Below are 41,741 nucleotides of genomic sequence, written 5' to 3'. Positions count from 1 at the left end.
ACCAAACCTTAGCCGAAGAACAACCATGGCCGCCAAGCGACCCGCGCGGGCCTCGCTTCGCTATGCGAAGGCTCCGCTCAGCCCGCACTACCGGCGGGAGTTACACCAACTGTTGGGACACTGCTCGCCACCGCAAGGCAATCCTCATAGGCGGCGGGGTGTTTATGCTCGGGCGCAAGCCGGTAATCGACCGCCACCAGCTCAAGCTGCGCGCCCTCCGACAGTTCCGCGCAAATCGAATCGTGGCTCTCCAACCCGCCCAGAATATAGCCGCCGCCGTGGAAATAGAGCGCCGTCACCCCTTTGCGCGGCGCACTCGGGGTATAGCGCCGACAGGGCACACCGGCGATCATCAGATCCTCGCTTCGCAGCCCCGCAGGATGCGGCACGTCGAAATTCTTGCAGGAGGCATCATAATAGGCGCGCTGCTCGGCAATGGTGAAATCCACCGCATCGGGCGGATAAGCCTCGGCGGTTTTGGCGATGAAATCCTGGATATCTTGCGGTAGCCAGGCGTAGTCTTTGGGGGTTTGAGCCGTCATTGTAGGGTTCCCATCTGGTCTCTGAGGGCCACGATCAGGCGACGCCAGACCGCGCGATGCCGGTTGCGAAAATGCAGGGCTGCATGGATTGGCTGGGTCAGGATCGGCGCGCCGCTGACCGGCTCGGCATGCCCCGCCTCGATCATATCACGGGCGATCCCCTCTTCGAGGTATCCGGCAACATCCAGCGCCTGTATCAACCCTTTGATGGTGGTCGAATGCCCCGCCGCCAGCGGAGGCATCGCCAGATGCGGCAAGAGCGCGGCATGGGTGCGCTCGAACGCCGGCGAGAGGTTGCCCATCACATAGCGCTCGGCGGTGATCTGGCTGAACGCACCCAGCCCGACACCGGGCGGCGCGACCATGCAATAGCGCAATTCGCCAAGGCTCTCGAAATGCAGATCGGGCGTCGGATAGGGGGTGAACATCAGCGCCAGATCCAGCACGCCGGTCTGCACATCGCGGCACATCTGCGCCGAATTATCCGCCTCGATATAGATCGCCGCCTGTGGCAGCTGCGCCCGCATCCGCGTCACCCAACGCGCCGGATCATTGGCCGCAAGGTCATTTTGCAGGCCCAACCTTATGGTCATCGCATTGCCGCCCGCGCCGCGCGCCGCCGCCCGCGCTTCGGTCATCGCATGGCGCAAACCGCGCGCATGGGGGGCAAAGCGCAAGCCTTCGGTGGTCAACTCGCACCCCGCCCGCGAGCGCCGCAACAGCATCACCCCCAGTGCCCGCTCAAGCGCCGCAATCCGCCCCGAGACAGTGGATTGCGTCACGCTCAACCGCTCGGCGGTGCGGTTGAAACTCAGCGTCTCGCAAAGGTCGAGAAATGTGTCGATTTGATCGGGTTGCATGGTCTTGGCAGGCTACGCTCTGGGATCGCTCGGGCCAAGCCCCGCCGCGCGGTGGGCGGGCGATTTGCGCGGCCCCAGACGTCACACGGCGCGCGCAGGCCAATCCACCTGCCGCCAGTTGCCGAAATCGGTGTTCACATGCCAGCCCTGCGGATCGCCCAGCCCCGCCAGCGCCGAGCGGATCACGCCCGAATGGGTCACCGCCAGCACCGGCACCGCACCGCCGCTCAGCGCATCAAACGCCGCATGGGTGCGCTGCGCCAGATCAAATACCGATTCGCCGCCATGAGGCTTTGCGTGATCGAAATCCTGCATCCATGCGTCAATCTGCGCGCGCGGAATATCCGACCAACTGCGATTCTCCCACTCGCCGAAATCCATCTCGAGCAGGCGCGGATCGCTCTCGATCCTCTGGTTGCGCCGCGCCCCGATCGCCTCGGCCAGCAACCGACAGCGTGACAAGGGCGAGGTGACGATACGCACCACCTGCGGCAATTCCGCCAAGAGCCGCGCAACCTCGGCCTCGAACCCTTCGGCAAGCGGCAGGTCGCTGCGTCCATAGCAGATGCCATCCGCCCCTTCGGGTCTGGTATGTCGCAATAAAATCAATGACATGCCAATGCTCCAATTCCGGGTTCTCGCGCTCATCTCAGCCTCGCGCGTCAGGGTGCAACCGTCAAGCCGGAGTTTGCGCCCCAGCAACGCGGCGGGCCAGCGCCAAGCTTACGCCTCGAGTTGTTGGTTAATCGTGTCGTTCAATTCCCCCAGCGAGAAGGGTTTGCCCAGAAACACCGCTTTCGGCGTATGCGACAGCGCCGCGCTCAATGTGTCCTCGGTATAGCCCGAGACAAAGACCACTGGCGTGCCCGGACGAGTGCGCAACGCCTGCGCCACCCAGCCCGGCCCGTCGATGCCGGGCATGATCACATCGGTAACAAAAAGATCAATCCGCAAAGTAGAATCCTCTAGAAATTCAAGCGCTTGTTCACCATCTGCCGCCTCGAAGACCTGATACCCCTGCAACCGCAGCGCCCGCGCCGCAAAGGCCCGCACCGGCGCCTCGTCTTCAACCAATAGAATGGTTCCGCCCTTCAGCCCCTCATCCGGCGGGGGCAGGCGTGTGGCGCTCTGGTCACTGGAGCTCGTGGTTAACGCCGCCGCTGCCGCCTCGCTGTCAGCAGCGACAGGCCGGGGCGGTGTCGGCTTGTCCAAAGACAGCACCGCGTCATCAGGCAGACAGGCAAAATACAGCGTAAACTCGGTGCCCGAACCCTCGACACTATTGGCAAAAATATAGCCGCCCATCTGTTTGACAATCCCGTATGCGGTGGACAGCCCCAACCCCGTCCCCTCGCCCAATCGCTTGGTCGAAAAGAACGGCTCGAAAATCTTGTCGATGATTTCCTTAGGGATTCCAATACCTTCGTCGATGACCTTGATCGTGGCATAGCGACCGGCGGGCAGTTGCACGCGGCCATGATCCTGCTCGGTGGTCAGGATCTTGACATGGGTCTCCAGCCGGATCTCGCCGCCCATCGGCATCGCATCGCGGGCGTTGACCACCAGATTCATGATCACCTGTTCCAACTGCCGCCGGTCCGCTCTGATCCCGCGAATGCTGCGGTCATGGCTCAGGGTCAGCACGATCCTCTCGCCGACCAAACGGGTTAACAGATGGGTCAGATCCTCCAGCAGACTCTCTAAGCTCAGGTTCTCGGGCCGCATGGTTTGCTTGCGCGAGAAGGCGAGCAATTGCCGCACCAAAGCCGCCGCGCGATTGGAGTTCTGATGGATTTGCAGCAAATCGTTGTAATCGGGGTCAAACCGGTCACGATTGAGCAACAGCAGGTCGCAATGCCCAGAAATCGCGGTCAGCAAGTTGTTGAAATCATGCGCAACCCCGCCCGCCAATTGCCCGATGGCCTGCATTTTCTGGCTCTGGACAAAGCGCGCTTCCAGCGATTTCAACTCGGTCGCATCCGAGATCACCGCGACCAAAGCATCCGAATTCGTCGGTCCGCTGGCGCGCCGCAGGATGATCTGCACATAGGTCTCGGTGCCGGTCAGCGAGGCGCGTAAAATCTCGGGCCGCCCCAAGGCGCGGCCGGCGCGCGCATCCGCCAGCCAGTCCGAGACCGGTCGACCCAGCCCCTCGACCACCTGCCAGAAATATTGCTCATCACTGGCACTCAGCCCCAAAAGCGTCCGCGCAAGCCGGTTGGTTCCCGAGATTTTCCCCGCCGGATCAAGCTGCAGCAATGCGACCGGAATTTCCTCATAATCCAGCATCGGCGACGGGTCTTGCACCGCCAGTTCCGACGCCTGTGGCAAGAGGATGATATCGTCGCGACCCGAGGCCGCCTTTAGCCGCACCGCTTGCATCCTCTGCCCGTCCGCCAGCGTGACAAATGCGCCGCCAGTCGCGGTGACCTCCGCCTCTGCCAGCGCTGCGACCAGATCGGCCAGCACCTCGGTCCCGCCGAGCGCGCGGGCTGCCAGATTGCCGGACAGCCCCGCGGCTTCCAGCGTGATGATCGGCACGCCAAGACTATCCAAATCGCGCTTTTGCTCGATCTGCCGCATCGAGAACCGCCAAACCAGCACTGTCCGCGCCTCATCCACCGTGTGAACAGCCAGATGTAACACACTGTCTTTGCGCGTATATTCACGAATGGCCTGCCCATGCGCCAAAACGTCAGACAATACCATGGCCGCAATCTCATCAGGGTTAACACACCAGAGCGTCAAAGCCTCGGCAGGATCGACCCAGCCATCAGCGGCGCCATTCGCCGACAGCAGATTACCCTTGCCATCGGTGATCAAAACCGGCTCGGGATCTCGCTGCGTGGCGCGCGCCATGACCGCCGCCAGATCGCCCTGTGCCTTGCGGTTTCGCGCCTCGATAATCAGCGCCGCTCCGCCCAATACCACCAGACTCGCGCCCATGGCCCCGAGGATCAGGGCCGATGATCCGGCGCCAATCACCATCGCCGCCAGTGCGAGCCCGACGAATAGCAGGCCAAATCCGATCAGCCAGCGCCCTTCAAGCCGCGCCGCCCAGCCCGCAGGCTCCGGCAGGCTGCGAGTGCCGTTAGCAGCTTGTTTCGGCAGGGTTTTCGGATCGGTCTTCGGGGCTATATGAGGCATCGGGTCTTTGTCATCCCAATAGGTTAATGGGCGATTAACTCAACCAAGTTACCACCTTAGGTTGTTCGCGCAACCCGCTAAACGCGCTTTGCATGTCAGCCGCGCTGCAGGATCGCCAGAAAGAACCCATCGCCACCGTCAAGCGGCCCGATCCGGCGCTGGCTGAGGCATGCCCACCCTTTATGCGTGGCCAGAAACGCGGCGATACGGTCCTCGTTTTCGGCGCGCAGCAGCGAACAGGTGGCATAGCCAAGCACCCCATCGGCCGCGGTCAATGCCGCGCAATTTGCCAGAATACTATCCTGAATTGTGGTTAACTCGTCCAGCCTCTCGGGCGAGAAACTCCATTTCGCCTCGGGCGCGCGCCGCCAGCTGCCCGATCCCGAGCAGGGCGCATCGGCAAACACCGCCGCCCAATCGCCACCGGGTGCCGCCAGTTCCGCGATCTGCACACCGGCACGGGCGGCGCGCGGCGCGATGTCGCGCATCCGCGAGGGCGAGACATCATGCGCGCTGACCCGATGGCCCAATGCGGCCAGCGCCAAGGATTTACCACCGCCGCCCGCGCAATAGTCGAGCACCGGCGCGCCTGCGGGAATGGCGCGCGAGAAATCCAGCGCCACGGCCTGACTGGCGAGGTCTTGCAGCTCGACCAGCCCCTCTTTGAACGCGCTTGAGTTGCGCAAGCGGCGCGGGTTGCGCGTGATCAGTAGCGCGGTCTCCGCCAGCGGATGCGGGATGGCGGTGATCTCCTCTTGCGCCAGACGGGCGATAACACCCTCAGGGCTGATTTTCTGAATGTTCACACGTAGATAGACCGGCGCGCGGTCGCGCATCAGGTCCAGTGTCGCGCCTGCATCCGCACCGAGATCGCGCTCCAATTGCGGCCAGAGCCACGCCGGACAATCCAGCGCCACGTCCCGCGGCAGGGGCTCCGGCGGCGCCTCGAACAAGGCCGCCTCACCCGCAGTCAGCGGCGCCGGCGTATAGGTCTCGCCGGTCCAGCCCTGCGGCGCCTCGCCCTCGGCGCGCGCCAGCCCGAGCAGCATCGCGCGCCCGTCTTCGCCGCCGCCCAATGCCGCAGCCGAGCGCGCACACCGCACCGCCTGAAACACGATATCACGCACCGCCTCGCGGTCTTTCGACCCGGCATAGCGGCTTTTGCGCGCCCATGTGGTCAGCGCCGCCTCAAGCGGACGCCCTGCCCGCCATTGGTCCAACAGGTCGATGGCGGCGGCTTGTCTTGCGGCTGGGGTCATGTCTGTCTCCTCGGCTCGCGCGTGGTCTCGCGATTGGGCGCCGTGATGCGCTGCAATTCCCGCAATGGCAAGGGCGCGCGGGTCCGGCGCGAGGTTGCAAGCCGTCACGCCCCGCACCACCTAGGCACCAAGCCTCACCACCGCGCCGCAACTTTATGCCCTAAATATCCAAACGACCGCCCGCAGCCGCGCGCCGCTCACCACTCCGCGCCACGCCCCGCGGCAGCCCCGCGCGGGCCATCGGCCAGCGCCGTGGCGCGGGGCTTCGATGGCCCCAAGCCACGCCCCACCTCACCCACAAAACCCGCGCCGAAATCCTGCCGTCAACCGGCTTGCCCCTTGGCCCGCTTGCCAATAGACAGGGGCGGAGTTTTCAGCCAGTGAGGGCCCCATGGCCAAGAAGAAAAGCGCACAAGATATTCTGATGTGGGGCTTGATGGCGCTCCTGATTGCCGGCCTCGGGGGCTTTGGCATCGACGGGTTCCTCAGCCAGCGAGTGACCGCCATTGGCACCGTCGGGGGCCGCGATATTGACGCGCAGGCCTATTCGCGCGCGCTGCAAACCGAGATGCGTGCTTTCGGCGAACAGATCGGCCAGACGGTCAGCTTTGAACAGGCCCGCGCCTTTGGCATCGACGCCGCCGTCCGCCGCCAGATGGTCACCCAGGCCGCGCTGGAAAACGAGGCCGACCGCATCGGCATTTCCGTCGGCGACGAGAATGTGCAGCGCACGCTGACCTCGATTCGCGCATTTCAGGGCCCGACCGGCAGCTTTGACATGGAAACCTATCGCTTCCAGCTGGAAAACATCGGCCAGACGCCCGCGCAATTCGAAGCGGATGTGCGCCGCGACGCCGCCCGCGGCATTCTGCAAGCCGCCACCGCTGCGGGTATTGAAACGCCGGACAATCTGCGCAGCGCGCTGGTCGGGTTCTACGGCACCCGCCACAGCTTCGATCTTTTCACCCTGACCGAGGCCAATCTCGACGCGCCGGTCGCCGCGCCCGATGAGGCCGCGATTCAGGTCTATTACGAGGAAAATATCGAAGAGTTCACCGCGCCCGAGACCCGCGCGATCACCTATGCTTGGCTAACGCCGGAAATGCTGCGTGAGACGGTTGAGGTCGATGACACCACCCTGCGCGCGCTTTATGACGAGCGGATCGAGACCTATGTGCAGCCCGAGCGCCGCCTTGTCGAACGTCTGATCTATCCCGATGAAGCCGCCGCGCAAGTCGCGATGGACCGGATCACCGAGGGCAGCGCCAGTTTTGACGATCTGGTGAGCGAGCGCAATCTGACGCTGGAGGACGCCGATCTCGGCGATGTCTCCGAGGCACAATTGGGCGCCGCCGGTGCGCCGGTCTTCGCGCTCGATGATCCCGGCAGTGTCACCGGCCCCCATGCCACCAATCTTGGCCCGGCGCTGTTCCGGATGAACGCCATTCTCAACGCGCAGGAGGTCACCTTTGACGAGGCGCGAGAGGAATTGCACGCCGAACTCGCCGGTGACCGCGCCCGCCGCGCCATTGCCGACCAACAGGAGGGCTTTGACGACCTGCTGGCCGGTGGCGCCACACTTGAGGATCTGGCCAATGAGACGCCGATGGTTCTGGGCTCCATCGACTGGAGCGTGGAGTCCGCCGAGGGGATCGCCGCCTATACCGAATTCGGCGAGGCCGCGCAGGTGATCACCGAAGACGACTTCCCCGAGCTGTTGCGGCTCTCGGATGGCGGTGTCTTTGCCCTGCGCCTTGACAGTATCACCGCCCCCGCCCCGCGCCCCTTGGACGAGGTCCGCGCCGCCGCCACCGCGGGTGCCCGCGCCGTCGCGGTCGAGCGTGCCCTTCTCGCCTTGGCCCAGGACCTCAGCGTCGAGCTGGCGCAGCAAGGCGCACAGGATTTCGCCGAAGCGCAGGAACTGACCCCCGAGACCTTCGAGGCAATCACCCGTCTCGACACTTTGCCGCAAGTGCCGCAAGCGATGCTCGAGGACCTATTCGCCGCCGATAGCGACGGTCCGGTGGTCCATGTCAGCGATGAGCGCGCGCTTCTGGCACTGGCCGGTGAGCCGCAAGCCGCCGATCTGGAAGACGAGCAAACCCAGCGTCTGGTCGCCGCGATTGACGAGCAGATCGGCTCGGCACTGGCGCAGGATGTCTATGAGTATTTTGCCCGCGCGCTGGAATCCGAAGCCGGTATCTCGCTCAATCAGGCGGCCATCGACGCGGTGCATGTCAACTTCAACTGATCTGCGCTGCGGTCCATAGCTGTTGGCTTTGCGCCTAACAGGGTGAGGCGGGGATGGCCCCGCCTACCGCCTCACCAACCGGCGCTACCACGGCCACGCTGCGCCCTGAGCCGCCGATCCCCGCGCCCATCCCGCGCGTTCTGACGTTACCACTGCCCTTGCGAAAGGCCCCTCTGCCGTGTCCCATTCCGCGCTATTGACCCCCGCGTTCCCCGAGTTCGAAGCCGGATGGCAGGCGGGCGAGAACCAGTTGGTCTATGCCCGTCTGGCCGCCGATCTGGACACGCCGGTGTCGCTTTATCTCAAGCTGGTCGGCAGCCGCCGCGACAGTTTCATGCTGGAATCGGTCACCGGCGGCGAGGTCCGCGGGCGCTATTCGATCATCGGCAGCAAGCCCGATCTGGTCTGGCAGTGCCGTGACGGCAAAAGCCGGATCAACCGCGAGGCACGGTTCGATGACGCCGCCTTCAAGGACCAGTCCGAGCATCCGCTGGACGCGCTGCGCGCGCTCTTGGCCGAAAGCCGCATCGCCACGCCCGCCGATCTGCCTGCCGCCTCGGCGGGGCTGTTCGGCTATCTGGGCTATGATATGATCCGGCTGGTCGAGGATCTGCCGCAAAACAATCCCGACCCGCTGGATCTGCCCGATGCGATCCTCAAACGCCCCTCGGTGGTGGCGGTGCTCGACGGGGTCAAAGGCGAGGTGACGGTGGTCTCGCCTGCTTGGGTCGCCTCGGGGCTAAGCGCCCGCGCGGCCTACGCGCAGGCCGCCGAACGGGTGATGGATGCGCTGCGCGATCTTGAACGCGAGGCAGTCGGCGGCGGGCGCGCCCTTGGCGAAGTGGCACAGGTCGGCGAGGCGCGCTCGAATATCGCCAAGGACGACTATTTAGCGGCGGTCAGTAAAGCCAAGGACTATATCCGCGCCGGTGACATCTTTCAGGTGGTGCCCTCGCAACGCTGGGCGCAGGATTTCCCGCTGCCGCCCTTCGCGCTCTACCGCTCGCTGCGCCGCACCAACCCCTCGCCCTTCATGGTGTTCTTTGATCTCGGCGATTTCCACATCGTCGGCGCCTCACCGGAAATCCTTGTGCGGCTGCGCGATGACGAGGTGACCATTCGCCCGATCGCCGGCACCCGCAAACGCGGCGCCACACCCGAGGAAGACAAGGCGCTGGAACAAGACCTGCTCAGCGACGAAAAGGAACTCGCCGAGCATCTGATGCTGCTCGATCTGGGCCGCAATGACGTCGGGCGGGTGTCGAAAATCGGCAGTGTGCGCCCGACCGAGAAATTCATCATCGAGCGCTATAGCCATGTGATGCATATCGTCTCCAATGTCGTCGGCGAAATCCGCGACGACGAAGACGCGCTCTCGGCGCTGCTGGCCGGTCTGCCTGCAGGCACCGTCTCGGGCGCGCCGAAAGTGCGGGCAATGCAGATCATTGACGAATTGGAGCCCGAGAAACGCGGCGTTTACGGCGGCGGCGTCGGCTATTTCGCCGCCAATGGCGAGATGGATTTCTGCATCGCGCTGCGCACCGCCGTGGTCAAGGACGGGGTGCTCTATACGCAGGCCGGTGGCGGCGTCGTCTATGATAGCGACCCCGAGGCCGAATATGAGGAAACCGTCAACAAGGCCAAAGCCCTGCGCGCCGCCGCCGAGGGCGCGGGATTGTTCGGGCGCGGCAACGCCTAAGCCAGGCTTGCCGCATGGATTGCGGGCTGGCATGGTGGCCTCGGGTCGCCCGCCGCGGCCCGGCGCGCAAAGAGAGACAGCATGAAAATCGCCACATTCAATATCAACGGGGTCAAGGCGCGCGCGGAGGTTCTGGGCCGCTGGCTGGATGAAAGCGCACCGGATGTCGCGGTGTTGCAGGAAATCAAATCCGTAGACGAGAATTTCCCCCGCGAGATCATCGAGTCGCGCGGTTACCATCTGGAAACCCACGGGCAGAAGGGATTCAACGGCGTTGCGGTGCTGTCAAAACAGCCCTTGCACGATGTGGTGCGCGGGCTCCCCGGCGATGAGAGTGACGAACAGGCGCGCTGGATCGAAGCCACGATCGGCGACGGCGGGCTGCGGATTTGCGGGCTTTACCTGCCCAATGGCAACCCCGCGCCGGGGCCGAAATACGACTACAAACTGGCCTGGATGGAGCGCATGGAAGCGCGGGTCCGCGACCTGATGACCAGCGAAGTGCCGTTGGTTTTTGCCGGTGATTACAACGTCATACCCCAGCCCGAAGACGCCGCCCGCCCCGAGGCATGGCGCGACGACGCGCTGTTTCGCCCCGAGACCCGCGCCGCCTTTCGCCGGTTGAAATCACTCGGGCTTTATGACGCGCTGCGGCTGCGCCACCCCGAGCACGAGATCTATTCCTTCTGGGATTATCAAGCCGGTGCCTGGCCGCGCAATGACGGTATCCGCATCGACCATCTGATGCTGACCGCACAGGCCGCCGACCGTCTGACCGACGCTTGGGTCGAAACCGCACCGCGCGCTTGGGACCGGCCTTCGGACCACACGCCGGTGTGGATTGATCTGGACCTCTAGCGCCAAAAGTGAGGGGGCGTTGCCCCCTCGCCTGGCGGCTCACCCCCAGGATATTTTCGGACAGATGAGCGGGGCCGGTATTAGGGCCAGTATCGGTGGGCTATTAGCGCCCCTGACGCCGTGCCATGAAGGCCAGACGCTCGAACAGATGCACGTCCTGCTCGTTTTTCAACAACGCGCCATGTAGTTTCGGCAGCGCATTTGCCCCGTCACGTTTCAGATCCTCGGGCGTCAGATCCTCGGCCAGCAGCAGTTTCAGCCAGTCGAGCATCTCGCTGGTCGAGGGCTTTTTCTTTAGCCCCGGCGTCTCGCGCAGCTCGAAAAACTGGGTCAGCGCCGCCGACAGCAGCCCCTGTTTGATATCAGGGAAATGCACCTGCACGATCTGTGCCAGCGTCTCGGGGTCGGGGAAGCGGATGAAGTGGAAGAAACAGCGGCGCAGGAAGGCGTCGGGCAGTTCCTTCTCGTTGTTCGAAGTGATGATCACAATCGGCCGGTGACGGGCGCGGATCGTCTCGCCGGTCTCATAGACAAAGAACTCCATCTGGTCGAGTTCTTGCAACAGGTCGTTGGGGAATTCGATATCCGCCTTATCGACCTCGTCAATCAGCAGCACCACGCGTTTCTCGGCCTCAAAGGCCTGCCAGAGTTTGCCCTTGCGGATGTAATTCTTGACGTCATGCACGCCCTCTTCGCCCAACTGGCTGTCGCGCAAGCGGCTGACCGCATCGTATTCATAAAGCCCCTGATGCGCGCGGGTGGTGGATTTGATATTCCACTCGATAATCTCGACACCCAGAGACTGCGCGACCTGCCGCGCCAGTTCGGTTTTACCGGTGCCCGGCTCGCCTTTGACCAGCAAGGGCCGCTCCAGCGTCACCGCGGCATTCACCGCCATCGTCAGATCTTCGGTTGCGATATAGGTTTGGGTCGAGGCAAAGCGCATGAAACGTCCTGTCGGTTGATCGGCGCGCACCCTAGCGGCGGTTGCGAGAACCCGCAAGGCATCGCGCGCGCGGCGGATCAGGCGGGCGGCATTGTGGGGCATGGTTAATGGCGGAGACCCGCGGCGCAAGGGAGATGCGGCGGGCGATGCGGTGCAGGATCAAGGGCGCGAGTTGAGGCGCGAGAATGGTGCTTGCCTGCATCTTAGGCCAAAAATCGCGCGGGCACCCCCAAGCTCTGCCGCAGTTGCAAAGAGCGGTGATATTGCAGGACTATAAGGGGATCGGCAGCGACTCGCGTGCGGTCAAGCCACACCGCCGCCGAGGCTTGCCAGACGCGCATTCCTCCCTGACGCGGGGCGGAATTGACGTAAAGTCACCAGTATCGGCTGCATTAACAGGTCACGCAACTGGAAAATTTACCGAAATCCGCGTGACATTTATTAACTCTTGCGGTAATGCGCCACGCAAGGGGAGCATGGATGGCCGAGAAGTTTGACATCGAAGTGTTTGATGCCGGCCGATCCTGCAAGCAGGGAAGACGACAATGAAACAAGAGACCATTCTGCCAGAAAATTATATCCCGGCCGAATCCGAACCTTTCATGAACGCGCGACAGCTGGAGTATTTCCGCCGCAAATTGCTGATGTGGAAAGAAGAGCTTCTGGAAGGCAGCAAGGAGACGCTGGTCGATCTGGCAAATTCCTCGCGCAATCTGCCCGATGTGGCCGACCGCGCCAGCGAAGAGACCGACCGCTCGCTGGAACTCCGCACCCGTGACCGCCAGCGCAAACTGGTCTCCAAGATCGACGCGGCCCTGCGCCGGATCGAAACCGGTGATTTCGGCTATTGCAATGTCACCGGCGAGCCGATTTCGCTCAAGCGGTTGAACGCGCGGCCGATTGCGACGATGACGCTGGAAGCGCAAGAACGCCATGAGCGCCGCGAACGCGTCCACCGCGACGATTGATCGCCCGAGCCGATGCCCAAGTGAACACCCAAAATTGATGCCAGCCGTTCACGCCAGCAGATAACGCCAGAATACCGCCAGAGATGATGACAATTGACCCGGCCTCGCCTCCGCTAAAGGGGCATAAAGCGCTTGTGCTGGGGGCCGGGGTATCCGGGCTTGCCGTCGCCGTGGCGCTGCGCAAATTCGGCATGGATGTGCATCTGCTGGAACAGGCGGAAAAGATCACCGAGGTCGGGGCCGGTCTGCAAATCAGCCCCAATGGTGTGCGGGTGTTGCAAGCCCTTGGCATTGATCCGACCGAGGTCGGCGACAAGACCCAAGCGGTAGAGTTGCGCGACGCCGCGGGGCGGTTGGTCACGCGGATGGAGATGCCGCAAACCCCCGGGTTTTATCTGTGCCATCGTGCCGATCTGATCGCCGCGCTGGAACGCGCGATGCGCGGCGCCGGCGCGCGTATCCATCTGTTGCAAAAGGTGGATAGGCTGGAGCTGAACGCCTGCGGGGCGCGGGTCCAGACCTGCATCGGCACCGCCCATCACACGCCTTTGGTGATCGGTGCCGACGGGCTGCACTCGGTGCTACGCGCGACGCTGAACGGCGCCGCCGCGCCGATGTTCACCGGACAGGTGGCCTGGCGCGCGGTGATCAAAGGCGATGGCAGGCCGCCGGTGGCGCAGGTCTTCATGGGGCCGGGGCAGCATCTGGTCAGCTATCCGCTGCGCGGCGGCACCCTGCGCAATATCGTTGCGGTGCAGGAACGCCGCGGCTGGGCCGCCGAAGGCTGGCATCATCAGGATGACCCCGCGCATCTGCGCGCCGCCTTCGCCCGCTTTGGCGGGCCGGTGCCGGATTGGCTGCGCGCCATCGACCGGGTCTATCTCTGGGGGCTGTTTCGGCACCCGGTGGCGCGGCGCTGGCATGACGACGCCGGACGCGCGGCGATCCTTGGCGATGCGGCGCATCCGACCCTGCCATTCATGGCACAGGGGGCGAATATGGCGCTCGAGGATGCATGGGCTTTGGCGCGCGCATTGGCTGACTCGCCCGAGGCTCCAGCCACCGCCCTGCAACGCTATAGCGCCGCCCGCGCCCCGCGTACCCGCGCGATTGTGCAGGCGGCGAATAAAAACGCCCGCAGCTACCATCTGCGCGCGCCTTTGGCCCCCGTCGCCCATGGCATCCTGCGTGTGGGCACCAAACTTGCGCCCAATGCGGCGCTACGCCGCTTCGACTGGATTTACAATCACGATGTGACCGCCTGAAGCGCGCCAGCGTCAGGGTATTAGACGCCAGTCACCCCGATCTACCGCCAGCCACCGCACCTCAGGCGCGCGAGTCCGGCCCCAGCGGCAGGATCAGCCGCGCGATCAACCCGCCGAACTCGGGATCAACGCCGCGATCCAACTCCAGCCGCCCGCCATGGCTGCGCATCGCATCGGCGACAATCGCCAGCCCCAGCCCGACTCCGCTGCCGCGACTGGCCCCGCGCGCCGGATCCAGCCGCACGAAAGGCCGCGTCGCCAGCTCATATTGCGCCGGCGAAATCCCCGGCCCGTCATCCTCGACATTCACCGTCACAAACCGCGGCCCGACCTCCAGCGAGACCCGCGCGCGGCTGCCATAGCGCAGCGCATTGCTGATCACATTGTCAAAGGCGCGGGCGAACATCTGCGGCCGCAGCGAGACCAGCGGGCCGCTATAGGGGCCCATCAGTTCCACCGCTTGCCCGCCCCGCCGCGCCTCGGCGGCGCGCTGGCTGACCAAAGCACCCAAATCCGCCACTTCAACCGGCTCCACCACCTCGGTGCGGGCGAACTCCAGAAAACGGTCGATCAGCGCCTCCATCTCGGCGACATCGCTGAGCAGCGCGGCAATCTCGGGGTCATCCTCGAGCATCGACAGCGACAGGCGCATCCGCGTCAGCGGCGTGCGCAGATCATGGCTGACCCCCGACAACAGTAGCGTGCGCTGGTCGATATGGCGCTCGATCCGCTCGCGCATTTGCAAGAACGCATGGCTGGCGGCGCGCACCTCCAAGGCCCCTCCGACCCTGAGCGGCATCAACTGCCCGCGCCCGAACGCCTCGGCAGCGGCGGCCAGATGGCGGATCGGGCGCATCTGGTTCTTCAGATAAATGAAAGAAATCAAGCTCATCACCACGCCGATGGCAAACACCAGCACCAGCAATTGATGCGGGTTGCGCGCGGAAATCCGGCTCAGCGGGACCTGCAGCTGCGCCACCGCCTCGCCATTCGGCAGCCACAGGGTGACAATGCTGCGCTGCAATTCCACCCCCAGCATATCCGGCAGATCCCGCGCCAATTCGCGAATCGCCAGCCGCCCCGAGATGTCATACCACGCGGTCACCACCCGCTGCCCCTGCAGTGGCTCTTGCGGCACCAGCGTGATATCCATCGCCAAAGCCTGCGACAGCCGCAGCGCCGCGGCGGCAGGATCCTCGGCACGCTCGATCTCGGCGGTGATATGGCGCGCCATCAACACGAAATGACCGGTCATCTGCCGCGTCACCCCGTCATAATGGCGCTGGATAAAGGCCACCGATAGCACCAGCATAATCGTCACCACCGGCAGGAACACGATCAGCGCCGCGCGCCAATACAGCCCACGCGGAAAAAACGGTTTGAGGATGCGGCCCAGCATGGCGATACTCTAGGGGCCGTTTTCCCGATTAGCGAGACCCAACATGGCCGAAATCAGCCCCATTTCCCAAGCCGCAACCACCAGCGGCTTTGCCCCCCTGCCCGGCCAGCCACTCACGCTCGAGCCCGGCCTGCGGCTGCTACTCGCGCCCAACCCATCGCCGATGACCGAGCGCGGCACCAACACCTATATTCTGGGCGATACCGAGCTGATGGTGATCGACCCTGGCCCCGCCTCCGAGCCCCATCTCGCGGCGATTCTCGCCGCCGTGCGCCCCGGCCAACAGATCGCGAAAATCATCGTCACCCATTCGCATCTCGACCATTCCCCCGCCGCGCGCCCTTTGTCGCAAGCCACCGGCGCCCCGGTCTATGCCTTCGGCGATTCGCTGGCCGGCCGCTCACCGCGTATGCAGGCGCTCGCAGCGGCAGACATCGGCGGCGGCGAGGGTGTTGATATGGCGTTTCAGCCCGACATCTGCCTGCCCGATGGCGGCGAGGTCGACGCCGGCGGGCACCGGCTGACCGCGCTCCATACGCCCGGCCATCTGGGGAATCACTTATGTTTCCAATGGCGTGACGCGCTGTTCACCGGTGATCACATCATGGAGTGGGCGCCCAGCCTCGTCTCGCCCCCCGACGGAGATCTCACCGATTTCATGGCCAGCCTCACCCGCATCGAAGCCCTCGGCCCGCTGCGCTATTACAGCGGTCACGGCGCGCCGATCGATGACGGCCTCGCTCGCACCCGCGCCCTGCGCGCCCACCGGCTGTCGCGCGAATCGTCGATTGTCTCTGCGGTGCGAAATGGCGCCCGGACCATCGAAGAGATCACCGCCGCGGTCTATTCCGACATCCCGCCAGCCCTCCTGCCCGCCGCCGCGCGCAATGTCCTCGCCCATCTCATCGACCTCGACACCCGCCACGTCCTGCGTTTCACCGGAGCGATTGGTTTGCACGCCCAAGTCGCGCCGGTCCGACCCTCTTTCCAACGATGAAATCGGGCAAAATCAACCTTTTGACAAAAAAGATAAAGAAACCCCTCTTACCCCCTAGACGCCCCCGAACCCCCTTGCTATATCGCCCTCGTGTTCCGGCGTAGCTCAGCGGTAGAGCAGTTGACTGTTAATCAATTGGTCGTAGGTTCGATCCCTACCGCCGGAGCCAAAGATTTCAAGGGCTTAGAGGTCAACGCCTCTAAGCCCTTTTTCTGTTGGGGAAGACTGGGGGAACAGGGGGGATGAGTTGGAAACTGTAGGCAACTCGTTTGGTTGGTTAGATGCGGCGGTAACCTGGCTACCGATCTTGATCTCATCTGGCGCGCTATGGGTCTCATATCTTGCCTATACGCGCAGTGCGCCGCCTACGATGCCGAATGTATGGGCGGAGTTCGGCGGCCGCGGCGAAAAAGGCGCAACCATTAAGCTTGTAGTGAATAATAGAACAGATCTTCCCGTTAGAGTTCAGGGGTATTCTGTGAAAGGATACAAAGCTGCGCCCTATCCATTTCAAAGATTAGAACCCAAACCGGGGCAAGCATGGTTTGCGCAGAGCGGATTCGTCCCACCTGAATGGTTAAAGTTTGTGATCTCAGGAAGCGACGTTCTTCCGGGCAAAGCACTCGAAGAGCGCATTGCAGTTCCCATCATTGACACCAAAGAAAACACAACGCTTTCCATCTGTTTCTCCATTTCGATCAATCGTAGAACAATAAAAACCAAGAAAATCGTGTTTCCGGTCATAATCCCGCCAATGGCGGAAATTAAAAACTCTGAATAATTCATCGCTTAGGCACTCCCCACTAGTCCACCCAACCAGCTTTACCGCCGAATCCGGATCAATTCCGGCCACTTTCGCCTGCGCCATAGCGTCTATAATTGCTTTCAATGCACGCGTGCGCCCGCCGGTGTCATAGGCTTGTGTTGGGGTCTCTACGTCGATCAGGACGGCCCCGCCTAGCTTGGCGCTCGCCCCGCCAACAGTGACTTCCCCTGGTTCACATTGAAAACTATGGCGCCGTCCCGGTCAGGATAGCCGCCACCGGCCCCTGAGATGTTGTCTCAGGGCAAACCGGCGCCGGTCGAGCTGGCGCCGGTCAAACCGGCTCAGGCCGGCTCTGCCGCTGATGGCGTATTCATGGTAAATACCGCGTCACCCAATCCTTTGGGCAGGTCGCCCGCCGGGTTGTCCTGTGGCAGCAGGACCAGTGCATCGCGGATCCCCAGATCCTCAAGCTGCGCCGGGGTGCCGCCGCGGTATTCCAGATGCCCCCGGCCGATGATCCCGATCACCAGCGGCGGATTAGGGCGCGCGCGGGCGTCGGCGATCCGGCAGGCAAAGGCCCGATCCCAGGTCTGCTGTGCGCGCACGAACCGGTCAAAGGCGGGGTCGCTGGCGCTTTTGGCCTTGCGGTCGGGACGCGCGCCGCCGGTGACATCGAACAGATACTGCCGGTAGCGCTGCGTCGCAGGCAGGGCCGGTGTCAGCCCCTCGCGGGCGTCCTCGGGGATCGCCTCCCAGCCCCCCGCGCCGACCTCGCTGACCAGCGCCCGGCGGCAGTTGAGGCCGATCATCTCGATCCGGTGAAGGCGGCAGAAATCGAACAGCGGCATGTAGAGTTCGGGCGCAAAGCCCCAAACCGTGCCCCATTCGGCCTGCGCCAGAAACGCCTCTTCGGTCAACCGTCCAGCCACCCATTCACCGAGGACCGGGTTCAGACGGGCGGGGAACATTTCGAACCCGATCACGATATCTGCGCGATGGGCCAAAAGCCCCGCTGCCACATGCATCTGCCAGCGGTGGTGGTCGGCTTGGTCGTGGCGCTCGCCCAGCAACACCACCGGCGCGGCGGCGGCGCGCGCCATCATCTCGGGGTGCGCTATGGTTTCGCCGCTGTCAGGCAGGGTCCAGGGTCCGGGGGTCATGCGCTTTTCCTTTCTTCATCATAGCCGATGTGGATCTCGTAATCCGGTTGCAGCCCCACCGGTGGCCGATGGGCCACGCAGAGGATCGTGCTGCGCGGCAATTCGCGGCGCAAGAGGTCGAGAAGCTCGGCCTCGGAGGCGGGATCGAGAGCGCTCGTCGCCTCGTCGATCAGCAGCCATTCGGGTTGCAACAACACCGCGCGGGCCAAGGCAAGCCGCTGGCGTTCGCCAACAGACAGTCCCTGCAAGGCCTCGGGTCCGTCAGTTTGCGGGATCCGCCCCGCCAGTCCGACACGCCGCAGCACATCCTCAAGCTGCGCAGGGTCATAGTCCGAGGGCGCGTGCGGATAGGTCAGGGTCTGCAGCATCCCGTCGGCAAAGGCCAAGGGCACCTGCGGCAGGGCCATCATCGGTGCGTCAGGCAGCTCCAGAGTGCCGACACCGTAAGGCCAGACGCCGCGCAGAGCCGACAGCAGCGTTGTCTTGCCCTGCCCCGACGCGCCGCGCAGCCAGACGCGCTGGCCGGGGCTGATCACCATGTCGGGCACCGGCGCCAGCGCCACACCAAGCGGGGTATAAAGCTGCAGCCCCTCGCTGCGCAGCCCGGCCTCGCTGGTCCGGCGCTCGAGTGCGCGCGGCACATCGGGCACCGGATCGGGCGCGCGGGCCGCCCTGAACAGCCCTTCGAGACGTTCGGAGACAGCGACAAAGCGGGCCAGCCGTTCGTAGCGAAAGATGAACCAGCTCAGCGTGTTGGTCACCCGCGAAAACGCCCCGGCCATCTGCATCAGCCCGCCCAGCGTCACCGCGCCGCCGAAATAGGCCGGCAGCGCCAGAAAGGTCGGGATGCGCAGGACCGAGCGGTAATAGGGCGTCACAAAAAGCCCCATGATGAACTCTTGTCCGATCAGACGCCGCCAATTCGTGCGCACCGCATGAAAACGCTCATCAAGCCGCCGACGTTCCGCACCCTCGCCGCCGGATTGCGCAATCTCGTCAGCCCGGTCACGCACCTGCACCAATGCATGGCGGAAATCGGCCTCGCGGCGTTCCTGCCGGAAAGACAGGTTCTTGATCGGACGGCCCAGAAAATGGGTGATCAGGCTGGATCCAAAGACATAGACGAAGGCCGCCCAGACCATATAGCGCGGGATTTCCGCGTCGATGCCGATGAAATCCAGCGGCAGGGGGAAGTTCGACAGGTTCCACAGCACCGCCAGATAGGTCACCAGAGAGACCACGCGGGTGATCAGATCAATGCTGAAGCTCAGCAGATACTCGATGAACCGGTTGCAATCCTCGGCGATCCGCTGGTCGGGGTTTTCAACCGGGTTGGCGCTTAAACCAGGCCGCAGATGCCAATAGGCGCCGCCATCGAGCCACAGGGCGAGCGCCCGGTCGGTCAGGTTCTGGCGCCAGTTGATCCGCAGCCATTTGGTCAGCCACGACCCGATGAGGGTGGTCACCGACATCACGCCGACAATGATGCCGAAGATACCGACCTGCCTGAGGGCTTCGGCGGCATCCATCTGCTCAAGCGCGTCATAGAAGGCTTTGGACCAGTTGATCATCTGGACCGACAGCCAGATACCGACGAATTCCAGCGTCAGGATCAATGCGAAAAGCCCGAGCCCCTTCCAGGCCCCGGGCCCTGAGGCGGCCAGCCAGGCCAGCCACCCCAGTCGTTTCAAGATTGCGCGCATCTGATCAGAACCTCGACGCAAGTTGCAAGGTGAACACGCGGTCCGGCCCCATATGCAGGTCCAGCGGGTTCTGACGCGCCACGGCCTCGGACGGGGTCGTCGTCACACCGATTGCCGAGTCCTGATAATAGGCCGTGTCCAACAGGTTGGTGACGCCAAAGCTCAATATCGCCGTATCGGTCAAATCGTAGCGCACGAACAGGTCCAGCAGCGCATAGCCGCCGGGACGGAAGCCGGTCGCCGAGGAGGTCTCGGACACACCGCCCGCAAAGCGCGAATAGAGATCAACCGCCAGCGGCCGGCTCTGGGATTCCCAGTTCAGGCCGATGACCCCGCTGAGCGGACGCAGGTTGACCGGAGTCTCCGCCGAGGTCGGCGTGGCGCGCTGGACACCCTCTTGGTAGTTCAGCGACGTGGTGAAGGTCAGCGCGTCGTTGATCTGCATTTCACCGGCCAGTTCAAAACCCCAGACCTCCCGCTCCGAGATATTGCGATAGGTGTAATCACTGGTGCCCGGCGGGTTATAGAACGACTGGATAAAGTCGGAATAATCGGCGCGGAACAGGCTGGCCGACACGAACCCGCGGTCGAATTCACCCCGCGCGCCGATTTCGAAGTTATTGACATATTCCGGGCGCAGATCAGGCGCCGGAATCAGGTTGAACCATGCCCCCGGCAGCGAGGTATAGAGCTGTTGCGCGGTCGGCATCTTGAAGCCCTGACTGGCATTCGCCCATAGGGTCCAGTTGTCGTTCAGATGCGCCCGTGCCCCCAGCGCCGCCAGCAAAGCGCTGTCGTCGCGCCGCTGCGGCTCAGAGCCGGGAACGACCGAATAATCGGCATTAGGCCGCGGGTCGATCGCATAGGTTGCATAGCGCAGACCCGGGGTCAGTTCGAACCGTCCGCCGCCAAACTCGATCCGGTCCTGAACATAAATGTCGCTGCGCCGCGTCGTTGCATTGGCGAAGTTAAAGCCACCTGCGACGGTGGTCACATCCGAGCCGGTGACCATATTCTGCACCCGCGTCATACGCTCGTAATCGGTATAGGTCATATCACCATCAAAGCCGAAAACCAGCTCGTGATCGGTGGCACCCAGCGAAAACCGCCGGTGGGCCTGAATGTCGAGTTCGAAGAAATCCTCGTCATAGGCCAGTGAATCCCAGCTCACTTCGGTCTCGCCCGATGCGTTGTTATAGCGCCGCTCACCAGTGCGGAGATAGCTGTGCGGCACATAGCCAAAACTCGTGGTCAGCGCGTCGACAATGCCACTCTCGGGCGTCCACTCGTGCTCCAGCGCAAACCGGTTGCGGCGCAGGATCTGCCGGCGGTCATCCGAAGTGACATAGGTTCCCGAGGCGGTCGGATCGCCGAGGTTCTGGTTGAACGCAACATCGGTGACCCGACGCATCAGATCGGCGGTAAAGCTGAAGCGATGCTCGGTTGTCGGGCGGAATTCGGCGCGGAACAGCGCGTGATCGGTCTCGATATCGGTCGGGTCGAACGCGTTACAGGGCGTTGCACCGGCCGCAAGATCACGCGGGCAGCCGCCATGAATATCGCTATAAAGACCGCCATTCGCTGCGGCGTTGCTCAACTCCGGCTCGTTGGCCTCGATATGCGAATAGCCGACCAGAACCGACAGCTGGTCCGAGAGACGCTGCGCAAAGCTGACGGTGCCGGTGCGGGTATTGGTGAAACTGTCATAGCTGGTGCGCATCTCACCGCCCCGTTCGCCACCTTCAAGCAGATCCTCCGGCGCGATCGTCTGCAGGGCGACAACGCCGCCCAGAGCATCGGCGCCCCAGGTCACCGAGGCCGGGCCGCGGACCACTTCGGCCTGCCGCACAAAGCTGAAATCAAGATAGTCGCGGGTGCCGTCGATGATCGCTTCGGCAACACGCGATCCATCGACCAGCGTCAGCACCCGGTTACCGCCGACGCCGCGCATGCTGAAGCCGCCGAAATCATTGAACGGCTGGGCTGCGTTGATCTGGCGGTTGACGGTCAGGCCGGGCACATAGCGGGCCATCTGCTGCATGTCGGTGACCCCCTGCTCCTGCAGGTCTTCACCGTCGATGACGGTGACGGTCGCGGGCACATCCAGCACCGGTCGCGGCAGACGGCCGGCAAAGAAGGTGATGCGGCCAAGCATCCGGTGCAGCAACCCTGCGGTTTCCGCAGTGTCTTCGGTCAGCAGCAGTTGTTCATCGGCGTCATCGACCGCCTGGGCCGACGCCGGTTGCGCCAGCGAGAGCAAAGCGATCCCGCCAGCACTGGCGAGCAAACGCGCGCGCATGGAGAATGAGTGACGCATAACGTCCTCCTGTAGGCCGCTGAGATGCGGCGGTTTTTTAGGATGAAGCTGGCAGATTGCTCGCGGTGGCGGCAGACGGCGGGTGCCGTCAGTCCGTTGCGGTCGTGGCGCGCGTCCAATACGCGGTCACATGGGTCTCGTCGCGGGTCATGCCCAAATCGTCGCGCAAATAGGCACGGACCGTCTGGCACTGGGATTTCTCAGAGGCGAACCAGATAAAGCGCGAGGTTTCGGGGATCTTCAGCCCCCGCATGGCATCGAGCAGCGGCTCACCCTTGCCGGTGATCCATTCGACCTCGACACCCGCTGGCGCGGTCAGGTCCTGCCGGTCGCGCAGGTCCTGCAGATGCACAAACGCCTTTCCTCGGGTGTCGGCCGGAAGGGTCTCAAGATGCCGGGCGATGGCGGGCAGAGCCGTCTCATCGCCAAAAAGCGCCACCCAGTCGCAGGCAGGCAGGGATTTGCCGATTGGCCCCATGGTGCCGATCACCTCTCCCGGTGCGGCGGTTTCGCTCCACTCGGTGACGCGACCGCCGTCATGCAGGAAGATATCAACATCCCCGATGCCCGCCGCCGGATCAATCATGCGGAACGTATAGACCGGACGGTGAAGGGCATCATCGCCCTCGGGCCAGATCTGGCGGCCATTGTCATCCAGCCAGGGCCAGATCGGCGCCCGATCCCGCGGCGGAATAAGCAGACGGACATGCAGTGCGCTGTCCTCCAGATCGCGGAACCCGTCACTGCGCAGACGGACCCGGCGAAACCCTGGCGAGACCTGCTCGACATGGACCACTTGCGCGACTTTCAGGTTCGGCGAGTGACGGTCCGGCCAGCTCCGGCTCCACTCTGGCGCCAGCGCGACGTTGTGATGGCTCGACAGGCCAAGCACGATCTGCTGCAGCCGGAACAGCCCGGTGTCGTCTTCTGCGGTGATGACAATCTTCGCGCCGGGATCAGCCGCACCGACGCTTAGGGTGCCACCGAACAGCGACAGGGTTACCGTCTCGGCACTCTCGAACGAGGCGATGCCGTTCTCATTGGCGATTTTGCGCAAAAGTTCCTGCACAGCCTGTGCTTCGGCCCGCGGATCAAGACCGCCAAGGACCAAATGCGAATCGACACCGGCATCAAGCCGATCAATTGTCTGGAGTTTCAACACGAGTGCTCCGCTCAGAAGGTGAAAACATCTGTCTGGCGGGCAATGAATGCTGATTCGCTGGATTGGAGGTCTTATGAACAAGTCTCCGTGATCTTTCAAGATCGAACCCCGCAGACAAATCGGATAGCGGAGTCTGTGTCACAGGAGCCTTTTTCGTCACAGAGGCCTGTTCCGACGGGCTCAGGAACCCCTCCCTTGGTGAGTGTAGCAAGGCGCCATGGCCTCACCAGAGAACGACCCGCTGCGCGCTCAGGCAACCGGAGCCAAGCGACACCCCAACCCAAAGCCAGCGTCACATATCTACGTCGCAGACTTAGCGCCCATCTCAAAAACAGCGCGCTGCAAGCCATCATCGCCCGACGCTTTCGGACACCCCGAAGGGATTTCGCAATGACACAGGCTTTCGCAATCTGATCGCGGCGGAGTATCGGCAGGTTCCCAACGAAACGTCGCAAACTGGCGTTTTGCTTGACACATGGCCCGAATCATAACTATTAAAGTTACATGAAACGAGACAGTCGCCTCTCCTTGGTCTTGCATGCTCTCCTCCATATGGCAGAGCGTGATGACCCGATGACCTCTGACGATCTTGCCACCTGCCTGATGACCAACCCCGTTGTGGTGCGGCGGACGATGGCGTTCCTGCGGGAGGCCGGTATCGTAGCCTCGGCGCGGGGTCATGCGGGGGGCTGGCGTATCACTGCCGACCTGTCGACGGTTTCGCTGCGCCAATTGCATGATGCTTTGGGAGAGCCCGCGATTTTCGCTGTGGGACATCGCAACGCGGCACCCGCCTGTCTTGTCGAACAGGCCGTCAATGCCGCTCTGGATCAAACCTTTGCCGAAGCCGAGGCCCTGCTTTTGGCGCGCTTTGGCGAGATCACCCTAGCCGACCTTTCTGCGGATTTCGCTCTGCGATACGCCGCGCTTGTTCAACAGAAAGAGCCCTGAATGATCTACGATGTCATTGTCATCGGCGGAAGCTATGCGGGCATGTCGGCGTCCCTCCAGCTTCTGCGTGCGCGTAGGTCCGTGCTCGTGATCGACGCTGGCAACAGGCGCAACCGCATGGCACGCCAGTCTCACGGGTTTCTCGGTCAGGACGGCACCGACCCCGCCTCCATCGCCAAGGAGGCCCGCCAGCAGCTAGAGGCCTATCCCACGCTGACTTGGGTTGACGGCGAGGCCGTCGCCGTTAACGGAGAGTATGACGCCTTCGACGTGGCCATCGCCGATGGCCAAACCCACCACGGTCGCCGCCTCCTCTTTGCCACCGGCGTCACCGACCACCTGCCAAATATCGACGGGCTGGAGGAGCGTTGGGGGCGGTCTGTCTTCCATTGCCCCTATTGTCATGGCTACGAACTGGACGCAGGCCGCATCGGCGTCATCGCGACCGGTCCGATGTCAGCGCATCAGGCCGAGTTGCTGAGCGAATGGGGCACGGTGACGTTGTTCACCAATGGCGCCCTGACGCTCGAGCCTGCAGCCCGGCAGGCCCTTGAACAGAAAGCCATCACCATTGAAGACACAGCCATCCGCGCCCTTTCGGGTGAGGCAGATGTGCAGTTGAGGGGTGGCCGCACCCTCTCCTTTGCCGGCCTCTTTGTGGCGCCGACCGTCACCCCCTCCAGTTCATTGCCCGCCAATCTGGGATGCTCCATGGCACAAGGCCCGATCGGGCAGATGATCGCGGTCGAAGGGTCAAAGGAAACCACGGTGCGCGGTGTATATGCCTGCGGTGACGCAGCGATGATGCCGCATTCCGTGTCCCTTGCCGTTGGTGACGGTGCCATGGCGGGCATGCAGCTGCATCGATCTCTGATCTGGCCGGATATCCATCCGTGACTCAGAGCGGCAAAAGCAATCATGCGTTCACCCGCGATACCAGCGACTATGCAGCAAGGACCGAGCGGCTGGTTCCCGGCCTATATGACGTTTACCGCATGGCCGGGGTTCTGCTGGCCGAATGCGTATCGCCATCTGGCCGCGTTTTGGTCTTGGGGGCTGGCGGCGGCTTGGAGTTGAACGCCTTCTTAGAGATGCAGCCCGGATGGCATTTTGACGGTATCGACCCTTCGGCAGAGATGCTCAATCAGGCGCGTGTCACGCTCGGCGATCACTCTCAGCGCGTGTCCTTCACCCAAGGCTATATCGACGATGCGCCGGACGGCCCTTTTGACGGCGCGACCTGTTTGCTGACGCTGCATTTTCTGCCCCAAGATGAGCGCCTGCACACCCTGCAACAGATCGCGCGTCGCTTGCGATCGGGGGCGCCGCTGGTGGTGATGCACCATAGCGTCCCCGAGGGCGCGGATCGGGATATGTGGCTGCGCCGGAACGCGGCAATGATGATCTCCCATGGCATGCCCCGGCAACAGGCGGCACAGAGCGTTGAAACCTTCAACACCCGCCTGCCGATCCTGGCACCGCAACAGGACCAAGCCCTTTTGGCCGCGGCAGGGTTCACCGATATTCAGCTCTTCTATGCCGCCTTCACCTTCAAGGGCTGGGTTGGCTACCGGAGTTGATCGTTCAGACCCAATTGCTTCAAAGCACGATCCCGGGGGCGTGCAGGCCCTGTGGCGAAAGGGTGAAGATCTCGCACCCCTCAGACGTCACGCCAATCGAATGTTCAAACTGCGCCGAGAGGGACCGGTCCCGCGTCACCGCGGTCCAGTCGTCCGCCAGCATCTTCACGCCGGCGCCCCCCAGATTGATCATCGGTTCGACGGTGAAGATCATACCCGCCCGCAATTCCGGCCCGGTGCCAGCCTTGCCGAAATTCAAGACATCGGGGGAATCGTGAAACACCTGCCCGATGCCGTGGCCGCAAAACTCGCGGACAACCGAACAGCGCTGGGAGTGTGCATAGCTCTGGATCGCATGACCGATATCCCCCAGATGCGCGCCGGGTCGCACCGCCCTGATCCCCCGCATCATCGCCTCATGCGCGATCTGGATCAGCCGTTCCGCCGCGCGTTTTGGCTTTCCCACCGCATACATCCGGCTTGAATCCCCATGCCACCCGTCATGGATCAGGGTGACATCGACATTCACGATATCGCCGTCGCGCAGCCTCTTGTCAGTCGGAAAACCGTGGCAGACCACGTGGTTCACCGATGTGCAGCAGGCGTATTGATAACCTTTGTAGCCCAGCGTTGCGGGCCTGGCATCATGCGCAGACGCAAACTCCAGAACGAAGGCGTTGATCTCGGCCAAAGCGGTGCCATGGCGAATAAGATCGGACACACCGTCGAGGCATCTGGCCGTCAGGGCACCCGCGCGGCGCATTCCCTCAAAGGCGTCCGGCCCGTAAAGCTTGATGGATTCGGTTCGACGGGCATCCTCTGCCCGTGGTGCGCGTGGCACGTTGATATAGCCGCCCATCATAAACCCTTCTGCGTATTACAAACTGCAGCCAGAGAGGTCCGATTGACCGGCAGCCAGTCCCGATATATACGAATCATATATGTTTCGTATAACAACACGCAGGAGAGGCGTCGATGGGCATCGTGAAAATCGGGGACGACCTGCATGAGGAACTGCGCAAGTCCAGTTCGGTCATGTGCCGTTCGATCAATGCGCAGGCCGAATTCTGGATCAAGGTCGGCATGCTTGCCGAAGCAAATCCGAGCCTGTCCTTTCGGCAGATCATGGCGCAGCAACTCAAGAGTGCCGATGTGCAGACACCGCAGATTGAAACCGCCTGAAACCTGCCCTTGCCGGTTGCCAGCGGTATGCCTCGCATAGGCGCCGGTGGCCCATTGCTCGATCTGGTAAACCCCTCCATCTGCATTAGCACGATACCACCCGCCGCCAGCATGACCGGATCGCGCCCGGAGACCCTCTGCCGCCCCTGCCCCTCAACCATCGTGCCATAAAGTAGGCCAGCCGCTCTCAACGCCGGTTTCATCGCGCAACGCCTTATGGCATCGAGGCGCAGGGCAGAATCCGGGAGCTATTTCATGACGTCGGACACAGAAACGATGGCAGCTGACAAGCCGATGCCACAAGGGACAGCGGGCGAGGTTTTTCGCGCCTTCTTGAAGCTGGGCCTGACCTCATTCGGTGGCCCCATCGCGCATCTAGGCTATTTCCGCGATGAGTTGGTCACCCGCCGGAAATGGATTGATGAGGCGGGTTACGCCGATCTTGTCGCCCTGTGTCAGTTCCTTCCCGGCCCCGCGAGCAGTCAGGTCGGGTTCGCGCTTGGCTTATTGCGGGGCGGCCCCCTTGGTGCATTGGCCGCATGGGCAGCCTTCACCCTGCCCTCGGCGCTGCTTTTGGTGCTCTTCGCCTTCGGCGCTGCTGCCTTTGAGGGGCCGGTTGGCGAGGGGCTGATCCACGGCCTCAAGGTGGTGGCGGTTGCCGTTGTTGCACAGGCCGTCTGGGGGATGGCGCGCAGCCTAACGCCTGACCGCGCGCGGGCAAGCATCGCGCTTGCAGCCCTGCTGATCGTGATCTTCGCGGCGGGCTCTATCGGGCAAGTCGCCGCGATCCTCATTGGGGGGATCGCGGGTCTCTGGCTATGCCGCGCGGCCCCTGATCCCGCAATCGGACAGCTGACATTTCGCGTATCAAAACGCCTGGGGGCGATCTCGCTGGCGCTCTTTGCCCTGCTCTTGCTCCTCTTGCCCCTTGCTGCCGGAGTGTCACAGGGTCTTGCCCTGTTTGACGCTTTCTACCGCGCAGGATCGCTTGTTTTCGGCGGCGGTCATGTCGTGCTGCCGCTTTTGCAGGCCGAAGTCGTGGCGTCAGGCGCGGTCAGCAATGACGCGTTCCTGTCTGGATACGGCATGGCGCAGGCCGTGCCGGGACCGCTATTCACCTTCGCTGCCTATCTCGGTGCGGTCACACCTGTTGCGAAGGGTTTCATTGGGGCCTCCATCGCACTTATCGCGATCTTCCTTCCCGGCTTTCTGCTCTTGGTTGGCACATTGCCCTTCTGGGATGCCTTCCGGTCGCGCCCTCGCGCACAGGCCGCGATGCGCGGTGCCAACGCCGCCGTGGTGGGGATTCTGGGCGCCGCGCTCTATGATCCCGTGTGGACGAGCGCCATTCTAACGCCCTATGATTTCGCCCTCGGCCTGACCGGCTTTGTCCTGCTCACGGTCTGGAAGGCACCGCCCTGGACCATCGTTGTGCTGATCGCATCTGGCGGCGTCATTCTCGGCCTGATGTGAGCATGAAAATCCGCCGGGCGCCCGGAATTACCTCCCCATCAAAGCGGCATCAAAGGGATATTGCGTGAGGTTTTCATAGCCATCTTCGGTGATCAGTACCTGATCTTCCAGCTTGATGGTGAAACTCCCGCCGACCTCGCCCACTGCTGCCTCAACGCAAAGCGCCATTCCCGCCTCCAGCGGATAGTCAAAAGCCCCCACAACCGCCTTATCGGGATAGGCAACCAAGGGCCATTCATCACACAAGCCAACCCCGTGCATCAGGCAGCTATATTTCTGCGCCTGAAACCTGTCATCCAGCCGGTGGGCATTGGCGGTCAACTCGGGGATCATGACACCCGGTTTCAGCATCTCCATATTGGTCATGATATGCTCATGCGCATGCTGCATCGCATAGATCATATCCGCCGGCGGCTTTTGATCACCAATCCACCAACTGCGCGAGATATCAACACAGATGCCATAGGGGCCGATCAAATCGGTATCAAAGCTGATGATCTCGTTGGGTCGGGTGATCCTTGGCCCGCATTCCTGAAACCATGGATTTGTGCGTTGCCCCGACGACAGCAACCTCGTCTCGATCCATTCGCCCCCTCGATTGATGTTCTCGGCGTGGAGAATGGCCCAGATTTCATCCTCTGATGTTTCGCCATTGCCAACATGCGCGCGGGCGAAATCTTCCATCGCCTTGACGCTGGTCTCGCAGGCATGAGAGGCGCAGCGCATCGCCAGAATCTCGTCGGGGCCTTTGATGGATCTGGATTTTTCGGTGACCTCTTCACCGTCCTTGATCTCGAACCCCTGCGCCCTTAGCGCGGTCAAACCGTGCAGCATGATCTTGTCGACCGCGAGTTTCTTTTGATTGGGCGCATGATCCTTAAGCAGCCCGCGCACCTCATTGGCGAAGACATCGGCGGCCAGATCAATTTTGTCGCCACGACCAAAATAGAATAAATCGGCGCCCGAGCGTTGTTCGGCGACCAATGGATTGAAGGTGCTCAGAAAGGGCGCGTTTTTATAGTCCCAGATGACCATGTAACCGTCCGCACAAAGCAACACCGCGCGGAACGGGTTATGCATGTTCCAAAGCTGCATATTGGTGGAATCCGTGGCATAGCGGATGTTGAGCGGATCAAACATAAGAAGCCCCGCGTAACCGCGATCAACGATGTGCTTGGTCAGGCGCGCGTGCCGATAGCTGCGCATTTTCGCAAGATCGGGGAGCGTCAGATCGGCCCCCTCCCACTCGCGCATCGCAAGTTGGGTCGGGCCGATTTCAATCCGGTCCTGATCATTGGGCGTGCCATCGCCCAGCGTCGCACCGCGGGTGGGATCAATTTTGCGGCTGTCTCGGTGATGCTGCTGCATGGGTGGCCCTCCGTCATCTGGAGACACCATGCATAGTTTTTGCGCATGGGCGCGTCTGTTTGCGACCTATAGGCGAGTCGTTTAATTTGATGGCGTAAAGATTCTGCGTCTTGCGTTATGAGACCGAGGCAGGCTCATTGTTCAGGCCAGAAGCCATGCGATCTACGAGTTTTACTTTGACATAGAGACCGCGGTTGGCACCCCTATTCCAAGCAGGGCGCGGCGCGCGCATGGCTGCGCCCTACCGGCTTTTGTCGCTCGTGCGCAGGCGGCTCATTGTGACGGGTGTGACGCCCAGATAGGAGGCAATCAACGTATGGGGAAAGATGTCTTCATAGCCCGGATATGTCTGACGAAACCAAGCAAGCCGCTCAGCACCACCCAGTGCGGCAAGACACCACTCGCGATCCACCTTCCGGCTCAATGCCTCCCGCAGAATACCATTGGCCCAATTGCGGACCGGTTCCGCCAAAATCATCCGATTTGTAAGCTCGTCACTGTCAATCCGTGCCAGCACGGAATCACTCATGGCCACAATGGATACAAGCGACAAGCCGTCGCGTGTTCGGGCAATATTTGGCGTTACAACACAGGGACCGACATAAAAACCCACGCAGATCTCTTTGCCGTCCTGATCACAGATACTACTCGCCAGACACCCATTTAAAAGGATGAATTCACCTGTCTCGGGGAATTCCTGGCGGGTGAGATACGCCCCTTTTGCCAAGCGCTGCCCCGTCCAACCAGATGCAAACTCATCCGCGCAAGCCACGTCCGGCAGGTCGGGCGACTGCATCAGGAATGTCCGTAAATCCATCTTCGCGGGCCTTATCAAATGATAATGCGGGGGTATCCCGCTGCGGGCATATGTGGCACAGATCAAGGAGGTTACAAAATGACGAACAGATTTCTGTCCAGACACATGGGAATGCTTGCGGTTGGTTCAGCTGTGGTTGCTGCGTCTATCTATACGCTGATGATAAGCGTCACCCTTGCCCATATCCAAGCGGTTTCGGGGCAGATCCCCTTCGACATGCGCCCCACCGGCTATGGCCCGGCTGAAGCCGCGGCGCTTCTTGACGCGCTAGGAGCGGACGGTCGCAGCTATTACATCATTCGCCAGATCGCTCTGGACACCATCTATCCGGCAATGCTCGCGCTGACACTGGTTTCCGCGATCTGCTGGCTGGGACAACGCCTGCAAAACCGGACGCTGGTCCGCTTTGGCATCGCCTTGTCGATTGCTGCCGCGCTGTTCGATTATCTCGAGAACCTCGGGATCGTCGCGATGATCTGGAGCTGGCCAGAGGTGTCTGCTCCCTTGGTCTATGCCGCCAGCTCGGCGTCGATACTCAAGTCCGTTCTGACAACCTTGGCCGTGATCTCGGTCCTGTTGACGGGATTTAACCGGATCCGGCTATCAAAAGCCGGGTTTCATCCATAGTTGGGAACCGGTCGCTTCGTCCCGCCTTGCGGCCCTTAGCGACGGTCACGCCACAGAAAACCGCCGCCTGTATTCGCCCGCGCTGACCCCGCAGACCGAGCGGAACAGGCGGCTGAAACCCGAGACATCGGTATAGCCGACCGCCCAGCAGATTTCGCTGACCGGCAGTGTCGTGCGCTCCAGAAGACCGCGCGCCTTTTCAATCCGCAGTTCCTGAATGTAGCGGCTCACTGGCAGCCCCGTGGCGAGGGTAAAGCGGCGCTGGAACGTGCGTTCACTCATTGCGGCTTTGGTCGCCAGAGTGGCGAGCGTTAGGTCCGATGTGGCGTTCTTTTCCACCCAGCGCTGGATGTCGCGAATGGCGGCGTCGCCATGATCCAAGCGCGGGCGGAAGCTGCGATAGTTGCGCTGCTCGCGCCCTTGGGGGTCGATCAACATATGGCGGCAGCTGCGCAAGACCACCTCCGCCCCCAGCCAGCGGCGCACAAGGAACAGCCCCAGATCGACCCAGGCCATGACCCCGCCTGCAGTCACAATGTCATGGTCATCAATCAGCAGATGCTCGGGGTGCAGATCAGCGCGCGGAAAGGCGGCGCGAAACTCCGCCTCCAGCGCCCAATGGGTGGTCACCGGTCGGCCATCCAGCGCACCGGCATGGCCCAGCCAGAACGCGCCCGCGCAGGCCCCCATGACAACGACCATCGCCGCCCTGCTCGTTTTTCTGTTTCCGCTCGCCTACAGCCCCGGGCCCGGCAATATGTTCTTCGCGGCAAATGGCGCGCGCTTCGGGATGAAAGCGACCATGCCGGCCAATATGGGCTATCACATGGCCACATGGATCGTGACCGCCGCCATCGGCTTTGGCGCTTTGGCGCTTTGGCGGCTGTTGCTGTCTGGATGGCATTCGGCTGAGCCATGCCTCACGTTCTTGCCCAAACCCCCATCTGAGCAACAAGGCAGGTCAGCCTCCCGACATAGGGCGCTGCTCCGAGCCTCAAGACGTGTCACGGCCTACACTTAGCGTCCAAGCGCATACCTAGTCATCGTTCAAAACGATGCGCCTGCGTCACCGGCAGCCTCGGCCCTAAGCCTTTTTGATGCGGCCCCGGGTGCGGCCCCCCAAACGGCGATCCAGCGATAGAAAATTGGCGTCAAAAACAGCGTGAATACCGTCGCAAAGCCAAGCCCGCCGACGATCACCCAGCCGACAGCAATACGTGCTTCGGCACCGGCGCCGGATGTCAGGATCAGCGGCAGCCCCCCAAAGACGGTGGACACCATGGTCATCATCACCGGCCGGATCCGCAGCCGGAGCGCGTTGCGAATGGCGCTGTCGATATCTTCCCCCGCCTCGCGCAACTGGTTGGCGAATTCAACGATCAGGATCCCGTTCTTGGCCATCACCCCGATCAGCATGACCAGCCCGATCTGGCTGTAGTAATTCAACGATCCGCCGGTCAGCGAAATCGCCAGCAGCGCCGCTGCAAGGCCAAAGGGAACCGTCATCATGATGACGACGGCGCTTGCAAAACTCTCGAACTGCGCCGCCAGAACCAGCAGCACGACGAGCAAAGCCACGCCGAAGACGGCATACATTCCGGCGGCTGTGTCATCCAGCGTCGCGGCCTCGCCGGTAAAGATGATGCCCATGTCGTCGGGCAAAACTTCGTCTGCGATGGTCAAAAGTTGATCCATCGCCGTCGACAAATCCACGCCCTCGCCCAGATTGGCCTGCATCGACACGGCCAGTGATCCGCCGAGGCGTTCAATCTGCGCTTCGCTGGCAACCGTTTGCAGCGAGGCGACGGCTGACAATGGCACATAGGCCCCGCTATCAAGGCGGATCGACATCGACGCGATATCAGAGGGATCGTCGATCGGCGGGCCGCCGGGCACCACATTCACGTCGATTTCGGTATCCTCGGAAAATACACTGACCGGAACATCGCCTTGCACCAAGGCCCGCACGAGGCTGGTGACATCCGCGCTGTTCAACCCCATGTCGCGCGCGGCTGCCGCATCCACGGTGACCTCCAGTTGCGCAACGACGCTATCATTTGACAGTTGCGGGTTCAGGAAAATCTCGTCCTGCGCCATCGCCGCAACCAGCGTGTCCGCCGCCTCGGTCATGTTTTCAAGGTTGGTGCCGGTGATCGCAAAGCCAAGACCGCTGCCTGCGCCGCGAATATTCAGGCTGTTGGTCGATCTTGCGCTGACCTGCACACCGGGCACCGACGACAACCGGCCGCTGATCTGGCCGATCAGCTCTTGCTGCGTATAGTCACGCTGGGCCCAGTCGGGCAGGCGCACAACAATAAACGCGCTGGTGCCGCCGCCCACACCGATGATGCTTTGCACCGCGTCAATCTGGCCGTTTTCCAGATATGGCGTGAGGATTTCCTCGACCTGAACGATCTGCGCATCAAGGTAGTCAACCGTCGTATCCGATGCGCCGCGCGCCTGAATAAGGAAAAACCCGCGGTCTTCCTCCGGTGTCACCGTCGACGGTAGCGTCATCGCGGCACCGCCTGCAATCATCGCAAACCCAAGCGCCACCGCAAGCACCAGCATCGGCGTTCGGATCGCAAAATCCATCACCCGGTCAAAGGTTTGCGCAAGCCGGCTTGGCTTTGCCTCCGCGCCCTTAATCTGGGTCTTTCCCGGGTCCAGCAAGGCGGCCAAGACCGGCGCAAGGGTGAGAGCGGTGATTGACGACAATGTCACCGCAAAGGCCAGCACAAAGCCGAATTCCGAGAACACACCCCCCGCCTGCCCCGGCAGGAAGGAAATCGGGATGAACACGGCGGCCAGCGTGGCTGTCGTCGAGATGACGGCAAAGAACACTTCGTTCGTTCCCGACGCGGCGGCGGCAAAGACCCCCAGTCCCGATTTGCGTTTGCGGACGATATTCTCGATCACCACAATCGCGTCATCCACCACCATCCCTGTGGCCAGAACCAGCGCCAGCAGGCTGATGGTGTTGACCGAAAACCCCGTCAGCCAGACCGCGGCTAATGTGCCGATCAACGCCACCGGAATGGTGATCGCAGGGATCAGCGTCGCGCGGGGTGAGCGCAGGAACAAGAAGATCACCGCAATCACGATCGCAGTCGCCAGCAGTATGGATTTCACCACCTCGTTGATCGAGCCTTCGATGAATATCCCGTCGTCCGATGTCACCAAAAGCTGCACGTCACCGGGCAATTGCGCGCGCAACTCTTCGAGAGCCACGCTCACATCGCGAGAGATTTCAAGCGTATTGCCCACCGATTGCCGCGTAATATCAAGACCGACGGCGGTTTCGCCATTCACCCGTGTATAGACGCTTGTGTCTTCGGGGATCAGTTGGACAAAGGCCACATCGGCGATTTGCGTGGTGGCGTTAACCGGCAGCGAGTTGACGGTTTCAACCGTGACATCTGCGTTGCCGACCCGCAAAGCAAGGGTCCGGGTTTCCGACGAAAGCGACCCCAATGCGGTATCGTCGCGCAATTGTTCCAAGGCGCTGGAGACATCAAAGATCGTCAAACCACGGCTGAGCAACGAGGGCATACTCAACGCCACGCGGAATTCATTGGCACGGTTGCCGCGCACGGTGACTTCGGCGATCCCGTCGATCAGTGACAGGCGTTCATAGACCAGCCCCTCGGCAATCTGGGTCAGTTCATCCAAGCTGGCGTCGCCCAACAGGGCCAGCCGGATAATCGCATCCGAATTGCTGTCACTCTTGCTGACGCTCGGGTCGTCGATATCGTCGGGCAAGGAGCGCAGGGTGTTTGACACGATCTCGCGCGCTTCATTGGCGGCAACATCCACATCGGTGCCGTCCGACAGGTCAATGGTGATACGGCTCGAGCCTGTGCTCGAGGTCGATTCAATATAGGACATGCCCTCAAGGGCGCTCAGCGCATCCTCAAGAACCTGGGTGACTTCGGTATCCACTGTGCTCGCCACCGCCCCGTCATAGGTGGTGCGGATCGACAGAACCGGCTGGTCCACATCGGGCATTTCGCGAATATCGACGCTGGTCAACGCCGCAAGGCCGGCAATGATGATCAGCAGGTTCAGAACAATCCCGAGGATCGGACGCGCGACGAAAATATCGGCGAATCCGGCTTTATGGGCCCTTTTCTCGAAACTCATATGCCCTGACCTTCAGCGGGTTGCGCCACCGCGATTTGCGCGCCGTCACGCAGTTTGGACGCGCCTTCGATCACGATCTGGGCCCCGATGGGCGCGTCGGTTTCAATCCAGACCAGATCACCGTCGCGGTAGCGAATGGTGATCGGAACGCGGCTGGCGGTGCCCTCTGCTGCGACCCAAATCCCCGCGCCACCACGGTCCCATGTGATCGCGGTGGCGGGCACGACCGGCAAGGCGGCGGTCTCCTCAAGCATGCGCACCGCAAAGGTCATGCCCGACAGCAACACGCCTTCTGCATTGTCGATTTCGGCCTGCACGGTCACGCTGCGGGTGATGCTGTCGAGACGGCTGTCGAATGCGGTGATACTGCCCTCAAAAACCTGACCGGCATGGGTCGGCGTGGTGATAAAGACGGGTTTGCCTTCCGCCAAAAGCCCGAAAGAGCGTTCGGGCACTTCGAATTCCGCAAGCAGCGTGGTGGTATCATCGACCGTCACCACCGTATCGCCCGACGACAGGTTGTCCCCGACACTGACCTCGCTCAGCCCAAGACGACCGGAGATCGGCGCGACGATGGTGCGATTTTCCAGCGCCACCTCGGCCAGCCCGACATTGGCCTGCGCCAATCTTAGCGCGACTTCGGCTTCAGACAGGGCCACATCGGTGACCACAGAACTGCCATTGTTGTTCAGCGTCTCATAGCGCGTGACCGTGGCCTGCGCCTGATCGCGATTGGCCTGTGCAATCTCGAGCGACAGGCGCTGCGTGCGGTCATCAAGGCGCAGAAGCACGTCACCCCGTTCGACCATCGTATTGGCCCGCAGGTTGGTTTGCACAACCTCACCCGCCTCGGTGGCGACCACATCGGCGCGACGCAGGGACACCGCGCTGCCGATCGTGCGCAGGACCAGCGTGTGACTGCGCTCCTCAAGTGGCGCAAGGACAACAGTTGTGCTCCGGCTTTGTCCGGGCGGACCTGCAGCGGCACCAGCGGGCGGGCCAGCATCCTCGGCGGGCGCATCGCTCCAGATATGCGAGATCTGGTCGGGCACACCAAATGCAAAGCCATAGGCCCCCGCAAGCACACCGAGTGACAGGATAGTAACCATAACTTTCTTCAAGATATTCGAAGCTCCTCAGTGCGTATCGCCAAATGGGCGATCGTCGGCATTCGGTGTGTAACCCGGATCAGGCGTCAGGCCATCTGGCTCAACACGTCATCACGTTTGATCAAACGGTGCCAGACCACAGCCATCGCGATATGCCCGAGGACCAAGGCGGCAAGGATCCAACCCATTGCCCCGTGCCATTCAGCCGCAACTTGCGTCCAGGCAATCGCTGTCTCGCGCGCCGGAAAGATCGAAATGCCAAAATAGCTGAACCCGCGCGTCCCGCCGGCAGAGGCAACAAGCCTGACCGCGGGCACGATCACCATCAAGGCATACAGCGCGAGATGCCCGAGTTTGGCCGCCTGCCCGATAAAATTCGCATGCGCCGGGCGGTTGCGAAGGTTCAAAAGCCCCCAAACGCCCCGCAGCAAAACCAACAGGAATAGCGTCGTGCCCAGATTTGTGTGGTAGCTCCAGAGCGTCCCGCGCAGAGCGCTTTCACGGGGCAGCGCCCAATGCGCAGCGGCAGAGAGGAATTGCGCGGCAAATAAAGCGGCCATCCCCCAATGAAAGGCGCGGCTTACCAATCCAAACCGGTCGGGACTATCTGACAAATTGCTCATGAGGATATCTTTCTTGCGAATGTGGTTGGTTGTGACACGCATGCCAAAGGGGTTTCCGTCGCCAAGAAGTTGGATATTTGTGAAAAAAACCGCCCGTCCTGCCTCAATCGACGGTCACACGGCAAAGCACCGTGTTGCTCTGCTCAAGGTCGGGGCCCCAGATCAGCGCGGCATCATCTGACCATGTGATCTCGTCATAGCCCATTTTCGGATCGACCTGCGCCTCGGTATAGACGTCTGCCTGCGGCCAGTCGGTGGCGTCAAACTCCGCCGTGTCCCAGCCTGCGGGCGCCTCTGTGGCCTCAAAACCGCAAGCACCAACACCCACCACCGGATCGGCCGCATCTTCGCAAGCCGCGTCCAGCGGCGCGGTGTGAACGACAAGGCATTGCCAGGCCGCATCGCTCACAACAACGGTATCACCCGCTGCATTCCTGATTTGCGCAATCAAGCCGCCGTCACCCATCTGCTGACGGCGCGTGCCGATATATTCGAGGCCGGTGTCATTCTCTTTAAAATCCATCGCCACCACCCCGATGACAATGGGCCGCTCGGCCTCGAACTCGAAACTCTCGGCATTGAACGACCGCTCGGTCGTGATCGGAACACTGTCTTGCGCCACGGTTTCTCCGTTGATCCGCATCTCGAACCAGTTGTCGGCCCAAACGTCGGCCGAAAAGGTCTCGGCGAGTGCGACTGCAGGGATACAAATGGCGAGCGTGGCTGCGAGGAAGGGTTTCATGGCATCTCCGGTTCTTTGTTGGCTTGGTATGCGGGCGGCGCGTCAGGTCGGAATAGAGTATCTGCCACAAACGGGCGGTGCCTGACGGCCAGCCACATCGCCACGCAAATCGATCCGATTGCGACCAACAGAACGCCGTAGTTGCGAATAAGGTCGTGCGAACTGGCGGTCACGATCAGAATGCCGGCAGCCCCCAAAAGCGTGCCACTAAACTGGATAAGAGCCGCCGCCGATCCGGTGTCGCGGAGCTGTTGATCGAGCAGCAGGTTCGCCCCGGGCACGCGCAGAATAATCACCGCCAGCGTCGTCGTTGCCGCAATAGCGGCAAACCCAAAGGGCGACAGCCCCCCGAAAGCCAGCATCGCAAGGCCCCCCAACGCAATGACCCCGAAACAGCTCAGGATAATGGTTTGAACCGCGATGCTGCGCGACAGGCGCAGGTAAAGCGTGGGGCCAATCATCGCGCAGGCGGCGTTGAACGCAAAGAGGAAACTGAACGCCTGTTCCGACATCCCGAACCGGTCAACATAGACATAGGCCGAGATCCCAATAAGCGCCATCAGGCACATCGGGGCGGCGGCAAAGATGACCAGAAGGAAGGCGAACCGCGGGTTTAACAACACCACCCCAAGCCGGTTCCATGATTTAATGAACGGGCCGGTAGATTTTTCTGCAAGCGTTTCGCGGTATTGGCTGACAAGTGCTGCGGCCAATCCGCCAAACAGGGCCAGAACCACAAACATCACGCGCCAAGATGCGATTTTGAGCAGAAAGGCCCCCAAGACGGGCGCGACCATCGGGGCGATCAGCACCAGTGACATGACACGCGCCATAACGCGTTCACGCTCACGGCCATCAAACATGTCCTTGACGATCGCGGTTCCAACGACGGTGACGCCCCCGCCCGCAAACCCCTGCGGGATTCTGGCGGCGATCAGCACCTCGACACTAAAGGACGCCGCACACAACATGCTTGCCACGATGTAAATCCCGAGGGCGACAAACAGGACCGGCTTGCGGCCTGTGCGTTCACTCAGCGGCCCCCAGAACAGCATGCCCACCGCAAAAGCGACCAAATAGCCGCCAAGGGTCAGATTGATCATCGCGCGGCTGGTCGAAAACATCTCGGTCATCTGCGGCAAAGCAGGTAGATACAGATCCATCGTCAGCGGCGGAAACGCTCCGAGCGCAATCAGTAAAATCAGGGTGCCCATTTTGCCGAGGGCGGGTTGTTCAACTTTCATGCCCTTGTTCCTAACGGACGGGGACTGCGCACGGAGACATCGCGATTGCGCGCCTGACGCGCTCGGATTTCGAACACCGCAAGCCCGCGCCGCACGTCATCCGCCACAAGTGTGGCAGGGTGCAGCAGAGGTTGACGTTGGAATCGATCAGTTACCATACGAACAGTTAGTATGCTAACATGAGGTTGGCGGCAACCGTCCAATCCATTCACTTGGCAAATTTCTCAAAGGTAAAACCCATTCACGAGTTTTCGACCGCTCCCGCGGGTTGCAACGCACCGAGGAAATCTCGGGCCGATTGCAACGATGCTGTCGGGCGCTGCTGTGCTTTGGGCAGTATCGAGCCAGAGCAGCTACGCGTCCGTTGATGCGCTATCGCTGGACAACGCGACGGCCACGCCGACCCGTTGGCGCGGCCTCCCATATCATCGCAGGATCAAACCAGAGTATCAGCCCAGAGTGTCAGCGCACCACGGCGCTTGAACGCTTGGACCTCGGAGCTTTCTGCAACACAAAGACAACCAGCCTAAAACCAGTTCGCCGGATGCATAGACGGAGTCCAGTCAGCCCCATGCCGCGCTGATACCCAGCACCCAATCGGCATCATTGACCGCACCTTCCAGACCGCAAACCTGCGTTACCTCTCCGTCAGCCCGGCTTCACGCAGGATCTCGGCGACCAGATGCTCGCGGCGGTAGGCCATAATGTGGACGCCGGATACGCCTTTGATTTCACGAAACTTCTGCAGGAACTCCACACAGATTTTCCGACCCTCATCGCCTTGATTGTCGGCACCTTCAAGCCGCGCAATGATATCGTCCGGTATGTGAATCCCGGGGACATTGTTGCGCATCCAGCGCGCGGCCTTGGCCGATGCCAGCGGTCCGATACCCGCCAGAATATAGACGTTTTCGTCCAGCCCAAGATCCCGCACGCGGGTCATGAAGCGTTCAAACCGCGGCAGGTCAAAGACATAGTTTGTCTGGATGAACTGCGCCCCCGCCTCAACTTTCTTCTGCAACCGCTGGGCCCGCCAGTCCAATGGCTCAACACAGGGGTTTTCAGCGGCGCCGATGAACAGATGCGGTGGTTTGGTGATTTTGCGACCTGACAGGAACTGGCCACTGTCGCGCATCGTTCGGATGGTGCGGATAAGCGAAATGGCGTCGAAATCGAACACCGGTTTCGCGCCGGGTTGGTCCCCTGCCCCGACCCCATCGCCAGTCAAGCACAGGACATTGCGCACGCCCATCGCCGCCGCGCCCAACACGTCACCCTGCATGGCGATCCGGTTGCGGTCGCGACATGAGATTTGATAGACGGTTTCGATACGCGCCCGAGTCAACACCGCGCAAATCCCGATCGAGGACATATGGCAATTCGCCCCCGATGCATCCGTGGCATTGATCGCGTCTGTCACTTCGGCGAGAGGCGCGGCGGCCTCAAACACGTCGGCGGGATCGACGCTATCGGGCGGGTTCAGTTCCGAAGTCACCGCGAATTTGCCCGCGCGTAAAACCCGCTCCAATTCACTGCCAGAAGAGAACCCCTCGGGAGGTGCAGCATATGGTTTGGTCGGATCACTGGCTGAAAAACTCACTTCCGGGCCCCGCCTTGCGCTGTGTTTCCGGGCTCTTGGGCGAGCGGCGCCGCCGCCGGTTCCGCACGACGCGCGGTTGGAAATGCGCGGGCCAGCGAGGTCCGTTCGGCATCTACCGACACCTGCAGCGACAACGCCTTTTCCCGACTTGCTCTCAACCAGGCCGAGCTGCCTTCAAGTTGGCGATCCACAGGCGGAAGCACATTGCCTATGCGGTGCCCCTCTTTCATGCGAGAGGCCCCATCCCAGGCCAGAACCCATACACAGCGCATCTCGGGCTTCACTTCGCAATACCCGCCGGGCCGAACCCCGCCACAGGGGCCATTTCGGAGTTGTTTCGGACAATTCATCGGGCAGGACATCCCCGTCGAGGATAATACGCATTGTCCGCACATCTTGCAGTCAAACAGCAGCGTTTTCGCGGCCCGCTCCACAACCGCGACCGGCCGTTCCAAACGGTTGTAGCCGATCTTTTCAAACAGCGGATGCAGCTTGACCAAAGCCGCCTCAAGCGCCGTATAGAGCCTTTCACACTGATACGAGCGTTTCACGGCCCAGAGCCTCAACCGATACATAGATCCTCCTTTCGCCAGCGTCACAGGGATGCCGAAGCCCTGTAGATCACAGCATTGACCGCCGGATTTCCCCGCCATGACATTCCCCGACGCGACCCCGGCTTTCATCTGGTTCCGGGGCAATCCGCGCGGGCTATGTGAACAAAATACCCGCGCCCCTGTCCGGCATGGTGTGATAGGCAGCCAGCGCGGCAGGGAGATCCCACGCGCGTTCAGAGGCCATCATTGGCGAGGCCGAAACACGCGCCGCGTCACCCCAACCCGACACTTTGCGCCGGTGCAATCGCTCCACCAGCAAGGGTCCGGTAGGGAGCGATTGCAGTTTGACATGCCGCTGCGCTGGTGTTTGCGGCGCGATGCCCCTTTGATCAGTCGCGTTTGATCGGCTTGGGGTCCACTCTCACACGC

At 62.1% G+C, this 41,741-nt stretch carries 36 protein-coding genes, 1 tRNA gene and 1 pseudogene (1 of these 38 only partly in view); 15 read left to right on the top strand and 23 right to left on the bottom strand.

The features are described 5' to 3' along the window. Positions 1-77: 77 nt before the first annotated feature. The 5 genes from DDE20_RS16960 to DDE20_RS16940 form a co-directional block, all read right to left on the bottom strand. Positions 78-542 carry an alpha/beta hydrolase fold domain-containing protein gene (locus DDE20_RS16960; RefSeq protein ID WP_116559719.1) on the bottom strand — a complete coding sequence of 155 codons (465 nt, stop codon included), beginning with the start codon at positions 540-542 and terminating at the stop codon, positions 78-80. After that, on the bottom strand, positions 539-1,402 hold the full coding sequence (locus tag DDE20_RS16955) for a LysR family transcriptional regulator (RefSeq protein WP_116559718.1): 864 nt from the start codon (positions 1,400-1,402) through the stop codon (positions 539-541). The genes DDE20_RS16960 and DDE20_RS16955 overlap by 4 nt, the downstream gene beginning before the upstream one ends. Before the next feature lie 81 nt (positions 1,403-1,483). Then, positions 1,484-2,017 carry an alpha-ribazole phosphatase family protein gene (gene cobC, locus DDE20_RS16950; RefSeq protein WP_165814549.1) on the bottom strand — a complete coding sequence of 178 codons (534 nt, stop codon included), beginning with the start codon at positions 2,015-2,017 and terminating at the stop codon, positions 1,484-1,486. A 108-nt stretch (positions 2,018-2,125) separates the two neighbouring features. Continuing rightward, positions 2,126-4,549: a hybrid sensor histidine kinase/response regulator gene (locus tag DDE20_RS16945; protein ID WP_116559716.1), complete on the bottom strand. Its 2,424-nt coding sequence runs from the start codon at positions 4,547-4,549 to the stop codon at positions 2,126-2,128. 95 nt (positions 4,550-4,644) lie between these two features. Beyond that, positions 4,645-5,808: an RsmB/NOP family class I SAM-dependent RNA methyltransferase gene (locus DDE20_RS16940; protein WP_116559715.1), complete on the bottom strand. Its 1,164-nt coding sequence runs from the start codon at positions 5,806-5,808 to the stop codon at positions 4,645-4,647. Between the two features lie 391 nt (positions 5,809-6,199). Between DDE20_RS16940 and DDE20_RS16935 the strand changes: the two genes are divergently transcribed. The 3 genes from DDE20_RS16935 (at position 6,200) to xth (ending at position 10,616) form a co-directional block, all read left to right on the top strand. Beyond that, complete coding sequence (locus DDE20_RS16935; RefSeq protein WP_116559714.1) at positions 6,200-8,059, top strand: peptidylprolyl isomerase; 1,860 nt, start codon at positions 6,200-6,202, stop codon at positions 8,057-8,059. 178 nt (positions 8,060-8,237) lie between these two features. Next, positions 8,238-9,758 (top strand): anthranilate synthase component I, encoded by a 1,521-nt coding sequence (gene trpE, locus DDE20_RS16930; RefSeq protein WP_240608164.1) that lies wholly within the window; start codon positions 8,238-8,240, stop codon positions 9,756-9,758. Positions 9,759-9,839: 81 nt separating this feature from the next. Continuing rightward, on the top strand, positions 9,840-10,616 hold the full coding sequence (gene xth, locus DDE20_RS16925) for an exodeoxyribonuclease III (RefSeq protein ID WP_116559713.1): 777 nt from the start codon (positions 9,840-9,842) through the stop codon (positions 10,614-10,616). Between the two features lie 103 nt (positions 10,617-10,719). Here xth and DDE20_RS16920 read toward each other — a convergent pair whose 3' ends face one another. After that, positions 10,720-11,562, bottom strand: a complete 843-nt coding sequence (locus DDE20_RS16920; protein ID WP_116559712.1) for an AAA family ATPase — start codon at positions 11,560-11,562, stop codon at positions 10,720-10,722. 545 nt (positions 11,563-12,107) lie between these two features. On the opposite strand from DDE20_RS16920, the gene dksA reads away from it, so the two are divergent. After that, positions 12,108-12,530, top strand: a complete 423-nt coding sequence (gene dksA, locus DDE20_RS16915) for an RNA polymerase-binding protein DksA (RefSeq protein ID WP_116559711.1) — start codon at positions 12,108-12,110, stop codon at positions 12,528-12,530. Between the two features lie 83 nt (positions 12,531-12,613). Next, positions 12,614-13,795 (top strand): FAD-dependent monooxygenase, encoded by a 1,182-nt coding sequence (locus DDE20_RS16910; RefSeq protein ID WP_420812377.1) that lies wholly within the window; start codon positions 12,614-12,616, stop codon positions 13,793-13,795. Positions 13,796-13,856: 61 nt separating this feature from the next. Here DDE20_RS16910 and DDE20_RS16905 read toward each other — a convergent pair whose 3' ends face one another. After that, a complete protein-coding gene (locus tag DDE20_RS16905) occupies positions 13,857-15,194 on the bottom strand; it encodes an ATP-binding protein (protein WP_116559710.1) in 1,338 nt (445 codons plus the stop codon). 43 nt (positions 15,195-15,237) lie between these two features. On the opposite strand from DDE20_RS16905, the gene DDE20_RS16900 reads away from it, so the two are divergent. From DDE20_RS16900 to DDE20_RS18900, 3 genes are all read left to right on the top strand, one after another. Continuing rightward, entirely contained in the window at positions 15,238-16,191 is a 954-nt protein-coding gene (locus DDE20_RS16900) for an MBL fold metallo-hydrolase (protein WP_116559709.1), read from the top strand. Positions 16,192-16,285: 94 nt separating this feature from the next. After that, positions 16,286-16,360, top strand: a tRNA-Asn gene (locus tag DDE20_RS16895). Between the two features lie 78 nt (positions 16,361-16,438). Then, complete coding sequence (locus DDE20_RS18900) at positions 16,439-16,972, top strand: hypothetical protein (protein ID WP_133240368.1); 534 nt, start codon at positions 16,439-16,441, stop codon at positions 16,970-16,972. Positions 16,973-17,298: 326 nt separating this feature from the next. Here DDE20_RS18900 and DDE20_RS16890 read toward each other — a convergent pair whose 3' ends face one another. From DDE20_RS16890 to DDE20_RS16875, 4 genes are all read right to left on the bottom strand, one after another. Further along, complete coding sequence (locus DDE20_RS16890) at positions 17,299-18,117, bottom strand: ChaN family lipoprotein (protein WP_116559708.1); 819 nt, start codon at positions 18,115-18,117, stop codon at positions 17,299-17,301. Next, positions 18,114-19,820, bottom strand: coding sequence for an ABC transporter ATP-binding protein/permease (locus DDE20_RS16885; RefSeq protein WP_116559707.1), 1,707 nt, complete (start codon positions 19,818-19,820; stop codon positions 18,114-18,116). Before DDE20_RS16885 ends, DDE20_RS16890 begins: the two co-directional genes overlap by 4 nt. Before the next feature lie 4 nt (positions 19,821-19,824). Beyond that, a complete protein-coding gene (locus DDE20_RS16880; RefSeq protein ID WP_116559706.1) occupies positions 19,825-22,137 on the bottom strand; it encodes a TonB-dependent receptor domain-containing protein in 2,313 nt (770 codons plus the stop codon). 88 nt (positions 22,138-22,225) lie between these two features. After that, complete coding sequence (locus tag DDE20_RS16875) at positions 22,226-23,296, bottom strand: siderophore-interacting protein (protein ID WP_133240367.1); 1,071 nt, start codon at positions 23,294-23,296, stop codon at positions 22,226-22,228. Positions 23,297-23,803: 507 nt separating this feature from the next. Between DDE20_RS16875 and DDE20_RS16870 the strand changes: the two genes are divergently transcribed. The 3 genes from DDE20_RS16870 to DDE20_RS16855 are packed head-to-tail and all read left to right on the top strand — an operon-like array spanning position 23,804 to position 25,830. Further along, complete coding sequence (locus DDE20_RS16870; RefSeq protein WP_116559704.1) at positions 23,804-24,250, top strand: RrF2 family transcriptional regulator; 447 nt, start codon at positions 23,804-23,806, stop codon at positions 24,248-24,250. Continuing rightward, a complete protein-coding gene (locus DDE20_RS16865) occupies positions 24,251-25,147 on the top strand; it encodes an NAD(P)/FAD-dependent oxidoreductase (protein ID WP_116559703.1) in 897 nt (298 codons plus the stop codon). It begins immediately after the preceding gene. After that, positions 25,144-25,830 carry a class I SAM-dependent methyltransferase gene (locus DDE20_RS16855; protein WP_240608161.1) on the top strand — a complete coding sequence of 229 codons (687 nt, stop codon included), beginning with the start codon at positions 25,144-25,146 and terminating at the stop codon, positions 25,828-25,830. The genes DDE20_RS16865 and DDE20_RS16855 overlap by 4 nt, the downstream gene beginning before the upstream one ends. Positions 25,831-25,849: 19 nt before the next feature. Here the strand turns inward: DDE20_RS16855 and map are convergent, their stop codons facing one another. Continuing rightward, positions 25,850-26,689 carry a type I methionyl aminopeptidase gene (gene map / locus DDE20_RS16850; protein WP_116559702.1) on the bottom strand — a complete coding sequence of 280 codons (840 nt, stop codon included), beginning with the start codon at positions 26,687-26,689 and terminating at the stop codon, positions 25,850-25,852. Between the two features lie 116 nt (positions 26,690-26,805). On the opposite strand from map, the gene DDE20_RS16845 reads away from it, so the two are divergent. Beyond that, positions 26,806-27,012, top strand: coding sequence for a ParD-like family protein (locus tag DDE20_RS16845; RefSeq protein ID WP_116559701.1), 207 nt, complete (start codon positions 26,806-26,808; stop codon positions 27,010-27,012). Between the two features lie 255 nt (positions 27,013-27,267). After that, on the top strand, positions 27,268-28,485 hold the full coding sequence (gene chrA, locus DDE20_RS16840; RefSeq protein WP_240608159.1) for a chromate efflux transporter: 1,218 nt from the start codon (positions 27,268-27,270) through the stop codon (positions 28,483-28,485). A 27-nt stretch (positions 28,486-28,512) separates the two neighbouring features. On the opposite strand, the gene dddP is transcribed toward chrA, so the two are convergent. Both dddP and DDE20_RS16830 read right to left on the bottom strand, forming a co-directional pair. Beyond that, complete coding sequence (gene dddP, locus DDE20_RS16835; protein WP_116559700.1) at positions 28,513-29,853, bottom strand: dimethylsulfonioproprionate lyase DddP; 1,341 nt, start codon at positions 29,851-29,853, stop codon at positions 28,513-28,515. A gap of 241 nt (positions 29,854-30,094) precedes the next feature. After that, the gene (locus tag DDE20_RS16830) at positions 30,095-30,670 is read right to left on the bottom strand and encodes a Crp/Fnr family transcriptional regulator (protein WP_116559699.1); all 576 of its coding nucleotides are present in this window, start codon (positions 30,668-30,670) and stop codon (positions 30,095-30,097) included. A gap of 78 nt (positions 30,671-30,748) precedes the next feature. On the opposite strand from DDE20_RS16830, the gene DDE20_RS16825 reads away from it, so the two are divergent. After that, positions 30,749-31,297, top strand: a complete 549-nt coding sequence (locus DDE20_RS16825; protein WP_133240366.1) for a hypothetical protein — start codon at positions 30,749-30,751, stop codon at positions 31,295-31,297. A 45-nt stretch (positions 31,298-31,342) separates the two neighbouring features. On the opposite strand, the gene DDE20_RS16820 is transcribed toward DDE20_RS16825, so the two are convergent. Beyond that, positions 31,343-31,999 carry a GlxA family transcriptional regulator gene (locus tag DDE20_RS16820; protein ID WP_116559697.1) on the bottom strand — a complete coding sequence of 219 codons (657 nt, stop codon included), beginning with the start codon at positions 31,997-31,999 and terminating at the stop codon, positions 31,343-31,345. Here DDE20_RS16820 and DDE20_RS16815 point away from each other — a divergent pair. Continuing rightward, positions 31,986-32,171 (top strand): annotated as a pseudogene (locus tag DDE20_RS16815) (LysE family translocator); the annotation flags it as partial. The gene DDE20_RS16820 and the pseudogene DDE20_RS16815 sit on opposite strands and share 14 nt — an antisense overlap. Positions 32,172-32,344: 173 nt before the next feature. Here DDE20_RS16815 and DDE20_RS16810 read toward each other — a convergent pair. The 8 genes from DDE20_RS16810 to DDE20_RS16775 form a co-directional block, all read right to left on the bottom strand. Continuing rightward, positions 32,345-35,440 (bottom strand): efflux RND transporter permease subunit, encoded by a 3,096-nt coding sequence (locus tag DDE20_RS16810; protein WP_116559696.1) that lies wholly within the window; start codon positions 35,438-35,440, stop codon positions 32,345-32,347. Then, the gene (locus DDE20_RS16805) at positions 35,437-36,549 is read right to left on the bottom strand and encodes an efflux RND transporter periplasmic adaptor subunit (RefSeq protein WP_240608157.1); all 1,113 of its coding nucleotides are present in this window, start codon (positions 36,547-36,549) and stop codon (positions 35,437-35,439) included. The genes DDE20_RS16810 and DDE20_RS16805 overlap by 4 nt, the downstream gene beginning before the upstream one ends. A gap of 86 nt (positions 36,550-36,635) precedes the next feature. After that, a complete protein-coding gene (locus tag DDE20_RS16800) occupies positions 36,636-37,172 on the bottom strand; it encodes a cytochrome b (RefSeq protein WP_116559694.1) in 537 nt (178 codons plus the stop codon). A gap of 103 nt (positions 37,173-37,275) precedes the next feature. Next, positions 37,276-37,914 (bottom strand): PEBP family protein, encoded by a 639-nt coding sequence (locus DDE20_RS16795; RefSeq protein ID WP_116559693.1) that lies wholly within the window; start codon positions 37,912-37,914, stop codon positions 37,276-37,278. Then, positions 37,911-39,158, bottom strand: coding sequence for an MFS transporter (locus DDE20_RS16790; protein WP_116559692.1), 1,248 nt, complete (start codon positions 39,156-39,158; stop codon positions 37,911-37,913). The genes DDE20_RS16795 and DDE20_RS16790 overlap by 4 nt, the downstream gene beginning before the upstream one ends. A gap of 637 nt (positions 39,159-39,795) precedes the next feature. Further along, positions 39,796-40,758: a methylenetetrahydrofolate reductase gene (locus tag DDE20_RS16785; protein ID WP_116559691.1), complete on the bottom strand. Its 963-nt coding sequence runs from the start codon at positions 40,756-40,758 to the stop codon at positions 39,796-39,798. Further along, on the bottom strand, positions 40,755-41,411 hold the full coding sequence (locus tag DDE20_RS16780; RefSeq protein ID WP_240608155.1) for a methylenetetrahydrofolate reductase C-terminal domain-containing protein: 657 nt from the start codon (positions 41,409-41,411) through the stop codon (positions 40,755-40,757). The genes DDE20_RS16785 and DDE20_RS16780 overlap by 4 nt, the downstream gene beginning before the upstream one ends. A 290-nt stretch (positions 41,412-41,701) precedes the next feature. Next, positions 41,702-41,741 carry the end of an aminomethyltransferase family protein gene (locus DDE20_RS16775; RefSeq protein WP_116559689.1) on the bottom strand. The gene runs 1,313 nt beyond the window's last position, so only the last 40 of its 1,353 coding nucleotides appear in the window; its start codon lies beyond the right edge, outside the window; it ends in the stop codon at positions 41,702-41,704.

The organism is Pararhodobacter oceanensis, assembly GCF_003076755.1.
Classification (GTDB): Bacteria; Pseudomonadota; Alphaproteobacteria; order Rhodobacterales; family Rhodobacteraceae; genus Pararhodobacter; species Pararhodobacter oceanensis.
This window is presented reverse-complemented; position numbering and strand designations above follow the sequence as displayed.

Excerpts from the sequence above, each read along its gene's own strand:
- DDE20_RS16960 (WP_116559719.1), bottom strand. The coding sequence starts at position 542 with ATGACGGCTCAAACCCCCAAAGACTACGCCTGGCTACCGCAAGATATC.
- xth (WP_116559713.1), top strand. The coding sequence starts at position 9,840 with ATGAAAATCGCCACATTCAATATCAACGGGGTCAAGGCGCGCGCGGAG.
- chrA (WP_240608159.1), top strand. The coding sequence starts at position 27,268 with ATGACGTCGGACACAGAAACGATGGCAGCTGACAAGCCGATGCCACAA.
- DDE20_RS16790 (WP_116559692.1), bottom strand. The coding sequence starts at position 39,158 with ATGAAAGTTGAACAACCCGCCCTCGGCAAAATGGGCACCCTGATTTTA.
- DDE20_RS16945 (WP_116559716.1), bottom strand. The coding sequence starts at position 4,549 with ATGCCTCATATAGCCCCGAAGACCGATCCGAAAACCCTGCCGAAACAA.
- DDE20_RS16885 (WP_116559707.1), bottom strand. The coding sequence starts at position 19,820 with ATGCGCGCAATCTTGAAACGACTGGGGTGGCTGGCCTGGCTGGCCGCC.
- DDE20_RS16870 (WP_116559704.1), top strand. The coding sequence starts at position 23,804 with ATGAAACGAGACAGTCGCCTCTCCTTGGTCTTGCATGCTCTCCTCCAT.
- DDE20_RS16810 (WP_116559696.1), bottom strand. The coding sequence starts at position 35,440 with ATGAGTTTCGAGAAAAGGGCCCATAAAGCCGGATTCGCCGATATTTTC.
- DDE20_RS16900 (WP_116559709.1), top strand. The coding sequence starts at position 15,238 with ATGGCCGAAATCAGCCCCATTTCCCAAGCCGCAACCACCAGCGGCTTT.
- DDE20_RS16825 (WP_133240366.1), top strand. The coding sequence starts at position 30,749 with ATGACGAACAGATTTCTGTCCAGACACATGGGAATGCTTGCGGTTGGT.
- dddP (WP_116559700.1), bottom strand. The coding sequence starts at position 29,853 with ATGCAGCAGCATCACCGAGACAGCCGCAAAATTGATCCCACCCGCGGT.
- dksA (WP_116559711.1), top strand. The coding sequence starts at position 12,108 with ATGAAACAAGAGACCATTCTGCCAGAAAATTATATCCCGGCCGAATCC.
- DDE20_RS16845 (WP_116559701.1), top strand. The coding sequence starts at position 26,806 with ATGGGCATCGTGAAAATCGGGGACGACCTGCATGAGGAACTGCGCAAG.
- DDE20_RS16890 (WP_116559708.1), bottom strand. The coding sequence starts at position 18,117 with ATGACCCCCGGACCCTGGACCCTGCCTGACAGCGGCGAAACCATAGCG.
- DDE20_RS16830 (WP_116559699.1), bottom strand. The coding sequence starts at position 30,670 with ATGGATTTACGGACATTCCTGATGCAGTCGCCCGACCTGCCGGACGTG.
- DDE20_RS16880 (WP_116559706.1), bottom strand. The coding sequence starts at position 22,137 with ATGCGTCACTCATTCTCCATGCGCGCGCGTTTGCTCGCCAGTGCTGGC.
- DDE20_RS16820 (WP_116559697.1), bottom strand. The coding sequence starts at position 31,999 with ATGGTCGTTGTCATGGGGGCCTGCGCGGGCGCGTTCTGGCTGGGCCAT.
- DDE20_RS16795 (WP_116559693.1), bottom strand. The coding sequence starts at position 37,914 with ATGAAACCCTTCCTCGCAGCCACGCTCGCCATTTGTATCCCTGCAGTC.
- DDE20_RS16905 (WP_116559710.1), bottom strand. The coding sequence starts at position 15,194 with ATGCTGGGCCGCATCCTCAAACCGTTTTTTCCGCGTGGGCTGTATTGG.
- DDE20_RS16910 (WP_420812377.1), top strand. The coding sequence starts at position 12,614 with ATGATGACAATTGACCCGGCCTCGCCTCCGCTAAAGGGGCATAAAGCG.
- DDE20_RS16935 (WP_116559714.1), top strand. The coding sequence starts at position 6,200 with ATGGCCAAGAAGAAAAGCGCACAAGATATTCTGATGTGGGGCTTGATG.
- DDE20_RS16800 (WP_116559694.1), bottom strand. The coding sequence starts at position 37,172 with ATGAGCAATTTGTCAGATAGTCCCGACCGGTTTGGATTGGTAAGCCGC.
- DDE20_RS16955 (WP_116559718.1), bottom strand. The coding sequence starts at position 1,402 with ATGCAACCCGATCAAATCGACACATTTCTCGACCTTTGCGAGACGCTG.
- DDE20_RS16920 (WP_116559712.1), bottom strand. The coding sequence starts at position 11,562 with ATGCGCTTTGCCTCGACCCAAACCTATATCGCAACCGAAGATCTGACG.
- DDE20_RS16940 (WP_116559715.1), bottom strand. The coding sequence starts at position 5,808 with ATGACCCCAGCCGCAAGACAAGCCGCCGCCATCGACCTGTTGGACCAA.
- DDE20_RS16865 (WP_116559703.1), top strand. The coding sequence starts at position 24,251 with ATGATCTACGATGTCATTGTCATCGGCGGAAGCTATGCGGGCATGTCG.
- DDE20_RS16780 (WP_240608155.1), bottom strand. The coding sequence starts at position 41,411 with ATGGCGGGGAAATCCGGCGGTCAATGCTGTGATCTACAGGGCTTCGGC.
- DDE20_RS16805 (WP_240608157.1), bottom strand. The coding sequence starts at position 36,549 with ATGGTTACTATCCTGTCACTCGGTGTGCTTGCGGGGGCCTATGGCTTT.
- cobC (WP_165814549.1), bottom strand. The coding sequence starts at position 2,017 with ATGTCATTGATTTTATTGCGACATACCAGACCCGAAGGGGCGGATGGC.
- map (WP_116559702.1), bottom strand. The coding sequence starts at position 26,689 with ATGGGCGGCTATATCAACGTGCCACGCGCACCACGGGCAGAGGATGCC.